56 protein-coding genes are annotated in these 53,079 nt (G+C 68.4%); 17 read left to right on the top strand and 39 right to left on the bottom strand.

The window, feature by feature from the left end; all coding sequences use genetic code 11:
• Nucleotides 1–11 precede the first annotated feature (11 nt).
• The 4 genes from ACFV4K_RS10060 to ACFV4K_RS10075 all read right to left on the bottom strand — a co-directional run bounded on the left by ACFV4K_RS10060 (nt 12) and on the right by ACFV4K_RS10075 (nt 3,613).
• Nucleotides 12–1,364: a TIGR03118 family protein gene (locus ACFV4K_RS10060; RefSeq protein WP_379273644.1), complete on the bottom strand. Its 1,353-nt coding sequence runs from the start codon at nt 1,362–1,364 to the stop codon at nt 12–14.
• 92 nt (nt 1,365–1,456) lie between these two features.
• Entirely contained in the window at nt 1,457–1,951 is a 495-nt protein-coding gene (locus tag ACFV4K_RS10065) for a nuclear transport factor 2 family protein (protein WP_379273646.1), read from the bottom strand.
• A 13-nt stretch (nt 1,952–1,964) separates the two neighbouring features.
• Nucleotides 1,965–2,798, bottom strand: a complete 834-nt coding sequence (locus ACFV4K_RS10070; protein ID WP_379273736.1) for a TIGR03619 family F420-dependent LLM class oxidoreductase — start codon at nt 2,796–2,798, stop codon at nt 1,965–1,967.
• Between the two features lie 2 nt (nt 2,799–2,800).
• On the bottom strand, nt 2,801–3,613 hold the full coding sequence (locus ACFV4K_RS10075; RefSeq protein WP_379273648.1) for an SDR family NAD(P)-dependent oxidoreductase: 813 nt from the start codon (nt 3,611–3,613) through the stop codon (nt 2,801–2,803).
• 105 nt (nt 3,614–3,718) lie between these two features.
• On the opposite strand from ACFV4K_RS10075, the gene ACFV4K_RS10080 reads away from it, so the two are divergent.
• A complete protein-coding gene (locus tag ACFV4K_RS10080; RefSeq protein WP_379273649.1) occupies nt 3,719–4,363 on the top strand; it encodes a TetR family transcriptional regulator in 645 nt (214 codons plus the stop codon).
• A 444-nt stretch (nt 4,364–4,807) separates the two neighbouring features.
• On the opposite strand, the gene ACFV4K_RS10085 is transcribed toward ACFV4K_RS10080, so the two are convergent.
• Nucleotides 4,808–5,215 (bottom strand): hypothetical protein, encoded by a 408-nt coding sequence (locus ACFV4K_RS10085; protein WP_379273651.1) that lies wholly within the window; start codon nt 5,213–5,215, stop codon nt 4,808–4,810.
• Between the two features lie 267 nt (nt 5,216–5,482).
• Between ACFV4K_RS10085 and ACFV4K_RS10090 the strand changes: the two genes are divergently transcribed.
• Nucleotides 5,483–6,004: a hypothetical protein gene (locus ACFV4K_RS10090; protein ID WP_379273653.1), complete on the top strand. Its 522-nt coding sequence runs from the start codon at nt 5,483–5,485 to the stop codon at nt 6,002–6,004.
• 161 nt (nt 6,005–6,165) lie between these two features.
• Here the strand turns inward: ACFV4K_RS10090 and ACFV4K_RS10095 are convergent, their stop codons facing one another.
• Nucleotides 6,166–7,392 (bottom strand): helix-turn-helix domain-containing protein, encoded by a 1,227-nt coding sequence (locus ACFV4K_RS10095; RefSeq protein WP_379273655.1) that lies wholly within the window; start codon nt 7,390–7,392, stop codon nt 6,166–6,168.
• A gap of 360 nt (nt 7,393–7,752) precedes the next feature.
• Here ACFV4K_RS10095 and ACFV4K_RS10100 point away from each other — a divergent pair, with 360 nt between their 5' ends.
• Both ACFV4K_RS10100 and ACFV4K_RS10105 read left to right on the top strand, forming a co-directional pair.
• On the top strand, nt 7,753–8,010 hold the full coding sequence (locus ACFV4K_RS10100; RefSeq protein WP_379273657.1) for a helix-turn-helix domain-containing protein: 258 nt from the start codon (nt 7,753–7,755) through the stop codon (nt 8,008–8,010).
• Nucleotides 8,007–8,363 (top strand): hypothetical protein, encoded by a 357-nt coding sequence (locus ACFV4K_RS10105; RefSeq protein ID WP_379273659.1) that lies wholly within the window; start codon nt 8,007–8,009, stop codon nt 8,361–8,363. The genes ACFV4K_RS10100 and ACFV4K_RS10105 overlap by 4 nt, the downstream gene beginning before the upstream one ends.
• A 187-nt stretch (nt 8,364–8,550) precedes the next feature.
• Here the strand turns inward: ACFV4K_RS10105 and ACFV4K_RS10110 are convergent, their stop codons facing one another.
• The 6 genes from ACFV4K_RS10110 to ACFV4K_RS10135 all read right to left on the bottom strand — a co-directional run bounded on the left by ACFV4K_RS10110 (nt 8,551) and on the right by ACFV4K_RS10135 (nt 13,705).
• Entirely contained in the window at nt 8,551–9,465 is a 915-nt protein-coding gene (locus ACFV4K_RS10110) for an amidohydrolase family protein (protein WP_379273660.1), read from the bottom strand.
• 175 nt (nt 9,466–9,640) lie between these two features.
• Nucleotides 9,641–10,924 (bottom strand): PucR family transcriptional regulator, encoded by a 1,284-nt coding sequence (locus tag ACFV4K_RS10115; RefSeq protein WP_379273662.1) that lies wholly within the window; start codon nt 10,922–10,924, stop codon nt 9,641–9,643.
• Between the two features lie 72 nt (nt 10,925–10,996).
• Nucleotides 10,997–11,932 (bottom strand): class I adenylate-forming enzyme family protein, encoded by a 936-nt coding sequence (locus ACFV4K_RS10120; RefSeq protein WP_379273664.1) that lies wholly within the window; start codon nt 11,930–11,932, stop codon nt 10,997–10,999.
• Between the two features lie 233 nt (nt 11,933–12,165).
• Nucleotides 12,166–12,387 (bottom strand): hypothetical protein, encoded by a 222-nt coding sequence (locus ACFV4K_RS10125; RefSeq protein ID WP_379273666.1) that lies wholly within the window; start codon nt 12,385–12,387, stop codon nt 12,166–12,168.
• A gap of 80 nt (nt 12,388–12,467) precedes the next feature.
• Complete coding sequence (locus ACFV4K_RS10130) at nt 12,468–12,896, bottom strand: response regulator transcription factor (protein ID WP_379273668.1); 429 nt, start codon at nt 12,894–12,896, stop codon at nt 12,468–12,470.
• A gap of 401 nt (nt 12,897–13,297) precedes the next feature.
• Complete coding sequence (locus ACFV4K_RS10135; protein ID WP_379273669.1) at nt 13,298–13,705, bottom strand: VOC family protein; 408 nt, start codon at nt 13,703–13,705, stop codon at nt 13,298–13,300.
• 372 nt (nt 13,706–14,077) lie between these two features.
• Between ACFV4K_RS10135 and ACFV4K_RS10140 the strand changes: the two genes are divergently transcribed.
• Nucleotides 14,078–14,539 (top strand): hypothetical protein, encoded by a 462-nt coding sequence (locus ACFV4K_RS10140; RefSeq protein ID WP_379273671.1) that lies wholly within the window; start codon nt 14,078–14,080, stop codon nt 14,537–14,539.
• 70 nt (nt 14,540–14,609) lie between these two features.
• Here ACFV4K_RS10140 and ACFV4K_RS10145 read toward each other — a convergent pair whose 3' ends face one another.
• The 5 genes from ACFV4K_RS10145 to cysD are packed head-to-tail and all read right to left on the bottom strand — an operon-like array spanning nt 14,610 to nt 20,519.
• Nucleotides 14,610–15,743, bottom strand: a complete 1,134-nt coding sequence (locus ACFV4K_RS10145; protein ID WP_379273673.1) for a sulfotransferase family protein — start codon at nt 15,741–15,743, stop codon at nt 14,610–14,612.
• An 18-nt stretch (nt 15,744–15,761) separates the two neighbouring features.
• Complete coding sequence (locus ACFV4K_RS10150; RefSeq protein ID WP_379273674.1) at nt 15,762–16,559, bottom strand: SDR family oxidoreductase; 798 nt, start codon at nt 16,557–16,559, stop codon at nt 15,762–15,764.
• Entirely contained in the window at nt 16,556–17,752 is a 1,197-nt protein-coding gene (locus ACFV4K_RS10155) for a hypothetical protein (RefSeq protein WP_379273676.1), read from the bottom strand. Before ACFV4K_RS10155 ends, ACFV4K_RS10150 begins: the two co-directional genes overlap by 4 nt.
• On the bottom strand, nt 17,752–19,614 hold the full coding sequence (gene cysC / locus ACFV4K_RS10160) for an adenylyl-sulfate kinase (RefSeq protein WP_379273677.1): 1,863 nt from the start codon (nt 19,612–19,614) through the stop codon (nt 17,752–17,754). The genes ACFV4K_RS10155 and cysC overlap by 1 nt, the downstream gene beginning before the upstream one ends.
• Nucleotides 19,614–20,519 (bottom strand): sulfate adenylyltransferase subunit CysD, encoded by a 906-nt coding sequence (gene cysD, locus ACFV4K_RS10165; RefSeq protein ID WP_379273679.1) that lies wholly within the window; start codon nt 20,517–20,519, stop codon nt 19,614–19,616. The genes cysC and cysD overlap by 1 nt, the downstream gene beginning before the upstream one ends.
• A gap of 315 nt (nt 20,520–20,834) precedes the next feature.
• Between cysD and ACFV4K_RS10170 the strand changes: the two genes are divergently transcribed.
• A complete protein-coding gene (locus ACFV4K_RS10170) occupies nt 20,835–21,755 on the top strand; it encodes a helix-turn-helix domain-containing protein (protein WP_379273681.1) in 921 nt (306 codons plus the stop codon).
• A gap of 170 nt (nt 21,756–21,925) precedes the next feature.
• Here the strand turns inward: ACFV4K_RS10170 and ACFV4K_RS10175 are convergent, their stop codons facing one another.
• The 4 genes from ACFV4K_RS10175 to ACFV4K_RS10190 form a co-directional block, all read right to left on the bottom strand.
• Nucleotides 21,926–23,098 carry an FAD-dependent monooxygenase gene (locus ACFV4K_RS10175; RefSeq protein ID WP_379273683.1) on the bottom strand — a complete coding sequence of 391 codons (1,173 nt, stop codon included), beginning with the start codon at nt 23,096–23,098 and terminating at the stop codon, nt 21,926–21,928.
• Between the two features lie 112 nt (nt 23,099–23,210).
• Nucleotides 23,211–24,038: a helix-turn-helix transcriptional regulator gene (locus tag ACFV4K_RS10180; RefSeq protein WP_379273685.1), complete on the bottom strand. Its 828-nt coding sequence runs from the start codon at nt 24,036–24,038 to the stop codon at nt 23,211–23,213.
• A 197-nt stretch (nt 24,039–24,235) separates the two neighbouring features.
• Nucleotides 24,236–24,523, bottom strand: a complete 288-nt coding sequence (locus tag ACFV4K_RS10185) for a hypothetical protein (protein ID WP_379273687.1) — start codon at nt 24,521–24,523, stop codon at nt 24,236–24,238.
• A gap of 167 nt (nt 24,524–24,690) precedes the next feature.
• Complete coding sequence (locus ACFV4K_RS10190; protein ID WP_379273689.1) at nt 24,691–25,233, bottom strand: NUDIX domain-containing protein; 543 nt, start codon at nt 25,231–25,233, stop codon at nt 24,691–24,693.
• Nucleotides 25,234–25,298: 65 nt separating this feature from the next.
• Here ACFV4K_RS10190 and ACFV4K_RS10195 point away from each other — a divergent pair, with 65 nt between their 5' ends.
• Nucleotides 25,299–26,138 (top strand): M50 family metallopeptidase, encoded by an 840-nt coding sequence (locus ACFV4K_RS10195; protein ID WP_379273691.1) that lies wholly within the window; start codon nt 25,299–25,301, stop codon nt 26,136–26,138.
• Here ACFV4K_RS10195 and ACFV4K_RS10200 read toward each other — a convergent pair.
• Together ACFV4K_RS10200 and ACFV4K_RS10205 are read right to left on the bottom strand one after the other, a co-directional pair.
• On the bottom strand, nt 26,115–26,669 hold the full coding sequence (locus ACFV4K_RS10200; protein ID WP_379273693.1) for an NADAR family protein: 555 nt from the start codon (nt 26,667–26,669) through the stop codon (nt 26,115–26,117). The genes ACFV4K_RS10195 and ACFV4K_RS10200 overlap by 24 nt on opposite strands.
• Nucleotides 26,670–26,741: 72 nt before the next feature.
• Nucleotides 26,742–27,938: a hypothetical protein gene (locus ACFV4K_RS10205; RefSeq protein WP_379273695.1), complete on the bottom strand. Its 1,197-nt coding sequence runs from the start codon at nt 27,936–27,938 to the stop codon at nt 26,742–26,744.
• Between the two features lie 55 nt (nt 27,939–27,993).
• Here ACFV4K_RS10205 and ACFV4K_RS10210 point away from each other — a divergent pair, with 55 nt between their 5' ends.
• Nucleotides 27,994–29,253 carry an FAD-dependent oxidoreductase gene (locus ACFV4K_RS10210; RefSeq protein WP_379273697.1) on the top strand — a complete coding sequence of 420 codons (1,260 nt, stop codon included), beginning with the start codon at nt 27,994–27,996 and terminating at the stop codon, nt 29,251–29,253.
• Between the two features lie 122 nt (nt 29,254–29,375).
• Nucleotides 29,376–30,191 carry an SDR family NAD(P)-dependent oxidoreductase gene (locus tag ACFV4K_RS10215; RefSeq protein WP_379273699.1) on the top strand — a complete coding sequence of 272 codons (816 nt, stop codon included), beginning with the start codon at nt 29,376–29,378 and terminating at the stop codon, nt 30,189–30,191.
• Nucleotides 30,192–30,267: 76 nt separating this feature from the next.
• Here ACFV4K_RS10215 and ACFV4K_RS10220 read toward each other — a convergent pair whose 3' ends face one another.
• Together ACFV4K_RS10220 and ACFV4K_RS10225 are read right to left on the bottom strand one after the other, a co-directional pair.
• Entirely contained in the window at nt 30,268–30,684 is a 417-nt protein-coding gene (locus ACFV4K_RS10220) for a cytochrome c oxidase subunit 4 (protein ID WP_379273701.1), read from the bottom strand.
• 12 nt (nt 30,685–30,696) lie between these two features.
• Entirely contained in the window at nt 30,697–31,695 is a 999-nt protein-coding gene (locus ACFV4K_RS10225) for a cytochrome c oxidase subunit II (protein WP_379273738.1), read from the bottom strand.
• A 591-nt stretch (nt 31,696–32,286) separates the two neighbouring features.
• Between ACFV4K_RS10225 and asnB the strand changes: the two genes are divergently transcribed.
• Both asnB and ACFV4K_RS10235 read left to right on the top strand, forming a co-directional pair.
• Nucleotides 32,287–34,254 carry an asparagine synthase (glutamine-hydrolyzing) gene (gene asnB / locus ACFV4K_RS10230; protein ID WP_379273703.1) on the top strand — a complete coding sequence of 656 codons (1,968 nt, stop codon included), beginning with the start codon at nt 32,287–32,289 and terminating at the stop codon, nt 34,252–34,254.
• Nucleotides 34,255–34,329: 75 nt separating this feature from the next.
• Entirely contained in the window at nt 34,330–35,739 is a 1,410-nt protein-coding gene (locus tag ACFV4K_RS10235; protein WP_379273705.1) for a DUF1254 domain-containing protein, read from the top strand.
• Between the two features lie 17 nt (nt 35,740–35,756).
• Here ACFV4K_RS10235 and ACFV4K_RS10240 read toward each other — a convergent pair whose 3' ends face one another.
• From ACFV4K_RS10240 to ACFV4K_RS10265, 6 genes are all read right to left on the bottom strand, one after another.
• Complete coding sequence (locus ACFV4K_RS10240; protein WP_379273707.1) at nt 35,757–36,647, bottom strand: hypothetical protein; 891 nt, start codon at nt 36,645–36,647, stop codon at nt 35,757–35,759.
• A 96-nt stretch (nt 36,648–36,743) separates the two neighbouring features.
• A complete protein-coding gene (locus ACFV4K_RS10245; RefSeq protein ID WP_379273708.1) occupies nt 36,744–37,547 on the bottom strand; it encodes a DUF4239 domain-containing protein in 804 nt (267 codons plus the stop codon).
• 146 nt (nt 37,548–37,693) lie between these two features.
• A complete protein-coding gene (locus ACFV4K_RS10250) occupies nt 37,694–38,440 on the bottom strand; it encodes an adenosylcobinamide-GDP ribazoletransferase (protein WP_379273710.1) in 747 nt (248 codons plus the stop codon).
• Between the two features lie 3 nt (nt 38,441–38,443).
• Nucleotides 38,444–40,396, bottom strand: coding sequence for a nicotinate-nucleotide--dimethylbenzimidazole phosphoribosyltransferase (gene cobT, locus ACFV4K_RS10255; protein WP_379273712.1), 1,953 nt, complete (start codon nt 40,394–40,396; stop codon nt 38,444–38,446).
• Nucleotides 40,397–40,461: 65 nt separating this feature from the next.
• Nucleotides 40,462–40,734 carry a hypothetical protein gene (locus ACFV4K_RS10260; RefSeq protein ID WP_379273714.1) on the bottom strand — a complete coding sequence of 91 codons (273 nt, stop codon included), beginning with the start codon at nt 40,732–40,734 and terminating at the stop codon, nt 40,462–40,464.
• A 29-nt stretch (nt 40,735–40,763) separates the two neighbouring features.
• Nucleotides 40,764–41,732, bottom strand: coding sequence for a helix-turn-helix domain-containing protein (locus ACFV4K_RS10265; RefSeq protein ID WP_379273715.1), 969 nt, complete (start codon nt 41,730–41,732; stop codon nt 40,764–40,766).
• An 86-nt stretch (nt 41,733–41,818) separates the two neighbouring features.
• Here ACFV4K_RS10265 and ACFV4K_RS10270 point away from each other — a divergent pair, with 86 nt between their 5' ends.
• Nucleotides 41,819–41,941, top strand: coding sequence for a hypothetical protein (locus tag ACFV4K_RS10270; protein WP_379107649.1), 123 nt, complete (start codon nt 41,819–41,821; stop codon nt 41,939–41,941).
• Nucleotides 41,938–42,168, top strand: coding sequence for a hypothetical protein (locus ACFV4K_RS10275; RefSeq protein ID WP_379273717.1), 231 nt, complete (start codon nt 41,938–41,940; stop codon nt 42,166–42,168). The genes ACFV4K_RS10270 and ACFV4K_RS10275 overlap by 4 nt, the downstream gene beginning before the upstream one ends.
• A 3-nt stretch (nt 42,169–42,171) precedes the next feature.
• Here ACFV4K_RS10275 and ACFV4K_RS10280 read toward each other — a convergent pair whose 3' ends face one another.
• Nucleotides 42,172–42,819: a DUF3043 domain-containing protein gene (locus tag ACFV4K_RS10280; protein ID WP_379273719.1), complete on the bottom strand. Its 648-nt coding sequence runs from the start codon at nt 42,817–42,819 to the stop codon at nt 42,172–42,174.
• Nucleotides 42,820–43,140: 321 nt separating this feature from the next.
• Here ACFV4K_RS10280 and ACFV4K_RS10285 point away from each other — a divergent pair, with 321 nt between their 5' ends.
• The 3 genes from ACFV4K_RS10285 to ACFV4K_RS10295 all read left to right on the top strand — a co-directional run bounded on the left by ACFV4K_RS10285 (nt 43,141) and on the right by ACFV4K_RS10295 (nt 45,451).
• Nucleotides 43,141–43,491 (top strand): iron-sulfur cluster assembly accessory protein, encoded by a 351-nt coding sequence (locus tag ACFV4K_RS10285; protein ID WP_040815950.1) that lies wholly within the window; start codon nt 43,141–43,143, stop codon nt 43,489–43,491.
• Nucleotides 43,492–43,618: 127 nt separating this feature from the next.
• The gene (locus ACFV4K_RS10290) at nt 43,619–44,590 is read left to right on the top strand and encodes a carbohydrate kinase family protein (protein ID WP_379273720.1); all 972 of its coding nucleotides are present in this window, start codon (nt 43,619–43,621) and stop codon (nt 44,588–44,590) included.
• 144 nt (nt 44,591–44,734) lie between these two features.
• A complete protein-coding gene (locus ACFV4K_RS10295) occupies nt 44,735–45,451 on the top strand; it encodes an MBL fold metallo-hydrolase (RefSeq protein ID WP_379107653.1) in 717 nt (238 codons plus the stop codon).
• A gap of 85 nt (nt 45,452–45,536) precedes the next feature.
• On the opposite strand, the gene ACFV4K_RS10300 is transcribed toward ACFV4K_RS10295, so the two are convergent.
• Entirely contained in the window at nt 45,537–46,637 is a 1,101-nt protein-coding gene (locus ACFV4K_RS10300) for a branched-chain amino acid aminotransferase (protein WP_379273722.1), read from the bottom strand.
• A 154-nt stretch (nt 46,638–46,791) separates the two neighbouring features.
• Here ACFV4K_RS10300 and ACFV4K_RS10305 point away from each other — a divergent pair, with 154 nt between their 5' ends.
• On the top strand, nt 46,792–47,580 hold the full coding sequence (locus tag ACFV4K_RS10305; protein WP_379273724.1) for a hypothetical protein: 789 nt from the start codon (nt 46,792–46,794) through the stop codon (nt 47,578–47,580).
• Between the two features lie 77 nt (nt 47,581–47,657).
• Here the strand turns inward: ACFV4K_RS10305 and gcvT are convergent, their stop codons facing one another.
• The 6 genes from gcvT to ACFV4K_RS10335 all read right to left on the bottom strand — a co-directional run bounded on the left by gcvT (nt 47,658) and on the right by ACFV4K_RS10335 (nt 53,074).
• The gene (gcvT, locus tag ACFV4K_RS10310) at nt 47,658–48,758 is read right to left on the bottom strand and encodes a glycine cleavage system aminomethyltransferase GcvT (RefSeq protein WP_379273726.1); all 1,101 of its coding nucleotides are present in this window, start codon (nt 48,756–48,758) and stop codon (nt 47,658–47,660) included.
• 82 nt (nt 48,759–48,840) lie between these two features.
• The gene (locus tag ACFV4K_RS10315; RefSeq protein WP_379273728.1) at nt 48,841–50,142 is read right to left on the bottom strand and encodes an exonuclease domain-containing protein; all 1,302 of its coding nucleotides are present in this window, start codon (nt 50,140–50,142) and stop codon (nt 48,841–48,843) included.
• A gap of 2 nt (nt 50,143–50,144) precedes the next feature.
• Nucleotides 50,145–50,678: a hypothetical protein gene (locus ACFV4K_RS10320; protein WP_379273730.1), complete on the bottom strand. Its 534-nt coding sequence runs from the start codon at nt 50,676–50,678 to the stop codon at nt 50,145–50,147.
• A 148-nt stretch (nt 50,679–50,826) separates the two neighbouring features.
• Nucleotides 50,827–51,342, bottom strand: coding sequence for a hypothetical protein (locus ACFV4K_RS10325; protein WP_379273732.1), 516 nt, complete (start codon nt 51,340–51,342; stop codon nt 50,827–50,829).
• A gap of 307 nt (nt 51,343–51,649) precedes the next feature.
• Entirely contained in the window at nt 51,650–52,273 is a 624-nt protein-coding gene (locus ACFV4K_RS10330) for an antibiotic biosynthesis monooxygenase family protein (RefSeq protein ID WP_379273734.1), read from the bottom strand.
• Between the two features lie 174 nt (nt 52,274–52,447).
• Nucleotides 52,448–53,074 (bottom strand): CapA family protein, encoded by a 627-nt coding sequence (locus ACFV4K_RS10335; protein ID WP_379273740.1) that lies wholly within the window; start codon nt 53,072–53,074, stop codon nt 52,448–52,450.
• Between the last annotated feature and the right edge of the window lie 5 nt (nt 53,075–53,079).

The raw sequence follows: 53,079 nt of genomic DNA on the forward strand, positions 1-53,079 counted from the left end.
GGTTTCGTGGCTTACTTCAGCCGCAGGCTGCCGAAGAGGCCTTCCTTCTCGGAGTTCGGCCCGGCGGTGAAGTACAGCGCGTCGGCGTCGCCGAGGCTCTCACCATTGCCGAACATCAGACCCCACAGGCCGTCGATCTCGGCGGGCTTGCCGTCGGCGTCACGCAGGTAGTCGACGAACTTGCCGGACTGGTCGTCGAGGGCGAGGATGTGGCCGGCGCCGGCGAAGTTGCCGATCAGCAGCTTGCCGGAGAGCGGTCCGAAGCCCTGCGGGGCGACGACGACGGCCCACGGCGCGTTGAGACGGCCGTCGGCGTCGATGGTGCGAACCAGCTTGCCGCTCTTGTCGAATTCGGCGACCTGGCCCTTCTTGGCCTTGTTGCCTTCCTTCTTCTCCTGGTCCTTGTCGAGGGAGTCCTCTTCGCCGACCTTGAGCTTGGTCGGGTCGCCGCCCTCCGAGCCGGTGATGGCGTAGGTGACGAACACGCGGTCGCCGATGGTGGCGACATTGAACGGGGCCGGGTCGCCGACCTTGATCTTCTTGCCCTTGGTGGCGTCGGCCGGGTCGACGGCGTCACCGGTGGCGAAGGGGTTGGCGAAACCGGTGGTGGGCACCAGCTTCCAGTCCTTGTCGAAGGTGCGGACCTGCGGGTCCTTGCCGAAGTCGGCGGCCAGCAGTTTGGTGCCGGACGGGTCGAGGGCGATGCCCTTGAAGTTCATGCCCTGGGCGGTGCCGTCGTATTCGAGGACGGCGGGGCCGTCGTGGCGGACGATGGCGCCGCCCGCGCCCTGCTCGGTCCAGCCGGAGATCTTGCCGGAGTCGGTGGCGAAGATGAATCGCGCGGAGCCGGTGAGCTTCTCGTCCTTGCCGTCGTAGCTGACGGGCTGGTCCTTCACCAGGAAGATGTCGGAGGTGATGGGGGCCGGGTTGAAGACGACGCCGGTGGTCTTGCCCTCGCCCTCGTCGCCGTCCTCGTCCGGGATGGAGTCGGCGCCGGGGATGGTGACCAGCTTGAGCTGATCCTGGAACATCTTCTGGTACTTGGCGTCCGGGGACTTGGTGACGTCGCCGACGTACTGGAAGGAGTAGCCGCCCGCGCCGACCCAGAAGTGGCCGCCCGCGCCCTTGGGCCGGTCCGCGATGCCCCAGGCGTTGATGAAGTTGGGGTCGGTGAACTGGGCCTTGTCGGAGGCCTTGTTCGAGGCGATGTTGACCTGGGCGTAATGGTTGCCGTCGAGGGCCTTGACGTCGTCGGAGTCCGACTTCGTGCTGCCGCACGCCGCCGCCACGACCAGCGCGGCACCCAGCGCGGACACCCGCAGCAGGGTCTTGCGGCCCGGGGTACCGCTCGCTCGTCCGTTCATGTCAGTCCTTCCAACGAAACGCCCAGGTTCGGCATTAGGTGATGCTAACCATAGCTGGACGAAGCGCATCTGTCGTTAGGGGACCCTCATTTCTATTCGGAAGTGATATTCGCGCCGGTCCAGGGCGCGCGGAGCAGTCCGCGAGCCGTGTCGGAACCGTCCAGAACGCGGGTGACGCGGCTGGTGACCCGCCACCCTTCCGGGGTACGGGCGAGCCGGAAATGGTTGGCCCCGGCGCGCCAGACGAAGAACTCGCCGTCGCGGTGGCGGATCAGCAGGGATTCGCACACGGCTTCGGCGGTGTCGCCGTTCAGGGTGACCGCCGCCGGGCCCAGGAAATGGGCTGATCCGGCCGCGATCAGTGATTGATGCGCGGTCGAGTCGACCATGGCGCGCACGTCTTCGCGACTGCGCATGTGCCAGCCCTCGACGTCGTATTCGCCGTCCTCGGTCCACAATTCGGCGACCTCGTCGGCGACCCCGGCGTCCACGAGCGGGCCGTAGGAGGCGATCAGTCGCGTGATGGCGAGCTCGTCCTCGAGGCGCAGCAGCCGGGCTTCGAGGGCGGCGAGACGCTCGTCGGTCATGGGAGTCCTTCTGCTAGAGGAGATGGCGGTCGACGAGTTCGCGGAGAGCGGCGAGTTGCTCGCAGTAGTGCCCGGCGTCGGTGGCGCGCACGGTGCAGGTCAGGTGGGTGGCGCCCGCGTCACGCAAGGCCGTGAGCCTGCGCAGTGAATCCGCTTCGTCGCCTTGCGGATCCAGCGGGGCGCCGGGCGAGAGCACGATGTCGAAGCCCTCGGGAACGGTGACCGTGGCGAGCATGTCGGCGATCTGCTCGGCCCTCAGCCCGAACGGCACCCACCCGGTGCCGAGAGTGACCGCCCGGCGCAGGGACCGGCGGGTGCGTCCGCCGACCCAGATCGGCACGGCGTGGTCGATCGCATGGGGTTCGATGACGAAGTCCTCGGCTTCCCGGCGGCCCCAGGCCCGTTTCAGTCGCGCCAGTGCCGCGTCGGCGAGTGCGCCGCGATCCTCCCAGGCCGCGCCGAGCAGCGCGAATTCCTCGGCGAGAGAACCGACTCCGACGCCGAGCACGACACGGCCGTTGCTCAGCCGGTCGAGGGTCCCGTAGCTCTTGGCCAGCGCCAGCGGATGGTGGTAGCCGAGCACGAGCACCGAGGTGGCGAGCCGGATCCGGCTGGTGTGCGCGGCCAGGTAGGACAGTGTCGCGAGGGGATCCCAGTAGGTCGCGCCGCGCACGGCGGCCGCCGCGGCGGGCACCCCGACGTGGTCGGCGCAGGTGAGGTGGTCGAACCCGAGTTCGTCGGCGGCCCTGGCGATCCGGGTGAGCTCCTCCGCCCCGGCCGTGGCCTCCCACGGTGACGCGATCCCCGGAAACTGCACGACGATGGGTGTGGACAGTCCGAGCCGCACGGTCATCGCGCCACCCGCTCGGGCAGTCCCATGAGCCGACGCATTCCGCGATCGGCGCGCAGCACGGCGGTCGCCCGATCCGGGTCGTTGCGCTGCGTGGCGCCGGCCTCGTTGCCGGACATGATGTGGACCGGCCCGTGTCCGAGGTTCGACAGTCCTTCGCGCGCCACGTCATCGGGTTCGGACACCGTCATGCCGGGCACGTCGAAGTTGAGGCCGACCCGTTCCATGGCGGGTGTCCGCGTCACCCCGAGCACCAGTTCCAGCACGTCGACCCCGTATTCGCCGAGTTCGAGCCACAGGCTTTCGGCGAAGATCCGCCCGAACGCCTTCACCCCGCCGTACACGGTGTGATGCTGCGACCCCAGATATCCCGCGAGCGACCCGACCATCAGGATCCCGCCCTGCCCACGGGTTTTCATCCGCGCCCCGAAGTGGTGGATCAGCCCGAGCGGCGCGGTGATGTTCAGATCGATGACCTGCTGGAACGCGGTCAGATCCCCGTCGACGAACGGCACACTGTGGGTATTGGCCCCGGCATTGAGCACCAGCAGCCCGACCTCGACGTCCTCGATGGCGGCCACGATCCGGCCTACCGCCGCCGGGTCGGTCAGATCGGTTGCGAGCGTCCGCACCTCGACCCCGAGCTCCCGGCATTCCGCGGCCGTGGCCTCCAGCGGTTCGGCCCGCCGAGCCACCAGCAGCAGCCCGATCCCCGCCGCCGCGAGTTCCCTCGCGAATGACCGCCCGACCCCCTCCGATCCCCCGGTGATGACCGCCCACGGCCCATAACGCTGCGGGTCGACACCGCTCATTGCGACTCCCTCACCTGTGAGATCGAACTCGGTCCCTTCCAGTTCTACAAACTTCCACCCAGAAAAACTAGAGTGAATTCTAGTTATCGGACAGAAGGTGGTTCCATGCCGCGCATCCAGGACTCCCGCGCCCCCGGCCGCGTCTCGACGGCCCGGCAGCTGGAACGCCAGCGCGCCATCCTCCGCTCGGCCGCCCGCCTCGGCGCCGAGCACGGCCTCGAACGAGTCCAGATGTCCGAGGTGGCCCAATCCGCCGGCGTCGCTCTCGGCACCCTCTACCGCTATTACCCCTCCAAACACCACCTGTTCGCCGGCGTCCTCGACGGCGCCGTCCGTGAACTCCCCCACCCCACCCCTGTCACCGGCGACCCCGTCGCGGGCGCCACCGAATTCCTCGCGACCGCCGTCGACGAGCTCCTCCGCCACCCCCACCTGGCCCGAGCCATGATCGTGTCCATGAACGCGGTCCGAGCCGAAGGCCACGCCCTCCGCCCCACCGCGGACCCGGCCCCGACCGCCGCCACAGCCGCCGCCCTCGAAACCGACCACGTCATGCCCGACCGCATCCTCTCCGCCGCCGGCATCACCACCCCGACCGACGAGGACCGCCGCCTCGCCCGCCTCCTCGAACAATGCACCTACGGCATCCTCACCTGGACCATCGCCGGCCGCCTCACCACCCCCCAAGCCGTCTCCGACGTCCACCGAGCCTGCACCCTCCTCCTCGCCCCCTGGCGCGAACAGCCCTGACCCCCAACCGATTTGCCCCGGAGCACCCCAGCGGCCGGGCACCTGACGCACCCGGCCTTCGCCAATTCCTCACTTGCGCAGAACGTTATGTCCGCGTGCTCGGGCGACACCACGACCCAGGCACAACCCGCGACCAGGATGCCCAAGCGGACAACCAAAACCCAGTGCCCGCCCTGCGCCATCCGCCAGTGCGGCTGCCTGACCACCCCCGCCACTGCCTCCGAGCTCGCTACGACCGTCACCAGCCGCAGATGCAGTGCCTCACCAAGTTCTACCCCCTGGCACCGACGATTCCTCCTCGCACTCGAAACACAGTGCGAATCGTCCACAGTGGCGTGTCAGCGGACCACCCGCGAACGACCACGCCTTCTGGCGAATCCTGCTGCAACCCAGCCGCCGCCTACCCGGTCTGCCAGAACTGATCTGCGGGACCCGACTGCGACATCAGTCAAGAACCTCGAACACCGGACCTTCGAGATCGAAGATCGGCAGCCTTCGCTCATCACCCGGACGCGAGACCGATAACAGCCACTCACCGTAAGGAAAGTCGCTGAAGATCTCCAGGATTCGCCCTTCGCGGGTTACCACGTACAAGTCCTGCGCGAATTGAACGCCTTGGACACCGACGTCCACCACCTCATCGCCTACCAGCTCTTCCAGGCCAGGGCATGACGATCCCTCTCTCGCCAGATTCGGTGAAACGACGATCTCGGCGCCTTGGGTCACTCGCCAGTTCGTATTGATGCGCAATCGCCAATGATCCCCCTGAACGCAAATACCATCAGCATCCACTTCAATGGCGGTAATGCCGAGCGGAAGAAACCGTCGGATCTCCTCCAGCACCGACTCCATCACGGCTCCAAACCAAGGTGCGTATGCGGGCCAACATATTCCGGAGCCCGAAGGGCACGCACAGCGTCGATGGCAACAGACACTGAGCAAGTATCACAGGTGCGGAACCCCTCAGCGCACAGTCGATTCGGCAGCTGCGGACGCCAGGTTGGTGCGCAGCGACGCGGACTGGACGGTTCGTATACCCTCCGAAAGGTCCACTTCGGAAGGGGCGATCCGGCGTGGCTCGCGCTCTTCCTCGCGTCGATGGTTGTGTGGGGTAGAGAGATGGCGAGTAATGACGTCGAGCTGGCGGCTCGGTGGTGGCAGTGGGCGATGTCGGTGCCGAACGCCAAGAACCCGGTAGTGGACGAGACCGGCGAGTTCGCCGCGATCGATCAGCCGACGGATATCTGGTTCCTGGCAGGCACTTTCGGTGGGCGAGTCGAGCGGCGGTGCACGATCCCGCACGGTCGGCCGATCTTCTTCCCGGCTTTCAACATGTTCCAGAAGGTCCCGGACGGCTTGTTCGCGCGTGGCGAGGTGCCGGTGGCGCCCGCGGCGTCCGGCCACGCCGCCTTGAACGGAGTCCCACTGCCGGTACGAGTAGTGACCAACGACAAGGCATTCCGCATCACAGCGGCAGCCGGCGGCCCCTTCGGCTACGCCGGCCGGTTCAAGGCCAAGGCGTGGGGCCTGTGGGTTCGCCTCGACGATCTCGCGCCCGGCGACTACGTCCTCACCTTCGGTGGCGAATACGAGCCCGGCGGCTTCTGGGTCGAGGTCACCTATCAATTGGAGATCCGCTAGTTCCGCCGGTCCGCAAGCCCAGGGCACCGAACCTGTCGGAGACCCTGGGTGCGGCCGAGCGAGTCACTCGCTCCAGATCGCGTCGACGATGTTCATGCGCGCGGCCCGCAACGCGGGCGGCACGGCTACGACGGACCGGCCGACCTACGCGCGCATCCGCATCATCCCTGAACCCCGACTCGCTGGCTCAGTTCGCGCACGTCGTTGCGCATGCCGGGCGGTGGCTTCTTCAGCAGGTCCCGAACCATGTCGCGGGCAAATCCGTTGTAGCGGATCGTCTCCGGCGCGGTCTGTTCCGACTTGACCAGCATCGTGAGCGCTGCGGTGTCCTCGTCGCGCTGCATGTACGCACGGGCGACCTCGATGAGGTGGCGTCCACGGCGGGGCACGGACACGATGTGGTCGGCGTCGATGGAGCGGGCCGCCCGCATCGCCTCACCGGGCTGGCGCAATTCGACTCCGAGAGTTGTTGCGTGCGAGGCCATTACCGGCTGGGAGAAGCTGGTTTGCACGTGTCGGTAGGTCGGGCCGAGTTGCCGGGCGATGCCGTCGGCGCGTTCCAGACCGCGCCAGGCGTCGCCGGAGCGGCCCCGCCGACCGTGGACGTAGGCGATCTCGAATTCCAGGGCTCCGGCGATGCCGTGCCAGTCGTCGGGGGTGTCTTCGCGGTCGAAGTAAGGGGTGATCTGGTCGATGGCGTTGCGGGCCAGCGCGATTGCTTGCTCCCACCGGCCGGAATCGCGCAACGCTTGCGCCATCGCCCATGCGCTGCAGGCGATGACGTAGGGGTCATCGGCTTCATACCCCTCGTTGACAGCGCGGTCGGCGACCATCCATACCAGCTCGGGTGCGGGCTGATAGGCGACGTAGAAGTCCGCCAGCTGGTACACGCCGGCCAATGTCCTGCGGGCTGCGCGGCGGTTTTCGGCAGTGCGGGCCGCGGTCTGCGCGTCGCGGATCAGGCCCGGCAGCAGTGCACCCACCTGCGAACGATGATCGGGGCTGGAATGGCGGATACGCCACGCCTTCCGCAGTCGCTCAGCGAGATGCTCGGGGCGGACCGGCCGATCGCTGGAAATGATGCGGTAGTCGGTCAGCGCGGCCTGTACGTCGGTGAGGGCGGCGTGACGTTCGCCCGCGAACACCGTCACCGGCACGGCGTGCTCGTCTCCGGTCAGCACAGCCAGGTCGTCCAGCTCGAGGACACGAGCAATGCGCAGCAGCAATTCGAGACTGGGCGCGCGCTGAATCCTGCCGTTCTCCAAGGCTTTCAACCACTCGGCGGACCGGCCGATCTGGGCGGCCAGCACCGGCCGCGCCATGCCCACCCGTTCCCGGTGCAGCCGGACCCGCTGACCGATATCGGACGGATGTTCTGAACCACTCACGGGGACCACCTCCTCGTGCTGTGACGATAACTGCCAGCGTAACGGCATTGGGGGTACGTTCGTACCCCTTCGCGACGTCGGCGAGACCTACGTTCCAGAGTGCCCCGACGCCGACATGATCACCAGACCCCGGCGTCGGGTGCACTCCACCACCGTTCCAGGGACATGGAGAACACCCGACATGGAAATCATCGTTGTCGCCACCATCATCGCGCTAGTGCTGATCTCCCTCTCCGCCCACGCCCTACCGGACGCGGCGCCCAGCCAGCGGCCGAAGCGGCTCTCCGTCGCCGACATTCAAGCGCGACTGGCGGCTGAACCGCCACGCACCTACATACCGATCAGTAGGGGGTAAAGGGGATGGCTTTCACCGAACCTGAGGCGAAAGCCCTTGGCGCTCTGTCGAGTCTGGATCTGTCGCACATGTTGACCGTGCGGGAACTCTGCCGAGCAACCGGCGTGCCTGAAACGTCTGTTCACCGGGCACTACTGCGGTTGTCACGCGCCGGGCTGGCGATGGGGACCCCACAAGGCCCAGCCCGCTGGCGCTGCACCGACCGTGGCCGCCTCGCGATCACCCGGCCCGTATACCGCGACTACGCAAGGACACGACCATGACCAACTACGTGATCGGATACCTGCGTCGCGATCTGTCAGGTGAGGCGTGGCCCCAGGACGAAGCCCGCATCCACGCGTTCGCCGCCGAGCACGGGCGATCGGTGATCCTCGTGTACTACGGCGACCCGAACCGACCGGGCGGCGCCGTGATCAATCGCCTGATGAACCTCGCCTACTCCGAATACGCGAACGAGGTAATCGCCCCGAGCACAGACCATTTCGAGCCCGGCGACATTCCCGCCCTGGTCAAGATCGCCGATGTGATCTGCACCGACACCGCGACCAGGTACACGATTCCCACCGCCGACACCCACGTCGATGACTCGAGCGCCATCGTGATCGGAGACGGATGAGCTGACGAAGTGCTCCGATACGCGCAGTCGAATCCCCTTGGACACCAAGCGGTGTAGACCTCGGCGGCCGAGCGCGGCCACCATCGTGGCCGGATCCGGTTCGGGCAGTATGATTTCGGCGCTGAGCTGCCGACCAGTAGATCGTCGAGGCAATGCCAGGGCCTTCGGGCTCTCCGCGCCCGGGTCCTCAATGGCGGATCAGGCCCGTGCGTTTCACCGTGGCGAGCAGCGGGGTTACGTCGATGGCGGTGACCGCCTCCAACGGGCCGACGGTGTCGGTGAGGAAGGCGTACAGGGCGTCCAGGTCCGCGGCGGCGACAGCGACGACGAGATTGGCCGGGCCAGTGGTGGCGGCGCAGAACCGGACGTGCGGGTGGGCGGTCAGGGTCTGCGCGGTCTGCTGCAATGCGCCGGGCCGGACGGCGATCCACAGCAAGGCCTCGGTATGCGCGCCGAGCAGCGCGAGATCGATCTCGGTGGCCAGGCGCAGCACCTGGCCGGCCACCAGGGCCTCGACGCGGCGTCGCGCAGTGAGCGCCGTGGTGCCGGCGCGGCGGGCCAGGTCCGTCCAGGTGGCCCGGCCGTCCTCCGCGAGCGCGCCGATCAATGCGGTGTCGACGTCGAGGAGCCGCGGCGGGACCGGGGTGTTCTCGGTGATGCCCGCCAGCCGGAGTGCGTAGGTGTTGACGACGTCGTTGTGGCCGCCGCGCTTGACCAGGACCGGGTGCCTGTCGGTGGCCTGGTCGAGTTCGGCCGCGGTGGGCATGCGGCGCTCGGCGAGGTTGAGTTCCTGCCAGTTGGTGGTGGTGCGGATCCACTCGCCCTCGGGGGTGACGGACGCGCGCTGCCGGATGAGGTCGAGGAACTCCGGGATGTTGCGGGCCCGGTGGACGGGGACGTCCTGCGCGCCGAGTGCCGCGAAGATCAGGTGGGTGTGGGTGTCGCCGAAGGCGGGCAGCACAGTGGCGTCGGGCAGGTCGTGAACCAGGGTCTCCGCGCTCACCAGGTGGTCGAGGCCGTTCGGGTCGGTGGACACGGCGGAGATGCGGCCCGCACGCACCGCCAAGGCCCGCTGCGGGCCCTTGCGAGACCTGATGCCCACGCGCACCTTCGTCGGCGGCGGCCTGGTCACGGCCGCCGACATGAGCTGAGCACGCCGCGGGGACAGCCTCTGGGTGGCCGCTTATGAAACGGCCCGTGCGGGCCTGTGACAAGTAGTCACTCTCAGCGCGGCTGATCTCCGGGAACGACGTCTGCGCGCGGGTTTGTCGCCGCGGTCAGTCCGTATTCGGCCGCAGTACCGCGGTGCCGTACCAGTGGCAGATCAGCAGCGCCAGCTCGACGTCCAACCGGTCGTCGGTGATCGGCCGCCCGCGTCGCGAAACTGCCCGCCCGACCCGGTATTTCACCGAATTGGCATGGAGGTCGAGCTCTGCGGCAGCCGCCTTGTAGCTGCATCCGGTGCGCAGGAAAACCCGCAGCGTCTCGCGCAGCCGGGCATCGTTGTCGTTGTCGGCAGCCAATTCGCCGAGCAGCTCGCTCACCCATTCGCCGACCTCGGCGCCGGCGCCGAGCAGCGCCGCGGTCGTCAGCCCCGGATCGCTTGCGGCGATGATCCTCGGTTCGACGTCGGTGCGCGCGAGCGCGACCGAGCGCGCGCGCAGCGCCTGCCGATGGGACCGGCGGAACCCTGATATCCCCTGGCCCATGATGCCGATCGCCAATCGCGGTGCGTCCAGCCGCTTACTCGCGAAATCACGGACCCTGGCCACCGCATCGGGCTGCTGGGACCGATATGGCAGCCAGGCCCATGCGCTCGTCCGGTCGGCGGCCCCGAACAGCGGCGCGGCCTCGGTGCCGACCGCCTCGGCCAGCTCACGGGCGAAGCGTTGCAGCCGGGTCAGCTCGTCGCTACCCGCGCCGGTGTCGGGATACCAGAGGATCAGCGCCAGGTGATGCCAACTCAGCGGGTAGCGGATGGATTCGGTCGCGGCGTCGATGTCGATCGGCTTGCTCCCGGAGAGCACCTCGCGCACGAGCAGCGCGCGGGCGCTGTTGCGGCTCTGCAGCCACTGCTCGCGCTCGGTCTCGTACACCGCGACGACCTGCATGGTGATCCAGTCGATGTACTCGAACGTCGCGGTGGTGATCGCCTCCGCGACAGTGACGCCGTCGGCGGGCGCGATAGCGCCGGCCCGCAATTCCGCGAAGACCAACTCGGTCATCCGCCGATGCCCGACCCGATAGGCACGCACCAGGGCCTTGACCGGAACTCCGTGCTGGGCAAGGCGTCTGGCGTATTCGATGGCCGCGGTGGGAGCGTTGATCCGTGCAACCGGTATGTCGTGCTGCAGCGCGTGCAGGATGGTGTCGACATTGCCTTCGACGCTGGCACCGAGCAGTTCGATGGTGCGGGGGTCACCCCGCAATTCGGGGATCTCGTCCTCGAGACCGCGCCGCAGGATCGCGGCGATATCCGTCACCCGCTCGTTCATGCGGGCGGCGATCTCCGCGACATAGCGGCTCACTTCGACATCACCGCCGCGACGAGAAGTCGTCACTCCCCAACGGTAGTACTGCGCCATTGCCGCGCGAATCGCGGGCTTGTTCTGCGGGGCAGCGGTCCGAATCGGCTAGCCGGCCTGGCGGGAGTATTCCGGCGGTGTCCATTGTGCGGGTGACGGTAAGCGGCGTGCCCGCACCGGAACTTCGGAGACATAACCGTCGATGATCGGAATTCCGTAGCGGCGTTGGAATTCGGTCAGCAGTTCGGCGTCTGCCGGGGCCGCGCCGCAGATGGCGAACCGCACAGATGAGGTGTTCGGCCGGATGTGGGCGGGCAGGTCCGACAGCAGTGCATACGTGGCCGGGGCAGCGCAGATGCATGTGGCACGGCTGCGCTCGATCCGGTCGAAGAATGTCTTCGGGCTCGAGGCCACGGTGGCGCGCCCACCGGCGAGCAGCGGCGAAACAGTGCCGACAACGATGCTGTTGACGTGGAACAACGGCAGATGCAGCAGGCTGTGATCGGCTGCGGTGAGTTCGAATGCCTCGATCGCCACCGCGCATATGGCGTTGAGGTTGGCGTGGTCGACCGTCACGCTGTGGGATTTGCCCGTGCCGTGGGCGCGGAACAGCAGCGCCAGTGCGTCGTCGCGGGGCCGTGCGGGTTCGGCGATATCCGGGTCAGCGGCGGTGAGGTCGTCGGCGGGAATGACGACGTGGACCGCCGCGTCGGAGGAGGGCCGCTGCGCGGTGATCAGGGCCTTGGCGCCGGTATCGGTCAGCTGATAGTCGGCTTCTTCGGAGGTCAGCGACGGGTCGATAGGGCTGACCGTGGCACCCACACGCCAGGCAGCGAACAGGGATACGACATAAGCGACAGTGTTGGGCAACATGATCGCGACCATGTCGCCGCCCGAGACTCCCGCGGCGCGCAGGGTAGCGGCGGCACGCCGCACAGCGTCGAGGAATCCTGCATTGTTCAGGTCAGTGCTGTCGTCGGCGACAGCGGCCGCGTCCGGTGCAGCAGCCGCACGGCGGTCCGGCAGAGTCGAGATAGGGTTCATCAGCGGTCCTCGGAACGGGTACAGGGAATGACGACAACGGTAGAAATCACGCCGCCGCCAGGCACCGTCGTGCATCAACGAAATTCGCCGCGGGCATTGTCACCGCAGGACAATTCCGACCTCACATACGCCGCCGCGGTAACCGGGATGTAACCATCGCCTCCGCCGCTTCCTCGCTTCCCCATAGACCGAACCAGGTGAGGGAGTTGGTGGCGTGACCATCGACAGGGGCATTACCCGGCCACTCGTTCCCGGGTGCGGTCCACGCGGGTGTTCATGTCGAGCCCGAACCGGCTGTTGAGGTTGATGTTCGACCAGAACAACGGGCTCACGGCGCGGCGTTCGTTGTCCTCGCCGCTCCGCCGATGCTGATCGCAATCGCGTTGACTACCAGCCACATCGGCCATCTCGTCGAGGGTCTGGATATCGAACCAGGCGGGCGCAGCCTGGCGCACCGAGTCTCCATTGTGATGGCGCCCACCGGACCCTGCGCAGTGACGTGTCGGCCTGCGACACAGCGGAATTGAGAGAAGTTTCAGGCCGCCTGCGGTGTCGTGAGATGAACACGGACGTGGTCGAGCAGTTCACCGTTTCTGAGAGGTTTAGGCAGGTAGTCACACGCACCGGCTGCGTAGGCGTCACCGATGGCATCGGGACCGCCATCGAGGGAGGCCACGATGATCGGAATCGGGGAACGATTCCGCAGCTGTCGGCACAGGTTCGCGCCCGGCAGGACCGGCAGGTTCAGCTCGAGCAGCACCAAGCCCGGATTCCATCGGCGAGCCAGGGCCAAAGCGCGCTGCGCGTTGGGGGCAGAAATCACCTCATGGCCGGCATTGGCCAGCACGAGTACCTCGATCTCCGCCATCGCCGGGTCGCTCTCGACGACGAGGACCTTGCCGGGTTGAGCCACTGGGGTCGGCGGCAGCGTGAATTCTGTTGCAGAGCGCGGGAGTTGGCCCATGATGGATGCTTCGGGGTCCCCGACCGTCGAATCCGTAGCGTAATGGAGCTGAGTGGAGGCCGCCCTGCGCTCGCAATATCGGTACCGCGATCGAAGAACTACGACACTATGTCAAACAGCGATCTCTCAGCAACGCATCTGTGAACTGTTTCATGGCGTTCACATGACCACATCGGAAGCCGGGTCGGGTGTAGATGTTCGGAGTCCTGCTTCAGCGCTGACGTGCGGACTCGGTACTCATCGAAGGGCAGTCCATCATGGCGACGTTCGTACTCGTTCCCGGAGCCTGGCAGGGTGTGTGGACCTGCAACCGGTGACCACCGAGCTATCTGGAAGATCAACGGGCCCAGGCCATTTGATGACTGGCTGCGCCCCCACCGAATGTCATGTGGGCTCTGGTGTCAAGCCGCAGCCGGTTCGGGCGGCCCGAGCAGATCCCACCGGTTTCCCGCGATGTCGAGGAAGACCGCAACCTGCCCGTATGGCTCTGTGCGCGGCTCGGTTACGAACTTCACGCCGGCATTGACCAATCGGCTGTACTCCCCAGAGAAATCCTCGATCCGGAGAAAGAAACCGACCCGCCCCGCGACCTGCTCTCCAACTGCGCCGCGTTGCCTGTCTCCGTCCGCCTGTGCGAGAAGGATGCCGGTGGTCGCGCCCGGGGGACGAACAACAACCCACCGTTTGGGCCGTCCGTCGTTGGTCAGAGATGGCGAGTCCTCTACCAGATCGAAACCGAGCGTCTCGACGAAGAACTCGATGGCCGGGTCGTACTTCTCGACAATGATCGTGATCAACTCCAGATGCATCCCAGCGAGCCTAGGACGCGTCAGCAAGGTCCGTAACTGCCGCCACCCGCGGGCCGAAGTTCCGTTGTCGGGCTGGATCTTTCGGTGGGTCGGGCCGCCGGAGCGCGGATGATCTTGCCCGTTTCCCGCCAGTGTGGCAGGTGCGGGACGTCCTCGGTCGGGAGGCCGCCGACGTCATCGAGGCCGCGCATCGTCGGTGATCGCAAGTCGCGGTTCGAGGATTACGACCGCACCCTGCGCCGCAAGAGCTGAGTGCGGGGTGGCAACCCCCGGTAATTCGGGGCAGATCCTGATACCGAAATCGCCACGTTTCACTCGTTTCGAACGGTAGCGTTCGGCGACCCGGACCTCGGGACTCGCATCAGGAGAACAATGAGCACGCGTATCCACCTCGGCCGCAGAATCGGCTGGGGCACAACAGGACTGGCCGCCATCATGGCCGTTGTCGCAGTCGGCGCGCCCACCGCGTCCGCCGATGTCCACACGCTCGCTATCTACCCCACCGGTCAAACCTATTACGTCGGAGGCTCCTACGAGCTGGTCTCCACGACCGCGCCGACGACAGCGTGGGTGACCTTGTCCGACAACGGTCAGTGCATCGGCGGCATGCGGTCGAGGCCGGTCAACAATGTCGATTCCATCAATTTGGTCGCAAAACTGAACTGGGTTCCATCGACGGCGGGCCATCACGTCCTCACCGCCGCCGACAGCCGGACCACCAAGACGTTCGAGGTCGACGTGCTGGCCGCACCCGCGGGAACCGTCCCCGCCGCGCCCGCCCAACCCAGCGGTTGCAGTCCGCTGGAACGCTTCCTCAACTCCGGCAGCGGCTAGGCCACCGTCGGCCTCCGAGACACCGCAGGCTGGACACGACAGCGCGTCCGGCCTGCGGTTCTGCCGAATCTCAGAGCTCGAATTCGGCTCGGACCTGGTCTTCGGTGAGGCCGTAGTCGGCGAGCGAGTACTTGTGGACCGGTTTGCGGTCGCCGGACTTGCTCTCCTCGTCGAGGGCGGTCATGGAGGACCGCGCCGAGTCGGTGTAGTCCAGCCCGAACTTCGAGTAGATCTTCTCGACGGTGGCGAACGGGTCCGCGCGCAGTTCGTCGAATTCGATGTCCAGGAACTGATCCGGGTTGTAGCGGGCGCGTGCGGCATTGAATTCACGCAGGCCGCGCGACCACAGTTCCAGCTGGGACGAACCGATCTTCTCGCCCACGAAGGTGGTGGACCAGCCCGCGGTCGCCTGCTCGGACAGACTGCACGAGGAGCCGACGATGGTGACCGGATCGCGGTGCGTCTGGATGATCAGCGCGTCGGGGTACACCTTCATCAGCGCGTCCAGGGCGAACAAGTGGCTGGGGTTCTTGAGAACCCAGCGCCGTTCGTCGCCGAGCCCGATGAGCTGCAGGTTCTGCTTGTGCCGGGTGTAGGCGTCGGTCCAGTCCTGCTTGCGCAGCCATTCCGAATACGTCGGCAGGTAGGCCAGCGATTCGTAGGAGATGGATTTCACCGTCTGGCGCAGCAGCTGCCAGCACTCCTCCACCTCGGCCGCGGTCATGTAGTGCACGCCCATGAATTCCGGATTCTCGATCCGGTGCTGGGCGAAGCCCTTGTCGACGGCCTGGTAGACGGGGTTCTCGGCCCAGGTGTCACGGGGCGGCCGCGGCTGCGGGAAGTCGGCGAGCCACATTTCCAGGGCCTGGTGCTGCGGGTCCGCGGCGAGCAGGCGGTGCAGGGCGGTGGTGCCGGTGCGGGGCAGGCCGGTGACGAAAATCGGCCGGGTGACCTTGGTTTCGGTGTACCCGGGGTTCGCCTTCCAGCTGGCTTCGCTCAGCGCGCGGGCGACGAGCGCGCCGCGCAGGAAGTAGCGGCTCATCTTGGAGCCGATCTCGGTGAGCCCGGCATCGCGCTGGTAGGAATCCAGCAGCACGCCCAGCGCCTCGTGGTGGTCGTCGGACCCGAAGTCGGTGAGCCCGCAGACCTTGGTGGCCGAGGCGTGCAGGTCCTCGACGGTGCCGACGTTGGTACGTCCGGTCATGGTGATGAAACTCCTTGCTCAGACGTGGTATTCGCCGCAGTTGACGTCGATGGTCTGCCCGGTGACGGCGTTCGCGAACGGCGACATCAGGTAGACGATGGTCTGCGCGATCTCGTCGGGCAGCGGCAGCCGCTTCAGGTCGGACTTGGACGCGGTCTGCTGGTAGACCTGCTCCTCGGTGATGCCGTACTTCTTGGCGATCTCCGCGAAATACCACTTCAGCTGGTCGGTCCAGATGTAGCCGGGCAGCACGCTGTTGACACGAATGCCCTTCTCCCCCAGCTCGGTCGCCAGGGTCTGCGACATGGCCAGCAGCGCCGCCTTGGCGATCTTGTAGCTGCCGTAGCGGGGCTCGCTGTGCCGCAGCACCATGGAGTTGACCATGACGATCGATCCCTTGGTCTCGGCCAGCCCGGGCGTGAACGCCTGCGTCATGCGCAGATTGCCGAGCACGGTCAGGTCCACGCTCTCGCGGATCTGCTCGAAGTCGGTGCGCGCCAGCGGCTTCATCGACGGCACCTTGAACGCGTTGTTCACCAGCGCGTCGACCCGGCCGAACGTCTCGAGGGTCTGCTTGGCGAGGTTCTCGACGGTCGCCTCATCGGTGATATCGGTGGGCACGCACAGGGTTTCCGCGCCGCCCTCGGCCGCGATCTCGTCCGCGACCTCCTTCAGCTTGGATTCGGTGCGCGCCGCCAGCACGACCTTGGCTCCGGCTGCCGCCGCCTCCAACGCGATGGAACGGCCCAGACCGGGCCCGATTCCGCTGACCACGACGACCTTGCCGTCCAGCAGACCGGTCTTCAGACGGCTCATCCCAGCATCCTTTCCGCGAAGGCGCGCTGGCGTGCGGCGATCCGCTCACGCCATCCGGCCTCGTCGATTCGATTCAGTTCATGGTGCGGCAGGCGTTCCGCCACTTTGTCGAACGGCACCAGTTCGATGGTCGGCCCGTCCTCGGGCGTCATCGGCCGCGAGACCCGCTGCCAGCGGAACTGGAGGATGCCGAGCTTGCGCCCGGTGGTCTCGATCCAGTTGGCGACGCCCGGATTCCGCGCCGACACGACCATCCGGATCATCCCGTCCGGATCCACCTGCGCCTGCCGGTGATTCAGCGAGGTCTGGTGGTTGACGTAGTCGAGGGAGATGTACCAGCGGCTGCCCAGCTGGAATCCCTGGTACGGCGCATCGGATTTCGGCACGGTGATGATGAGCGCTTGGTCGTCCTCGAGCTCGAAGTGCCCGACCGAGGAGTACTGGGTGCTCAGCCCGCCCGGCGTGAGCCGCGGTTCGGTCAGCGTATTGACCGGCAGGTTCAGGTAGAACCACTTCGGGAAGTTGAACCAGGTGTGTACCCGGGTCAGCAGCATGCGCCCGGCCGCCCGGTACCGCTTGCGCAGCTGTTCCACGCCGGCTTCGACCGGCGCGGTGCCGATGGTGTCCACCCGCTCGATGCGAATGGTGCCCTTGCGCTCGGAGTTCCAGTCGCCGTACACCTCGCGCACGGCCAGCATGGACGCGCCCTCGGCGAGCACGAAGTAGTTCGGCTCCGGGTTCTCCTTGGGCGGCCCGAAACGCAACTGGTAGCTGCCGTCCGCATTGATCTCCAGCCGCCGGTCGTCGAACGCGTCGTCGCCGTTGGGCACATCGGAGGCGGTGTAATCGCCCTTGAGCACCTGGAAACTCAGGTCGACCGTGCTGCCGCGCACACCGGTGAGCAGGTATTCCGCACCCGGCTCGATATTGGCGCTGTAGTACAGCGTGTCCGGATTATCCAGGCCCATCTTGGTGTAGGGCCCGGTCGCGGTGACCAGGTACGGGTGCGAGGTGCCGTGCGCCCGGGACAATTGCAGCACCGCGGCGATACCGGCCTGCAGATAGTCGTATCCTTCGGCCAGGTCGTGCGGGTCGCGGATGAAATCCGCACCGGCGATGAGCTTCTCGGCCTCCGCGACGGCCGCCAGGAACGGTTCCGTGAGTGGCTGTTCGGCCTTGTCGTTGTCTGTCATCAGCTGTCAGCGATCCCTAGTGTCTCTCGAATTCGATGGGCGATCTCGGCCGGCGTCCCGTCCGAGGGGGTGATGGTGAGGTCGGCGAATTCCGGCCGCTCGTACGGCGAGCTGACACCGGTGAATTCGGGCAGTTCCCCGGCGCGGGCCTTCCGGTACAGGCCCTTCGGGTCCCGTAGCTCACACTCTTCCAGGGGTGTGTCGACGAAGATCTCCCGGAACGGAAGATGCTTGGCGTCGTGCAGTTTCCGCGCTTCACGGCGTTCGGCGCGGAAGGGGCTGATCAGGGAGACGATGGCGACCACGCCCGCGTCGGCGAACAGCGCCGCTACCTCGGACACGCGGCGGATGTTCTCGCGGCGGTCCTCGTCGGTGAAGCCGAGATTCTTGTTCAGCCCGTGCCGCAGATTGTCGCCGTCGAGCAGGTAGGCGGGCTGCCCGGAGGCGATGAGCTGCCGCTCCAGTTCGACTGCGATGGTGGATTTCCCGGAGCCCGACAGCCCGGTCAGCCACACGGTCGCGCCGGTGCTGAGCCGCTGCCCGCGCTCCACGGCGGAGCTGTGCCACACCACGTTCGAGGCCTTGTGCCCGATCTTCGGCGCGCCCGTGGAGCGTCCGGTGATCATGCCCGCGGCCACCGTCTGGTTAGTGGTCTCGTCGATGAGGATGAAGCTGCCGGTGGCCCGGTTCTCGCGGTAGGGATCGAACAGCAGCGCCTGCCGGCTCTTCAGGGTGAGCCGCCCGATGTCGTTGAGCCCCAGCGTTTCCGCGTCGGTCTGCCGGTGCAGGGTGTTCACGTCGAGCCGGTAGTCCAGGTCGGTCACCTCGACCTTGGAGGTCTGGGTGGCGGTCCGGATCGAGTACGAGGCGCCCGCGCGCAGTTCGGTGTCGTCGGAGAACCAGCACACCATGGCGTCGAGTTCCCGATCGGTGTGCGGCTGGTTACCGGGCCGGGCGAGCATATCGCCACGGCCGATGTCGATCTCGTCGTCGAGGGTGAGCGAGACCGCCATGCCGGTGAACGCCTCGTCCACCTTGCCGCCGCCCGGCCCCCAGATCTGGTTGACGTGGCTGGTGCGTCCCGAGGGCAGCACCACGACCTCGTCGCCGGGCTTGAAGATGCCGCCCGCGACGGTGCCCGCGTAACTGCGCTGACTCTCCCCGTGCGGCCGGATCACGTACTGCACCGGCAGCCGGTTGTCGATCAGGTTGCGGTCGGAGGCGACGTGCACTTCCTCCAGGTGCCGCAGCAGCGGCGGCCCCGGATACCAGCCCGCGGTGTGCTCGGAGGCGTCCACCACATTGTCGCCGTGCAGCGCCGACACCGGCACGAAGCTGAGGTCGCCGACATCGAGCTTGGTGGCGAAATCCGCGAATTCCGAACGGATCTCCTCGAACCGCTGCTCGGACCAGTCGACCAGGTCCATCTTGTTCACGCACAACACCAGGTGCCCGACGCCCAGCAGCGAGGACAGGAAGGCGTGGCGGCGGGTCTGCTCGGAGACGCCCTTGCGCGCGTCGACCAGGATCAGCGCCAGGTCCGCGGTGGACGCGCCGGTCACCATGTTCCGGGTGTACTGCACGTGCCCGGGTGTGTCGGCGATGATGAACTTGCGTCGCGGCGTCGTGAAGTAGCGGTAGGCGACATCGATGGTGATGCCCTGCTCGCGCTCGGCGCGCAGGCCGTCGGTGACCAGCGACAGGTCGGGCCCGTCGCCGCCGCGCGAGAGGCTGGCGCGCTCGATGGCGTCGAGCTGATCGCTGAACAGGCTCTTGGAGTCGAACAGCAGCCGCCCGATGAGGGTCGACTTGCCGTCGTCCACACTGCCGGCGGTGGCGATCCGTAACAGGTTGCGGCGCATCAGAAGTAGCCCTCTCGCTTGCGATCTTCCATGCCGGACTCGGAGATCCGGTCGTCGGCGCGGGTGGCGCCGCGCTCGGTCAGGCGGGTGGTCGCGGTCTCGGCGATCACCTCGACCGGGTTGGACGCGCCGGATTCCACGCAGCCCGTGCAGTCGGCGTCGCCGAGGGTGCGGAACCGGACGGTCGCCTCGAATCGCCGCTCGTCCGCGCCGAACTCCAGGAATCGGTTCTCCGCCAGCAGCATTCCATCGCGCTCCACCACGGTGCGGCGGTGCGCGTAGTACAGCGACGGCAGTTCCACCTCGGCCTGGTCGATGTACTCCCAGATGTCGAGCTCGGTCCAGTTGGACAGCGGGAACACGCGAATGTGCTCACCCTTCTGATGCCGCCCGTTGTAGAGGTTCCACACCTCCGGCCGCTGCGCGCGTGGATCCCACGCGCCGTATTCGTCGCGGAAGCTGAACACCCGCTCCTTGGCGCGCGCCTTCTCCTCGTCGCGCCGCGCCCCGCCGAAGACCGCGTCGAAGCGGTGCTCGCGGATGCTGCGCAGCAGGGTGGCGGTCTGCAGCCGGTTGCGGGTCTCGCCCGGGCGCTCGGTGACCCGGCCCGCGTCGATATCGTCCTGCACCTTGCCGACCAGCAGCTGAGCGCCCAGCCGCGCCGCCGTGCGATCCCGGAAGTCGATGACCTCGTCGAAGTTGCGCCCGGTGTCGATGTGCAGCAGGGCGAACGGCAGCGGCGCGGGCCAGAACGCCCGCCGCGCCAGTTCCAGCATGACCGCCGAGTCCTTGCCACCGGAGAACAACAGCACCGGCCGCTCGAAGGTGGCCGCCACCTCCCGAATGATGTGCACCGATTCCGCCTCCAAGGCGTTCAGGTGCGACAGCTCATATCCCGTGCGCATCTCTCGTCCCATTCGCCGCGTCTGTCGAACCGGTCGGGTTCTTGCCAACCCTTGCGGTGTCGAATATTCGACGCTATTGTTCGATAATGTGACACCGACGATAAGTCGGTACCGGGCGACGGTCAATACCCACGCCCGAATTGGCGCGCACCGTCATCACCGGACTCGGCCCTCACCACCGCCGGGCCCGGCCCGGTCAGGATCACTCCGCCGCGAGTGACCGATACACCGACCGATACGATTTCCGCGCGCCCCTCCCGTACCGCGGGACCGACACATGCAGGAATCGAGTTGCCTGAATCCACCACCGCACCAGTGGCTTCCACCCCCGCGACGGTGACCGAACCCTGCGCGTCGCCCCCGACCCACCGCGTCGTGCAGGCGATCGAACTGCTGTCCCGCCATTCCGGCGAGCGCCTGTCGCTGGCGGCGATCGTCCGCGCCACCGGCATGTCCCGCGCCACCGCGCACGCCGTGCTCACCCAGCTGTGCGCCGACGCCTGGACCGTCCGCGACCCCGAGGGCAACTACAGCCTCGGTCTGGGCCTGCTCGCCGTGGCCCGCCGCGCCGACACCGCCTTCCCGGTCCGCAGCCTCGCCCTCGGCGCGATGCACACCCTCGCCGCCGACGCCGGCGTGCCGGTCTTTCTCGCCGAACGCGAATTCCAGAGCGGCTCCCGCGCCGCCGCCAAGGCGGACGCCGCCCCGGACACGATCGTCATCACCGAAGTCCTGGGTACCCCCTCCGCCCCCTGGATCCGCCCGGCCCGCCGCATGCCGTTCGCCCCGCCGGTCTGCCGCGAATTCGTCGCCTGGGCGCCCGAATCCGAGCGCGCCGCCTGGCTCGCCGCCGCCGACCCGGCCCACCGCGACCGCCTCGCCGCCGTCCTCGACGCCATCGCCACCCGCGGCTACTCCGTCGAACGCCTGGCCGACGACTCCGCCCCGATGCTGGAAGCCCTGGGCGCCCTACGTCATTCGCCCGTCACCGATCCCCTGCGCCACCGGCTCAGCGCCATGATCGCCGACCTCATCACCATCGACTACCTACCCGACGAACTGGGCGACCAGAACGCCGTCGTGTCCGTAGCAGCCCCCATCTTCTCCCCCGACGGCCCCGTCATCGCCTCCATCGTCGCCTGCCCCGATACCAATCTCTCCGCCGCGGGTCTCGGCGACCTGGCCGCCGCCACCATCGCCGCCGCCGACACCGTCACGGCCTCTCTACGTAGCTGACACCCGCGGGCCACCGCGGCCGGAGCCGGGTCATAGCGCAGTGCGCGGCGTCGCCGCGCCGCAGACTACGTCGCCGCGCTGTGACGACTCGCGCGGGCCGCAGATCTCCTCGCACAATCGCAAGACGGCCCGCACCGGGTCGATGCGGGCCGTCGAATCAGACTGCGACGTCAGCGATTCGCCAGTTCGGCGAGCTGGAAGGCCAGCTTGTAGCGGAACGCGGGGATGCGGGCGAGGGTGCTGATCACCAGGTTTCGGATCATGCGGGCGGGGCGGGCGCGGAGGGTGGCCATGCGGGTGACCCGGTCGGTGAAGGCGACGACGCCCAGAGCCACCGGGCGGCGGGTCATCTCGTAGTCGTCGAGGAGCGAGGCGGGGGCGCCCGCGACCACGGCCGCCAGCAGGCGGCCGAGGACGACCGCGTCCTGGATGCCGGTGTTCATGCCCTGACCACCCGCGGGGCTGTGGACGTGCGCGGCGTCGCCCGCCAGCAGGATGCGGCCCGCGCGGTAGTGGTCGGCGACGCGGTGGTGGACACGGAAGCGTGAGCTCCAGACGATCTCCTCGACCTTCGCGTGGGCGCCTGGGCGACGGGCGTCCACCAGGCCCTGCACGTAGGCGAGGTCCTGATGCTCGGGCGCTTCGGCGACGGTGGCGACGATGCGGAAGCGGTCGGGCCGCGCGTCCGGCAGCGGGGCGATGACCGTGACACCCTCGGGCGAGAGTTGCAGGCAGACTTCGTCACGCGGCTCGGGCCAGGTCATGCGGACGTCGGCGAGGACGAAGGATTCGGGATAGGTGGCGCCGGTGAAGCCGATGCCGGCCGCTTCCCGCACCTTGCTGTGCATGCCGTCCGCGCCGATGACCCAGTCCGCGCGAACGGAATTCGCGACGCCGTCGGCATCGGTGAAGTCGACGGTGACGCCGTCCGCGTCCTGGCTGAGCCCGGTGACCTCGGCGTGCCGGACCACCTGCGCGCCCGCCTTCTCCAGCCGCGCCAGCAGGATCGCCTCGGTGGATTCCTGACCGAGCATGACGGTGTAGGGGTGTTCGGTGGGCAGCCCCGCGAAGGAGACGCGGGCCAGCGTCCGGTCGCCGTCGCGCATGACGAAGTTCGGCACCACGAGCCCCTGCTCCAGCAGCCGCTCGGTGACCCCGAACTCCTCGAGCACCTCCAGCGTGCGAGCGTGCACCACCACGGCACGCGAGGTATTGGCACCCTCGGCGAGCCGATCGAGCAGCACCACGTCCACGCCCGCGTCGGCGAGCGCGATTCCGGCGGTCATGCCGGCGGGACCGGCACCCACGATGACGACCTGGGCGGTGGCGGGCACTGCGTTCATGACAACTCCCGAATCTCTGCCAACGCTTGTTGGCCAACGTCTGTTGAATTAGACGGTACGACCCGGTCAGCACGATGTCAACAGTTGTTGGCCAACGATTGTTGGCAACTTTTCAGCGGTCGGTCGCCGCGGCCAGGGACTGGAAGACTCCCGCTGTGCGGCTGTGCGGGGTCGCGCAGTAGACGATCACCCGCTGATCGGTGTCGGAGATGTGCAGCACCTGGCACTGGAAATCCAGCGGGCCCAACTCCGGATGGCGGATGCGGTTGCGGTGGGTGCGGCGTACCTCCACGTCATGCGCGCCCCACATGTCGGCGAAACGCGGTGAGGTGCCCAGCAATTCGGTGACCAGCACGGCGAGCGCCGGATGCCCCGGGTAGCGGGCGTAGGCCGCGCGCAGGTCGGCGATGAGGGCGCGGGCGAAGTCGCGGGTGTCGGCCTCGGCCCACTGCGGGTGGTCGACGGCCTCCCGGAACATCCAGCGGATCACATTGCGCTCCTGGCCGGGCACGGCGTCGAGATCGCCGACGAACGGCGTCGCGGCCCGGTTCCAGGCGAGCACCTCGTAGGTGGCGTCCACCACGTAGGCCGGGGCGGCGAGCGCGTCGAGAATGGTCCGGACCGACTGCGGCACCGTCTTGTTCGGCCCCGCCACCACCGGCGGCGCCTCCCCCGCGATCCGGAACAGGTATTCGCGTTCGTCGACGGTCAGCATGAGCGCGCGGCCGATCGCCGCCAGCACCTGCCGCGAGGGTTTCGCCCCGCGCGCCTGCTCCATCCGGATGTAGTAGTCCACCGAGATCCCGGCCAGCTGCGCCACCTCCTGACGCCGCAGGCCGGGCGCGCGGCGGTTCAGGCCCAGGGGCAGTCCGACATCGGTGGGTGTCAGCCGGTTGCGCCTGGCCTTGAGAAAGGCCGCGAGCTCGCTACGGTCAGCCATGGCTCCAGTGTGGGCCGGTATTCCCGTCCCGGGTGGTACAAACCGGTTCTCCCGCGGAATCCGCTGCCGCGCGCAGCTTTTCACATGAGCGAAACAGCATTCATCACCGAAGCCAACAAGGGCATCGGCTACGAGAGGCACTTTCTGGGGCCACGTGTGGGGTAGCTGAGGAGTACGCGCGGCTCGCCTGGTGAGCGCTACCAGCTGCCCGTCGACGGCTGGTCGCCACGGTGCCACATATCGTTGCGATCACGCATACAGCGCGGCTGCCACCATTCGTGGAGTTGCTTGCAGTGGTGGATGAACCAGGCGTCGCCCAGATCGCCGCCGCCGTCGCGGTCCGAGCCCTGATCGTCGTGGCGGGCGGCGACCGGGCTCGCCACCGGAGTGGTCGCCGGCGCGGCCTGGGCCGCGGCCAGGCCCGTCACCAGTGGCGCCGTCACCAGCACGGCCGCCAGCGCGGCCGCGGGAGTTCTTCCGAACATAGGATCACTTCTTCGTATCACGGAGTGCACCAATACGATCCATGACCAAACCCCCAGCCCTTCCAGGCGTGGACCGCGACGACCATTGAACGCCGCCCGCGTCACGCCGCAAGGGCCACCGGGATCCACTTTCAGCGGATCTTCCGCTTTCGGACGTAATAAACCGTCTATACGACTGGACGCCCGCTCGTCTTCTCGTGCAGCAGCAGAAGCGAATACGCGGCAACGGTCTGCGCGTCCACGATCGCCCCCGTGCGGACCAGGTCCTCGAACTCGTCGCGGGTGAACCACCCCGACTCCATGTCCGCCTCCGACGGCTCCCGCTCGTGCGGCCCCTCGGTCAGCTCGGTCGCCAGCACCACCGTCCCGTAATGCGTACTGGTCGCCGGAGCCGGAGCCACCTTCCCCAGCACCGTCAACGACCCCGCCCGCAACCCGGTCTCCTCCCGCAGCTCCTGCCGGGCCACCTCGACCAGATCGCTCTCCCCCGCCACCGCCCCACCCGGGAACTCCCAGCACCGCCGCTGCAACGGATACCGGAACTGCTCCACAAGATGGAACCGCTCCCCGTCCCACGGAATCACGATCGCGAAGTCCGACTTCCGGATGAAGGCGTAGATCGACTCCTCCCCATCGGCCTGCCGGACCACATCCTCCCGCAGCGTGATCCACCGATTCGAATACACCTCACGACCGCTCACCGTCTCCATGCCCTGATCCTCCCTCATCCGGACCGAGATCAGCGGAGTCCGGAGATCACGGCTACTATCCCGCCGTGCGTGTGGGAGGCAAGCAGGTGACCGAGGGTGCGGCGGTAGCCGCGATGGCCGCCGTATCGGCTGGATTCACGGCGATTTACTGGCGCGACCATCCGCTGATGGCGCTGTTCCCCTGGTACTACTACGGCGCGCTGATGCTGGCAGTCCTGATACACGAACTCGGACACTTGGCGGTAGGACGACTTTTCGGCGCGTATCCCCTGATCGTGTGCATCGGAACGCGGCGCGGCGCCGGTGGTCTGCGCTTCGAATTCGGTTCGGTGACGGTGCGGCTGGGTCTCTATCCGGGCGGACGGGTGCACTGGTCGGTGCGACCGAGCCCGCGCGGCCGGCGACTGACCGTTGCCGCGGGTCCGCTCGCGAACCTGATCTCCGCGGGCATCTTCGCCGCGGTCTGGGCGCAAGCGGCTCTGCCGCTGCCGGTGGGGTTTTCGTTGACGGTGCTTTCGGCGATGCTCGGGCTGAGCAACTTGCTGCCGTTCCGAACTCGCGACGGCAGCTACAGCGACGGCGCGCAGCTCTTCGGAACCGTCCCGGCCGACGCCGTGCCGACGCTGTCCGACCAGACCCGCATCGACTTCGGCAGCTCCCCGCCGCCCGACCCTCGGCCCGCCGCCACCACCGACGAGACCCTCCAGCGGGCCGCCGGAACGGTCCGGGCACTGTGCGAGATCGCGCTCACCAAACCCGATCTCTCGGCCGCCGAGCTGGAGCTCACCGGCACCCGCATCGCCTGGCTGGCCGGGAACGCCCCGCGCACACCGCAGGTCGAGGCCGTGCTCGCACTCTACGAGCGGCGCGTGGGCGCCGCGTCAGAGCTGGCGGGCGGGAGCTAGCGCGTCGCGGGCGTCCATGAGGGCGAAGCCGAGTAGGTTCTCGCCGCGCCACAGGGCCGGGTCGCCGGCGTCGGGGTTCTCGGCGCCGAGGCCGATGCCCCAGATGGTGTCGCGGGGTGCGGCTTCCACCAGGATCTTCTCGGTGGTGGCGAGCAGGAAGTCCCGGAGCGCGTCGTGCTGGCCGAATTTGGCGATGCTGCCGCGCAATACGATGTCGAAGCGGTGGGCTTCCCAGGTGTCCTGATCGAAGCCGGAGATGGCGCGGCCCAGGCGTTTCGCGTCCGCGGGGGTGTCGCTGGCGAGGATGCGGGTGCGCATGTCCTCGTCGCCGAACAGGCGGGCCTTCTCGGCCATCATGAAATGTTCGGCGCTGGAGTAGGTCTGGCCGTCCACGGTGAGGTCGATGGGCCACCACTGGCTGAGCACCCATGTGCCGACCTCGTGCCCGGGGGTGCGGGTGTGCCCCCAGAAGAAGAGGAACTCCGGTCTCGCTCCGGCCGCCATATCCGCTGCAAGCTGCGCCCTGTCCACGCCGCGACCCTAGCCGACCCAGATGACACAGTCGTGAAGAAATCCCGCCACACCGGCGACGCGCCGCCCGAATCAGCGGGCCAGCGCGCGTAGTCGGGCCATGACCTCGGCGGGCGGATGGTCCCGGACCCGGAAGCGCGGCGGGTCGTACTCGTCGGCGAGTTCCAGTGGCACCAGCCCGGACACGTCGTCCCAGGCCACCCGGAAGACATCGCCGTCGCCGGTGACGAAGCAGATGAAGTCCGCGGCGGGCAGCAGATTCGTGGTGCCGTCGGTCCAGGAGGTCATGGTGTACTCGCTGCCGTCCGGCGCGCTCACCAGCAGCAGCTCCATGATCGCGCCCTCGCGGTCGTCCTCGTCGCGCAGATTCTCGGTCTGCGACCGGTACGCGCCGACCACGAGTTGCGCGTGCGCGTGCCGGATCTCCGCGTACGCCGGATGATCCTCGGGCACCCGCAGCGGCGTCAGGTCACCGTTGCCGTCCACGGTGTACGGCACCGCCGACAATGGGCGCAGCGCGGCCTCGTGCCGTTCGGAGGCCAGCGCGAGCAGTTGCGGCATGGCCGCGGGCGTCGCGCCGAGCACGACCAGCATGCCGAGGTGTCCCGGCAGGAAAAGCAGTGGCGTGGTGCCGGTTCGGGCCCCCACCCCCGCCAGCCAGCCCGCCACCAGCGGCAGCGAGCCGACGTAGTTCTCGCCGTCGTCGTCGGTGAAATCCAGCACCCGCACGCCCTCCCCCTGGTCGAAGGCGGTCATGGTGCTCATGGCCAGTTCGGTGAGATTGGCGTGCGCGACCGCGTACACCTGCTCCTCGTCCACTCCCCAGCGCGAAAGATCCTGCCGTGTCACGAATTGCACGGTGCTGGGCAGATCGATCACCACCAGCTCGCACAGATACGGCAGCGCCGGCCGGGTGAGCACCATGTCCCGGCCGTCCGCCGCGGCGACCCGCACCGTCCCGTACCCGGCCCGCCGCACCACCGGCCGCAGCTTGGGCGACACCTCCTCCCAGCTTTCCCGCGCGGCGGGCGGCAACAGCATGCTGTCGATGACGGCGAACAGCTCCGCGCCGACCTTCCCCCCGAACCGGCGATAGAGCGTCTCCAGTTTCAGGGTCGCCGCGTACCCGTTCCGCAGCCGGCACGCGATCTCGAACGCCTCCGGGTCGAACCGCGCGAATTCCACCACCTCGTACCCCCGCACCTGCTCCAAGATCTTCTTGCCGAACCGATCTCGCGGCGACCCGAAAACCCCACCCAGGAAACTCATAGGCCGGACTCTACGCGCGAGCGCAATTCGCGCGGTTGTGGTTAGCTGTAGCGCCATGAGCACGCCCGTCTCCACCCACCCCGACGAGTTTCTGCCCCGCGACACCGCGGATGTGGTTCGGACCGTTCGGGATTCACGTCGTTCGACGAAACCGCTGATCATCCGGGGTGGGGAACGTCCGGACGAGGAGTTCGGACTGCCGGTGCAGGGCACCACCCTGAGCATGCGGAAGATGAACCGCGTGCAGGTGGTCGACGCCGATGCCAGGACTGTGCGCGTGCAGGCGGGGGCACGGCTGTCCGACATCGATCGCACCCTGGGCGCGCACGGGCTCGGGCTGCCCATCGTGGGCGACCATCGCGACATCACGGCGGGCGGATTCGCGGCGGTGGGCGGGCTGTCGGCGGCGTCGCATCGCTTCGGCATGTTCTCCGACAATGTCGCCGAGCTCGAATACGTCGATCAGGACGGGCGGTTCGGCACCTGCGGGCGCACCCACCACGCGGAACGCTTCCGCAAGATCCTGGGCGGCGGCGGGCGCACCGGCATCATCACCGCGCTCACCCTCGAGGTGACCGGCGTGGACAAGGACCGCACCTGGCTCACCACCGACGCGCACCGCTTCCTGGACTTCGACACCTGGGTGGAGCACTCCTTCCGCGAGATCCAGTCCCCGGGCGACTCCATGCTGCAGGTGGGCCGCTGGATCGACACCGCGCCGCTGAAGGTCGCGCGACCGGTCGGCACCGGCTCCGTGCAGCTGGGCACGGTCCGTTTCGGCCAGTGGTCGAGCCTGCACCCCACCACCCCCAATCTGTCGCTGCGCGCCCGGCGTGAGGTCGGTGCGCGCGCCCGGAAGTCGCTGGGCGCCATCGCCGCCTCGGCGGGCGGCCGCGCCGGCATGCCGGTCCGCAATGCCGCGGCGGGCGCGCTCATGTTCGCTCCGAAGGTGCTGACCCTGCGCGACGCGGAGTATCTGGCCGACACCGTGATCAGCTCCTCGGAGCGCGGACCGGCCTACCGCATCTCGCTTTTCGCGCCCATGTCCAACTACGCGCGGGTCTTCCACGGCCTGCACGACCTGTTCTCCGGGCACCGTGAGCGCACCGGCTGCTTCACCGTGATCTCGGCCATGACCTACGGTGTGCGCTCCCGCTACCTGCGTGAACTCGACGACGAGGACCACGGCTTCATCACCTTCACCTGCCGGTTGCGTCCGGCGGCGCTGCCCTCGGAACTGTTGCGGGACATCGTGTCCGGAATCGACGAGATCTGTGTGTCCGAACGCGCCCGGCGTTATGACCCGACCGAATAGAATGTGTTCCGCCGCACTGCCAGCTATCGGTTAGCAGCCGGGAGGCGCGGCGGTATCGATACTGTCGGCGGGGTATCGGTGCATGGTTCATGCTCAATCCTCAGATGAAGGTTGCCTGTCCCATGATCGAATTCCGCGCTGCCCGCCGCCCCCGTACCTCCGGTGACCCCGAGGGCGAACGCCCGCTCGAGGGCAAACGCGTGGTCATCACCGACGCGACCTCCGAGATCGGCCGAGAAGCGGCCCGACTACTCGGTTTTCACGGCGCGGAGGTCATCCTGGTCGCCCGCACGGGCTCCCATCTGGTCGAGGAATGCGCCACCATCATCGAATCCGGGGGCCGCGCCCACTGGTACCGCTGCGACATCGCCGCCCTCGGCGACGTCGACCAGCTGGTCGAATGGCTGCTCACCGAATTCGACACCGTCGACGTGCTGGTCAACAACACCGGCCGCCCCAGCCGCCGCCCGGTCCTGCAATCACTGGACCGCTTCCGCGACTACCAGCGCATGATGGCCGCCTACTACTTCGGCCCGCTGCGCCTGACCCTGGGCCTGCTCCCCGCCATGCTCGCGAGCGGCTCCGGCCACGTGGTCAACGTCGGCCCCTGGAGCCCGGAGACCGGCCCCTCCCCGAACTTCGCCTCCTACGCCGCCGCCCAGGCAGCCTGGACCACCTTCGGCCAATGCGCCGACGCGGAACTCTCCCCGCGCGGCATCCACGTCTCCACCGTCCAGTACCCGATCTGCACCGACCCGACCGCATCTCGCACTCGAGCGGAGTACGCGACGCTGGACCCGGTCGAGGCCGCACGCTGGATCGAAACCGCCATCCGCACCCACCCGCCCCAGCTGCCGCCGCGGTTCCCGCGCGCCCTGCTGGGCCTGGCGTCGATGTCGCCGCGCACCGCCCGCCTCAAGCACGCGCTCGGCATCTGAACACCTCCGAACACCCCCCCGAACAGCAAAGCGCCCCATCCGGATTCGGATGGGGCGCTTCGGGTCTTGCTTCAGCTCAGTGCTTTTCCGGGCCGAGGTGGTACTCGAAGACCAGACCGGCGACGGCCGCGAGCACGCAGACCACGCCGATGCCGATCAGCCAGAACTGGAAGAACGCCAGGCCCAGCGCGGTGACGGAACCCGCGGCGGCCAGCAGGATGGGCCAGAACGAGCCGGGCGAGAAGAAGCCCAGGTCGCCGGCGCCGTCCACGATCTCGGCCTCCTCGTAGTCCTCGGGACGCAGGTCCAGACGACGGGCGACGAAGCGGAGGTAGGTGCCCACGATCAGCGCCAGGCCCGCCGACAGCACGATGGCGGTGGTACCCGCCCACTCGACGCCGGTGCGGGATTGGCCCGTGAAGTAGCCGTAGATCACGGCCACGATCACGAAGAAGACCGTGATCAGTTCGAAGATGCGAGCTTCGACCTTCATGTCAGTTCATCCTCACTTGGCGTCGGCGAGCTCGTTGCCGCGCGCCTTGCGGTCGGTATTGAACGGCTTGGTGGAGGTCGCCACCGGCGACTGACCGATCGCGGAGAGCGCCTCGCCGTTGGTCTTGTGGTCCTTGATCCGCGCGTCCATGTACTTCTTGAAGTCGTCCGGCGAGACGACCCGGATCTCGAAGTTCATCATCGAGTGGAAGGTGCCGCACATCTCGGCGCAACGGCCGACGAACGCGCCTTCCTTCTCGATCTTGGTGATCTGGAAGACGTTGTCCGAGTTGTTCTGCTTCGGGTTCGGCATCACGTCGCGCTTGAACAGGAACTCCGGCACCCAGAACGAGTGGATGACGTCAGCGGCGGCGAGCTGGAACTCGATGTTCTTGCCCGAGGGCAGCACCAGGACCGGGATCTCGTTGGAGGTACCGACGGTCTCGACCTTGTCGTAGTGCAGGTAGGAGATGTCGTTCGCGGGCAGGCCGTTGTTCGGGCCCGGCTGCGGGTGGCCATCCTTGGTCGCTTCCTTGTAGCGATCCATGATGTCCTCATTCATGTCCTGGCGCTCGGTGTCGACACCGTCGTAGACCTGCGAGCCGTCCTTGAGGTCGACCTTCTGGTAGCCGAACTTCCAGTTCCACTGGAACGCCGTCACGTCGACCACGACGTCCGGGTTCTCGACCTTCTCGTGCACGTAGTTCTGCACGACGACGGTGAAGTAGAACAGCACGGCGATGATCACGAACGGGATCGCCGTGTAGCTCAGCTCCAGCGGCACGTTGTAACCGGTCTGCCGCGGGAACTCCGGGGAGTTCGCCTTCTTGCGGTGGAACGCGATGGTCCAGAAGGTCAGACCCCAGACCAGCACACCCATCGCCAGCGCGGCGAGCACGGACCAGGTCCACAGCTCGCGCATCCTGGTGGCCTGCGGCGTGATGCCCGAGGGCCAGCCGAATCGAAGCCAAACGTTGTCGATCGAGCAGCCGGAGACGAGCATCGCGGTCATCCCCAAGGACACCGCCAGCCCGGCCCGCCGAAGGATGCGGCCCCGCCGACCCTGGGCGGGTCGTGCCCCTATCGCCTCGCTCGCCTTGTGCGCCACGCTCAACGCCTTCCTGGTCGTCATTCCGACACCGCGCCGCCCGGGCTCCCTTCCGCCGGACGACACATAATCAGCACAGTTCGGGAGCTCGGGGAAGGTCTGTGTCCGTGCACCCCTGCGGGGTGACGCGAACGCGCAACCGACCCTGAGAGTTTCCCAAGTACTACGCAGCGTAGACCAACAATGGGCCCCCGTTGCGACGGGGTCCTGTCCGACACGCTGCACCCCAATCGCCTTCGCTCCGCTACGGCTGTTCGCAGCCCTGTTACCTCGGTCTTCCCTCCTCCGCTCCTCCGCTTCGCTCCCGCTACCGCTCCAAGCGCGGGGAGGCGGAGCGCAGTCCAGACCGAGGCGGGCTGCGAACTTCGATGTGTTGGATGGGGTCTGAGCGTGATCGGGCCGAGTCAGGCATACTCGGGCAGTAGGTTTCGCGTGCAGCGTGCCCGTGCGGGTACGCCCCAATCCTTATGACTCCGGAAAGAGGTTCTCGGCGCAGTGTGTGGTCTGCTCGGATTTCTGACAGCTGGCACGGCTACTACTCCGGACGGGCGGACGGTCGAGACCACCGCTGCACAGGTGTACGAGGCGCTGCACTGCCAGCGCCACCGCGGCCCGGACGAGCGGGGCACCTGGAACGACGAGCGCATGATCTTCGGCTTCAACCGCCTGTCGATCATCGATATCGAGCACTCGCACCAGCCGCTGCGCTGGGGTCCCCCGGAGAACCCCGAGCGCTACGCCATGACCTTCAACGGCGAGATCTACAACTACTTGGAGCTGCGCGCCGAGCTGAAGGAAGCCCACGAGGCCGAGTTCGGCGACCAGCCGATGTTCCGCACCGAGGGTGACGGCGAGGCCATCGTGGCCGCCTTCCACTACTGGGGCGCCAAGGCCGCGAGCCGGCTGCGCGGCATGTTCGCCTTCGCGATCTGGGACACCGAGCTGAACAAGCTGTTCCTGGCCCGCGACCCATTCGGCATCAAGCCGCTGTTCATCGCCACCGGCGCGGGCGGCACGGCCTTCTCCAGCGAGAAGAAGAGCCTGCTGGGCCTGCTCGCCGAGCTGGAGCTGACCGACGCCCTGGACCCGCGCGCGCTCGAGCACTACACGGTGCTGCAGTACGTGCCCGAGGCCGAGACCCTGCACAAGGACATCCGCCGCCTGGAGTCGGGCTGCTACGCCTGGATCGAGCCCGGCAGCGCCCCGCAGGTGACCCGCTACTTCAACCCGCAGTTCCGGGTGCAGAAGTTCGCGGCGGGCTCGGAGGCCAAGCGCTACAAGGAGATCGCCGAGGCGCTCGAGGACTCCGTCGCCAAGCACATGCGCGCGGACGTCACCGTCGGCGCGTTCCTGTCCGGCGGCATCGACTCCACCGCCATCGCCGCGCTGGCCATCCGCCACAACCCGAACCTGCTGACCTTCACCTCGGCGTTCGAGCGGCAGGGCTACTCGGAGGCCGACGTGGCCGCCGAGACCGCCGAGGCCATCGGCGCCAAGCACTACATCCGCATGGTCTCCCCCGAGGAGTACGCGGCCTCGATTCCCGAAATCGTCTGGTACCTCGACGAACCCGTCGCGGACCCGGCACTGGTGCCGCTGTACTTCGTGGCCAAGGAGGCCCGCAAGCACGTCAAGGTGGTGCTCTCCGGCGAGGGCTCCGACGAGCTGTTCGGCGGCTACACGATCTACCGGGAACCGCTGTCGCTCAAGCCCTTCGACTACCTGCCCAAGCCGCTGCGCAAGCTGGCGGGCAAGGTGTCGGACCGGATCCCGGAGGGCACCCGCGGCAAGAGCCTGCTGCACCGCGGCTCGCTCACCCTGGAGGAGCGCTACTACGGCAACGCGCGCAGCTTCAACGACGCCCAGCTGCGGTCGGTGCTGCGCGAGTTCCGGCCCGAGTGGACGCACCAGGACGTCACCGCCCCGATCTACGCCATGCAGGGCTACCACTGGGACCCGGTGGCTCGCATGCAGCACCTGGACCTGTTCACCTGGCTGCGCGGCGACATCCTGGTCAAGGCCGACAAGATGACCATGGCCAACTCGCTGGAACTGCGCGTCCCGTTCCTGGACCCCGAGGTGTTCAAGGTCGCCGAGAAGATCCCGGTGGACCAGAAGATCACCAAGGAGACCACCAAGTACGCGCTGCGCCGGGCGCTCACCGACATCGTGCCGCCGCACGTGCTCAACCGGGCCAAGCTGGGCTTCCCGGTGCCGCTGCGGCACTGGCTGCGCGGCCCGGAGCTCTACGACTGGGCGCGCGCCCAGATCACCGAGTCGGGCACCGACCACCTGCTGAACAAGCAGGCCATCCTGGCCATGCTGGAGGCGCACCGCACCGGTCCGGTCGACCACAGCCGCCGCCTGTGGACGCTCATCGTGTTCATGATCTGGCACGGCATCTTCGTCGAGAACCGGATCAAGCCCGAGATCCAGGAGCCGATCTACCCGGTCAACCTCTGACCCGCACGCGACACACCGGAGCGCCACGCTCGTGAGGGCGCTCCGGGCCCGCGTCGCCGCAGTACGGTGCTGGCCATGAGCCACCCCTTCGCACCTCTCTCGCGTCGCCGGATGCTCGCACTGGGCGCCCGGACGCTCGGCATGGGCGCCGCGGCCGCCCTCGGACTAACCGCCTGCGGCACTTCGGACAATGGATCCGGCGCCACCGGCGCCACCTCGGCCTCCAATGACCCCAAGGACATCGCCGCCGACGCCTACGTGTTCGGCTACCCGCTGGTCCTCATGGACGTCACCCGCGAAACCGGGGGCCCGACAAACCAATTCGTGCACCAGAATCCGCCCACCCCCGAGGTGCGGCAGGTGGTGCGGCTCAACCTCGACACCCTGTACTCGCAGGCCTGGCTGGATCTGCGGCCGGAACCGATGGTGTTGCAGGTGCCGGCGATCGAAGACCGGTACTGGCTCATGCAGTTCCTCGACGCCTGGACCAATACGGTGCACGATCCCACCAGCACCAATCCGCGCGTCGAGAACGCGCCGCAGCAGGCGCCCTACACCTATCTGGTCACCGGACCCGGCTGGAAGGGAACCGTGCCCGAGGGCATGACCCACCTGGCCATGCCGACCGGCACCACCTGGCTGCTCGGCCGTATCGAATACAAGGGCGAGGGCGACATCGAGCGTGTGCGGGCGCTCCAGCACCAGCTGAAGCTGGCCCCACTCAGCGCCTGGAACTCCGATGAGGTGCAGGGCGGTCCTGGTGCCTTGGCCGCGGGCGGCGGCGCGCCCGCCCAGATGGTGGGGGCCATGGACGGGCCCACGTTCTTCGCGCGTATGTGCGCGGTCATGGCGGTCAATCCGGCCCACGAGGACGACGACGACGCCCTGAAGCGGTTCGCCACCATCGGCATCACGCCGGGCGGGGCGGCCACCGTGCCCGCGGACGTGCTCAACGCGGGCCTCGCCGACGGCCGCCGCGCGCTCACCGAGTACCGGGATCCCAAGTCGCAGTACCAGAACGGATGGCTCTTCAATCTGGAGGTCGGCGCGTACGGCACCGACTATCCGTTGCGCGCGCAGATCGCCGCGCTCGGCCTGGGCGCGAATCTGCCCCGGGACGCGGTGTATCCGACGATCGACGCGAATGCGGACGGCGACAGCCGATTCCGGATCACTTTCGCCCAGGACCAGCTGCCGCCGGTGGGGGCGTTCTGGTCACTCACCGCCTATGACGGCGAGTCCTACCTGGTGCAGAACCCCGCGCGCATCTACTCGGTCGGGCATCTGGTCCCGCTCTCCCCGGCCGAGGACGGCACCATCACGATCGCGGTGCAGAACGCCGATCCCGGGTCGGAGGTGCCGACCGGGCACTGGCTGCCGATCCCGGAGTCCGGGCGGTTCTCCCTCACGCTGCGGCTGTACGCGCCGAAGGACAGCGTGCTGAACGGGAAGTGGGAGGTCCCGAAGCTGGAGAAGCTGTCCTGACCCGGGCGCGCCCGTCGTCAGTCGGCGGGCGCGTGGTGGCCGCGGGCGAGGCGGGCGCGCGCACCCGCGATGATCGTGATGATCATGACCGTCATGACCTGGAGCGCGGTCAGGCCGGCCGCCGGTGGCGGCGGTTCCGGCGCGATGACTTCGACCGGCGGCCGGGGCGGCGGGATCGGCGCCGGGGCGGGCAGGACCGCCTCGGGTAGTGGGGCCACGACGGGCGCGGCGGCGGGGACCACCGCGGGCGCGGCCGGCGGGATCAGCAGGGGGATACCGGGTTCCGGCGCCATCGGGACGGGCAGCAACAGCATGCAGGTCAGCAGGGCGCTGCCGGTGGCGGCGCTGCCGACCACCACGCTGCCCGCCCCGGCCGAACCCGGACCGACCAGTCCGCTGGAGCCGGGGAGAAAGCCGGGGCCGATCAGGCCCGAACCCATGCCGCTGCCGGTGAGGATGCCCAGACCCAGTGCGGCACTGCCGACCACGGCGCTGCCCGCGCAGGCGGTGAGAACGCTGCCGGAGTCGAGGCCGAGGAGGCCACCGAGGGTGTTGGGGACGGCGATCGGGGTCGCGGGCGGTTCGGGTGGCACGAGATCCGGTGCCCCCGCGGTCGTTTCGCGTGGGATGTCCGGGCTGCTGCTGCCGAGGTCCAAGGCGGTCATCGGATTCTGGCCCGCGGGGTTGCCGGTGACGACCCGGCCGCCCGGCTGACCCTGATTGCCGGAATAGCTACTGCCGGTGCCCAACCCGAGCGCACTGCCGGTGGGCGCGTCGATCGGCGCGGCGGCATCACCGGGATTCGGCGCTCCCCCGCCCGCGCTGCCGCTGATGATCTCCCCGATCGACGGCAGCCCCGGGTCGGCGGCGGCGATATCGGGATGGAGGGCGAGCAGCGCCGCGGCCATCGGGACCGCTGTCGCCGCCGCGAATCCTCGTGCTGTTCTGCGGTTTCCGTTCACGGGTGCCTCCGAGAAGCCGAGCGGGTTACGCGGTCGCGACGGTCAGCGGGGACTGCCGCCGCTGGACGACGTTTCCGCGGCGATGTGCTGGAAGCGCGCGAGGGCGAGTTCGTAGGCGTCCTTGGCGACGTGGTTGCCGCCGGAGAAGGGCCGATCGAGCTGATAGACGGCCACGATGACCGCGCCGATCACCAGACCGAACAGACCGGTCATCAGGATGCTGCGCTTGGTGACCACGACACCGGAGAACACGGTGCCGAACAGCAGCATGCCGGTCGCGAACCACAGGGCCATGTAAAGGAATCCGGGCAGCCGGTACCCCGCGTCCAGGCCGCGGTCGTAGCGGGTGTCGGTGATCGCCTCGACCGCGGTGGCCGCCTTGTCCTGGGCGGCCTTGGCGTCCGGATCGGCGGCGGGCGCGGCGTCGACGGCCTCGCGCAGATCGTCCAGGGTGGACTGTGCGGCCGGGCTCAGGCGGCGCTGCTCGTCCATCACCTTCCACTCGTCGCCGATCACCTGCTTGGTGTAGGCGGTCACCAGGGCCTGAATCTGCTTGCGGTCCCGTTCGGGCATGCCGTTGGCGCTCTCGTAGACATTCACCAGCGCCTTGCCCTCAGCCACCGTGTGCGCGTGCGAGGTGTCGTACTGCTGCCACAGGATCACCACCACGAAGGCCACGATCGCGGCGAAGAACATATTGACCATGTCCAAGGTCATGGAGCCCGCGCCGGAATCGTCGCCGTGCCGCCAGGACCTCGGGCGCACCCGGTCCCCCAGCACGAAGATTCCCACCGCGATACCCGCGAAGAGTGCCAATATCCCCAGCTGCAACAGAATTCCGAGCATTTCGCGACTCCGTCTCCGGCCGGGTGGATGCGATCAGAAGGTATTCGCGGCCACGGGTCGGTCGGATCGTGAACAGCGGACGAACTGTTATACGAGTGTCCGAATCCCAACCCCGCCAAGGCCGGGACGCGTTTTCCGGTCCGCTCTCAGCGCCCCAGCGACAACACCGCTGCGGCCACGGTGACACTCAATTCCAGTGCGGCACCGAGTACATCGCCGTTCAACCCCCCGAATCGCCGCACACAATGCCGCACCAGCACCATGGCCCCCACCAACCCCACAACCACCGCCACCGGCCCCTGCCACACATTTCCCGTCACGAACACCGCTGCCCCACAGGCGATCACACTCCACCCGAGCCCCGCCACGGGCGCCTGCGTCCCCGCCACCAACGCCCCGAACCCGGCACCCGGCGCCGCCTCGATCCCCCGCCGACACGCCAGCACCACCGCGACCCGCCCGACGGCGACAGCCACGACAACCGCCGCCCACCGCCCCTGCTCGGCCAGCGCCCCCAGCGAAACCGCCTGAATGGCAACAGCGAACACCAATGCCGCCACCCCGAACGGCCCCGCCCCACCGCTCTTCATGATCTCGCGAGCCCGCTCCGGCGGCCCGTAGCTCCCGAGCCCATCGATGGTGTCGGCCAGCCCATCGACGTGCATCCCCCGCGTGATCAACGCGAGCCCGGCCACCACGACAAACCCGGCCAACAGCCCCGAGGCCCCGAGTTCGCGGAGTCCCCAAAGCAATCCGGCCGCCCCGCCGCCGAGCAGCACCCCGACCACCGGAGCCCACCCGATCGCCCGAGCAGCAACCGACCGGTCGACTTCATCCGGCCCTCGAACCGGCAGCACCGTCAGCCAGGACACCGCCAGCCGAAGCCCGTTCACCGATCAGGCCTCAGCGGCTTCCGTGTCGGCGTCGGCGGTGCTGACTCCGGCTTCGGCGAAGGTGGCCATCTCGCCGAGGGTGGCGACGGCGGCGCGCAGCAGCGGGAGGGCGGCGACCGCGCCGGAGCCTTCGCCCAGGCGCATGTTCATGTCGACGAGCGGCTCGAGGTCGAGACGCTCGAGGGCGATGGCGTGGGACGGCTCGCTGGAGCGGTGACCCGCGATCCACCAGGCGCGGGCGCCGGGGGCGAGCTGGTCGGCGACCAGGGCGGCGGCGGTGACCACCACGCCGTCGAGGATGACCGGGGTGCGGCGGGCCGCGGCGCGGGCCAGAAAGCCCGCCATGGCGGTCAGATCCGCGCCGGAGGCGGTGCGCAGCAGGGCGACCGGGTCCTTGAGGACGGGGCGGGCGCGCCACATGGCGTCGCGGATGGCGGCGGTCTTGCGGATCCAGCCCGCGTCGTCGACGCCGGTGCCGCGGCCGACCGCCACCACCGGCTCGGTGTCGGTGATGGCCGCGATCAGCACGGTGGCGGGCGTGGTGTTGCCGATCCCCATGTCGCCGGCGATGAGAAGGTCGGCGCCGGAATCGATTTCCTCGTCGGCGATGCTCGCGCCGGCGGCCAGCGCCGCCTGCACCTCAGCCTCGGTCAGCGCGTCCTCGCGGTCGATGGAGCCGCTGGAGCGCCGCACCTTGTGCCGCGAGATCTCCGGCGCGGTGTCGCCGTCGACGGCGATGTCGGCCACGCGCACGCTGGCATCGGCCAAGCGCGCCAGCACATTCACGGCCGCGCCGCCGTGCAGGAAGTTGGCGACCATCTGCCCGGTCACCTCGCTCGGATACGCGGACACACCGTGCTGCGCCACACCGTGATCCCCGGCGAACACCACCACACGGGCCCGCTCGAACTGCTTGGGCGGGCACACGCCCTGGCACGCGGCGACCCAGTTGGCCAGCTTCTCCAGCCGGCCCAATGCCCCTGCGGGCTTGGTCAATTGCGCCTGCCGCTCCTCGGCGGCGGCCCACACCAGCGGATCCGGTCCGGTCACCGGGCCGAACGAGATGCGGGCGGGCTTGGTCAGCACCGGCGCACTCTGCGCGCCGTCGGCCACCGGCCCCGCATCCGTCTCGCCGTCGGTGGACGCGACGCCCGCCCCGGCGGTGGCAGTCGCGGCATCGGCGGTCGCCGAGCCGAGTTCGGCACCGGCGGTTCCACTTTCGACGTCGGTACCCGAGCCGTCCGGTCGGCCCGACCCACCGTCAGCGGCGGCCTGCGCCACGGCGGCCGCCGAAACCGACGCCACCGCACCCTGATCCGCTCCGCCATCGGCGGCATCGATCGAAGTCGCCACCGTGAGCGATGAATCCACACCGGCCGCATCCGACAGCACGGCGGAGACAACCGCGCGGTCGGGCTTGACCCGCACCGGCTGCCCCGCGACCACGAGGAAGACCTCGTCGCACACCTCGGCGAGGCGCTGGTTCAGCGTTCCGATCTCGTCACGGAACAGCCGCCCGGAGGCGGTGGCGGGAATGACGCCGAGCCCCACCTCGGGGCTGACGATGATCAACCGCTGCGCGTAGCCGGAGACGGCGGCGACGAGCGCGTCGATGTCCGGGCCGACGGTCCCGCGCGGTGATTCCCAGGCGGCGCGGGCGTCGATGCGCCCGGTCAGCCAGGTGCCGAGGTCGTCGACGAGGGTGGCGGCGGCGGGCTCGCCCAGCGCGGCGATCGGATCGCCCTCCACGATGGTCCAGCTCGCGGGCCGCCGGGCCCGGTGCGCCGCAATGCGTTCGGCGAAGTCGGCGTCGGCGGGGTCGACCGCGGCGGTGGCCACGTACCGCACCGCCTCCGACGCGACGAGCTGTTCCGCGAAGGCCGACTTGCCGGACCGGGCGCCACCGAGCACCAGGGTCCGCAGCGGCCGATCGGTTGTCTGAGCAGTGTGCGACACGTCAGCACGGTATCAACTGTGCCTGTGCTCCGGCCGAGTAGGCACGGCCATCCCGTGCGCGGGAGTCAGTGGTTCTTCTCGTTGTGCACGCACTGCACCTTCAGATCCTTGGCCGTGTACGACCAATCGGTCCCCTGCGGGCAGTCCGAGCCGTGCGCCACGCTGGCGATGATCTTGCCGTCGTGCTGCTCGGAGCAGGCCACCAGCTTGTCGTGGTTACTCGTCGCACCACCGACGATGCACTCCCCCACCGCGGTGCGCGGATCCGTGCATCCCGCTGTCGCCGAAACCACCGCCACCGCCAGCGGCACCGCCGCGATCATCACTGCCCACCGCATGAGTGCGCATCGTAACGGCCCGAGCCCGCTCAGGGGACTCTGGCTCCGAACCGCCGCCGATACTCCACGGGCGCGATCCCCACCAACCGCTGGAAGTGGTGCCGCAACAGCGCCCCCGACCCGAATCCGCAACGGTGGGACAGCGATTCGAGGTCCAGGTCGGTGTCCTCCAGGAGCTGTTTGGCCAGCAGCACCCGCTGCCCGGTCAGCCATTTCACCGGGGTGGTTCCGGTCTCGGCGGCGAAGCGCCGTGCGAAGGTGCGCGTCGACATGGAACTGCGCGCCGCCAGCGATTCCACCGAATGCGGCAGGTCCAGATGCTCGCCCATCCAGTGCAGCGTCTCGCTGAGCCCCTCGGATTCGCAGGCCACGACCGGCCGCTCGATGAACTGCCGTTGTCCGCCGTCGCGCTGCGGCGGCACCACCATGCGCCGGGCGATGGCATTGGCGACGCTGCTGCCCAGTTCGCGGCGGACCAGGTGCAGGCAGGCGTCGATGCCCGCCGCGGTGCCCGCGCTGGTGATGAGATTGCCCTCGTCGACGAACAGCACGTCCGGGTCGACGGTGGCGAGTGGGAACTGTTCGGCCAGCAGGTCGACGTAACCCCAGTGGGTGGTGCATTTGCGCCCGTCGAGCAGTCCGGCCGCGCCCGCCAGGAACGCGCCCGAGCACACGGTCAGCACGGTGGCCCCGGCCGCGGCGGCGTCGCGCACGGCGTCGATGACCCGGGCGTCGATCTTCGCCTTGCCGTCGCGGATCGGAAAGGCCGGAATGGCAACCAGATCCGCGTCGCGCAGTTCCTCGAGCCCGTAATCAGGCGTGACGTGGATGCCCGGTGAGCTGGACTTCAGCGGTTTCCCGGGTTCGAGCCCGCAGACCCGGAAGTCGAAGAGGGGCAGGCCCTGCGCGGTCCGGTCGAGCCCGAAAACCTCACAGACCACGCCGAATTCGAACATGGCGAGGTTGTCATTGAGTACGACGGCGACCTTGGAGAGCATGTCGCGATCCCATCTGGCCGGATATTTGCGAACTATGTCAGAACAGCCACTGTTGGCCGAAAGTTCCCTACTGAAAACTTACTGCCATGGATGCACTGTCCGCAATCGTCGCAGCCGGAACCGCGATCACCGCGCTCGGCACCCTGACCTTCGGCCTCATGGCCGCAGACACCACCGCACACCTCGATGAGGAAGAGGCCCGCGCATGACCGCCATCACCTCCGGACACGGCCACTACCGCTCCGCGACCGCCACCTCCCGCGTCGGCCTCGCCGTCCGCCGGATCACCGCCCTGTTCGCCGCGGCCGGCCGCGCGGTCCCGCTGCACCGCGACAACACCTGGGAATTCGCGGGCTCGACGAACGTGGTCGATCGGGACCACGCCCGCGTCGCCCTGGAATTGCGTGCGCTCTCGGCCTATCGAGAGCACAACTGATCGCTAGATCGCGTCGCCCGGGTTCACCTGCGGCTTGGGCGCGCGCATGCGCCGCACCTGCGAGGCGCGCACGAAGGCGTACCAGCCCAGCGAGAACGCGGAATCGGTACTGTCCGGGAAGCGCTCCCGGACCCGGTTGTTCACGATCCGACCGAGCACCACGCCCTCGATGATCATGAACAGCATCATCACCAGCATGGCGAGCGTCACGATCGCCTGCAGCGCGGGCGAGAGGATCATGCTCAGGATCAGCACCAGCGCCAGCGGCATGAACAGGCCGAGCAGGTTGCGACGGGCGTCGACGATGTCGCGCACGTACTTCTTGACCGGGCCCTTGTCGCGCGGGAGCAGGTACTGCTCGTCACCGGCGAGCATGCGGGCGCGGCGGTTGTTGACGTCGGCGCGCCGCTCGGCCGAGGACGCCTTGCGCTCTTCCTTGGTGCCGCGCAGCGCCTTGCGGCGGGCCCGGGCCTCCTTGGCGGTCTTGGGCGCGGGCGCGACCGGACCGCGGCGGCGACCCTGTGCCTCGCGGCGCGTCGGGGTCGGACGCCCTTTACCCAGGGTGACGGTCGTGTCCGCCACCGCGGCACCGGCGTCGGTGCTGGTGCTGTCGGAGGTGGGGGTGGACTCGCCACGGCGCAGGAACTTCACGCCGCCAGGCTAACAATCCCGCCTCCCCGAAACTTCAGCGCCCAGCTGAGAGCCGTCTGCCGACCTGCATGCGGGCCGGCGGTCGAGAGCCAACCCGATTCTGGACGCTCCCGGCGAGTAACCCTCGCCACCCGAAATCAGTTGTCACCTCGGCACACCCCCGGAGCTATTTGTCAGCGACGACGCAGCCTGACCGTTCCGCTGGATAAGCGCCGCGTAGGATAGGGAATAGTCGCCCGCCGACGGGTGTTGACAGGCTTCGAGCCATACCCTCACGGGCTGGCCCACACGCCACCACAAATGGGTCCCTTAGGAGAGTTCATGACTGTTGAGAACGAGACCACCACCCATGGTGCGACTCTGACCGAGGCCGCCGCCCTCAAGGCGAAGGCGCTGCTGGACCAGGAAGGCCGCGACGACCTCGCCCTTCGCATCGCGGTTCAGCCCGGTGGCTGCGCGGGCCTGCGCTACCAGCTCTTCTTCGACGACCGCACCCTCGACGGCGACCTGGTCGTGGAGTTCAACGGCGTGAAGCTCGCGGTCGACCGCATGAGCGCTCCCTACATCCAGGGCGCCTCGATCGACTTCGTCGACACCATCGAGAAGCAGGGCTTCACCATCGACAACCCGAACGCCACCGGCTCCTGTGCCTGCGGCGACAGCTTCAACTGAGCTAGCTCCCGAGTTAGCACCGCGCAGCGCGGAACATCTCCCGGGATGTTCCGCGCTGTCGCGTGTCCGGTTATTTTCGTAGGTGCGGACCACTGTCGGCCGCCTCCCCCACTCGAAGGATCCACCCGTGACCATCGCCGTGTCCGCGTCCATCGCGACCGATCACCTCATGCGCTTTCCGGGCAAGTTCTCCGATGTGCTGCTGGCCGATCAGCTGCAGCATGTTTCGCTCAGCTTCCTCGTCGATGATCTGGTGATCCGCAAGGGCGGCGTCGCGGGCAACATCAGCTACGCCATGGGCGTGCTGGGCCGCACCCCGCTACTGGTCGGCGCGGTCGGCCAGGACTGGGGCGACTACCGGAAGTGGCTGGAGGACAACGGCGTCGACTGCTCCGCGGTCCGGGTGTCCGCGACCGCGCACACCGCGCGCTTCGTCTGCACCACCGACGAGACCATGGCGCAGATCGCGTCCTTCTACCCCGGCGCGATGGCCGAGGCCCGCGAGATCGACATCACCGAGCTGGCCGCCGGCCGCGAACTGGAACTGGTGCTGATCGGCGCCGACGATCCGGAAGCCATGCTGGCCCACACCGATCAGTGCCGCGCCGCCGGAATCCCCTTCGCCGCCGACCCCTCCCAGCAGCTGGCCTTCCTCGACGGCGAGACCATCCAGCGCCTGATCGACGGCGCCGACTACCTGTTCACCAACGAGTACGAGTGGGGCATCCTGCTCCAGAAGACCGGCCTGTCCGAGGCCGAAGTCGCTGAGCGCGTGGGCATCCGCGTCACCACGCTGGGCTCGAAGGGCGCCAAGATCGTCGACCGCGACGGCTCCGAGCTGTTCGTGGACGTGGTCCCCGATATGGCCAAGGAGGACCCGACCGGTGTCGGCGACGGCTTCCGAGCGGGCTTCCTGACCGGCCGCTCCGCCGGCCTGTCCCTGGAGCGCTCGGCCCAGCTGGGTTCGCTGGTCGCGGTGCACGTGCTGGAAACCGTTGGGCCGCAGGACTGGACCCTGGACCACGATGTGGCGATGAAGCGCCTGCGCGAGGCCTACGGCGCCGAGGCCGCGAACGAGATCGAGCCGATCCTGCGCTGACGGCTACCGCGCCGCCGACGGCCGCACGCTGATTCGATCAGCGTGCGGCTTTCTCGTACGACCGGCCGCCGCGCGCCGAATCGCCGCCCTCCCGTTGCCGGTCCGGGTTCGGACGAATGCATCGCCCGCAATACGCTGTGAGGCATGTCCTCCGACGACCGTCTGTACTTCCGCCAGTTGCTCTCCGGCCGCGACTGGGCCGTGGGCGACCCGATCGCCACCCAGATGCGCAACTTCGCCTACCTGATCGGTGATCGGGATACCGGCGAATGCGTGGTCGTCGACCCCGCCTACGAGGCGGCCCAGCTGGTGGAGATCGCCGAGGCGGACGATATGCGGCTCACCGGAGTCCTGGCCACCCACCACCACCCCGACCACGTCGGCGGCTCGATGATGGGCTTCACCCTGCGCGGTGTGAAGGAATTGCTGGAGAAGACCGACGTGGCGGTCCACGTCAATGCCGAGGAACTGCCGTGGGTGGCCAATGTCACCGGCATCGCCCCCTCCGAGCTCACCGGCCACTCCCACGGCGACAAGGTCGCGGTCGGCGGCTTCGAGATCGAACTCCTGCACACCCCGGGCCACACTCCCGGCAGCCAGTGCTTCCTCTTCGAGGACCGCCTGATCGCCGGCGACACCCTCTTCGTCGACGGCTGCGGCCGCACCGACTTCCCCGGCGGCGACTCCGACGCCATGTTCCGCAGCCTCCGCTACCTCGCGGACCTGAAATCCAACCCGACGGTCTTCCCGGGCCACTGGTACTCGGAGGAGCCCAGCGCCTCCCTGTCCCACATCCGCGACCACAACTACGTGATGCGCCCCCAGACCCTGGAGCAGTGGCACATGTTCATGCCCAGCTGAGCACGCCTTTCGCACCTATTGCACCACGCCCGCCCCGAAACTCTTTCGGGGCGGGCGTGTTTCGTCCGTTCGGGCAGTGCCCGAGCTATGCCATGGTGCGCAGCCAGCCGTGGCTGTCGGCGAAGGTGCCGCGCTGGATGCCGGTGAGCGTGTCGCGCAGGGCCATGGTGACCTCGCCGGGTTCGCCGGTGCCGATGGTGAATTCGCCCTCGGCGGAGCGGACCGAACCGACCGGGATGACGACAGCTGCGGTGCCGCAGCCGAAAACCTCGGTGATCTCACCGGATTCGACGCCCTTGCGCCATTCCTCCACGGAGATCTTGCGCTCCTCCACCTTGTAGCCGGAGTCGGCGGCCAGGGTGATCAGCGAGTCGCGGGTGATGCCGGGCAGCAGCGAGCCGGACAGTTCCGGCGTCACCAGCCGCGCGTCGGAGCCGCTGCCGAAGACGAAGAACAGGTTGTTGGTTCCCATCTCCTCGACGTAGCGGTGCTCACACGCGTCCAGCCACACCACCTGGTCGCAGCCCTTCTCCGAGGCCTGCCGCTGGGCGAGCAGGGAGGCGGCGTAGTTGCCCGCCACCTTGGCCTCGCCGGTGCCGCCGGGAGCGGCGCGCACGAACTCGGTGGACAGCCACACCTTGACCGGCTTCAGCCCGCGCGGGAAGTACGCGCCGGCCGGGCCGCCCAGCAGCAGGTACTTGTAGGCGGAGGCGGGCTTCACGCCCAGGCCGACCTCGGTGGAGAACATGAACGGCCGCAGGTACAGCGCGTCCTCGCCACCCGCGGCGGGCACCCAGTCGCCGTCAACCTCGAGCAGCTGGCGGATCGACTCGACGAACAGCTCCTCGGGCAGCTCCGCCATCGCCATACGGGCCGCCGACCGGCGGAAACGCGCGGCATTGGCGTCGACGCGGAAGGTCGCGATGGAGCCGTCGGCCTGCCGGTACGCCTTGAGACCCTCGAAGATGGCCTGGCCGTAGTGGAACACCATGGTGGCCGGGTCCATGGCCATCGGCCCGTAGGGCTCGACGCGGCCGTTGGTCCACTGTCCGTCCACATAATCCAGCGACACCATGTGATCGGTGAAGTACCGCCCGAACCCGGGCTCCGCGAGAATCTCCTGCCGCCGCTGCGCCGGAACGGGCGCGGGATGCGGGACACGGGTGAACTGCGCGGCAAGTGTCATGACCGGGAGTCTAATTCGCCGCCCTCGACACGCCGGTTCGGGCTACCCTTGCGGACCGTTCAGCCTCCCGCCGTCGCCGTGGCCGCTGGATAGTGTGGACGACGTGTATCCGGAGCCTCCACCAGCGCAGCCGCCCCGTTCGAACCGTCCCCTGGTGATCGCATTGATCGCCGTGAGCGCGCTGGGCCTGGTCGCCATCCTCGTCGCCGCGGCCCTCGCCCCCGCCCACACCATCCCCGGAACGGCCTTGCCCGCGGACGACTACGGCCCCCAGGACACCGCCACCCACACCACCGCGCCGACGACCACCACCACAACCGGCGCCCCGAAACAGCAGATCGCCGCCCTGACCCCCGGCTGGCAGACCGCCTACTCCATCAACCGCAACGCCGCCTACGACGCACCCCAGGACTGGACCATCCCGACCCCGACGACGATCGTCGGCTACGAGGGCGGCGGCGGCCGCGTGGTCATGAGCGGCGCGGCCGAATGGCAACCCAAGTCCTGCGACGGCCATCACACCAAGGCCCTCGCCGGCGTGACCGGCTCCAAACTGGCCGACCCCGCGGCCGCCGCCAAGGACGTCGCCGGCAGCTGGGCCAAGGTCGTAGCCTCCAACAACGACCGCCCCAACTCCACCTACACCTTCTCCCCCGCCGAAACCCTCACCGTCCAAGGCAAACCCGCCGCCCACATCACCGCCGCCTTCGCCAACCCCGGCCCGAACGACTGCTCCCACCCCGCTGTCTCAGTCGTCCACACCATCGCCGTCCCCGGCAACAAGGGCCAATCCGTGGTCATGGTCATCTACGCCGACCAGAACGTCGACGGCGCGGTCACCGACGACACCGTCCGCCAGATGTACACCACACTCCGCCCGGCCGGCCTGGCCCTCGCGGACTGCAAGCAGGACAACGAGGTCGTCGGCACCTGGTGCGGGTGAGTTCACCCGGACGCCGACGATGAACGCCGCAGCCGGTCATGTCGACTGCGGCGTTCATCGTTGCGAGCGAAGCTCCGTCAGGCAGTGCGGGTTTCGACGAACGGCGGGCGGATGACCTCGCAGCGGAGGCGGCGGCCACGCACGTCGACCTCGACCTGGTCGCCGGGCTCGAGGCCCGCCGCGGTGTCGAGCAGCGCCAGCGCGATGCCGACCTTGAGAGTGGGAGAGAAGGTGCCGGAGGTGGTTTCGCCGACCTGCTCGTCACCGCGCATCACGGCCTGACCCTGGCGCAGCACGCCCTTGTCGATCGCCTTGAGCCCCAGCAGGATTCGGCGCGGGCCAGCGGCCTTCTCGGTACCGAGGGCTTCCTTGCCCCAGAATTCCGGCTTCTTCCAGCCGACCGCCCAGCCGGTGCGCGCCTGCAGCGGCGAAATGTCCACGGACAGTTCGTGTCCGTGCAGCGGGTAACCCATCTCGGTGCGCAGCGTGTCACGCGCGCCCAGTCCGGCGGGCTGACCGCCAGCCGCCTGCACCTCGCTGGTCAGCGCCCGGAATACGGCTTCGGCGTCCTCCCACTTCGGCAGCAGCTCGTAACCGTGTTCGCCGGTGTACCCCGTACGGCACACCCGAATCGGGCGACCGTCCCACTCGGCGTCCTCGTACGCCATGTACTCCATGTCGGTGGACAGCCCCAGCTTGGCCAGCACCTCCGCCGACCGCGGCCCCTGCACCGCGAACACGGCGTACCCGCGGTGCTCGTCGGTGACGGTGATCCCCTCCGGCGCGACCTTCTGCAACTCGGCCACCACGGCCGCGGTGTTCGCGGCGTTGGGGACGAGGAAGATCTCGTCATCGCTCACGTAGTAGGCGATGAGGTCGTCGATGACGCCACCCTCGGGCGTGCAGCACAGCGTGTACTGCGCCTTGCCGGGCCGAATCCGGTTCAGGTCATTGGTCAGCGCCGAGTTCACGAAGGCCGCCGCCCCCGCGCCCTTGACCGTCGCCTTGCCCAGATGACTGACATCGAACAGTCCAACCGTGGTCCGCACGGCGGTGTGCTCGCCGACCGTCCCCGCGTACGAAACCGGCATCTCCCACCCCCCGAACGGAGCGAAGGTGGCGCCCAGCTCGACATGGACGGCGTGGATGGGTCCCTGCAGCAGTTTCTCGTCGGTCACCGGTGCAGCTTATCGGTCCACCGCCAGCCGAGGCCCATCGGAACCGGCGGCGCGCGCCACAGGATCACCACCGGTCAGCAGTTCAGCGGTGAGGACTCCCGCACCCGGTTCCCGCGGTGGCGACATCCCGACCGGTTCCCCCGGTGACGACATCCCGAGAGGTTCCCCCGGTGACGACGTTCTGAGCGGATTCGGCGCTGACACCGACGCGAGTGGTGTCCGCGTTGACGACATCCCGAGCAGTTTCGGCAGTGCTGGTCTCCCGCTCTGCCCCGCGCCGCGCTTCGAGGCAGGCGACGAAGCCCGCCTCATCCATGACCTCGATCCGCTGCCCCCGCATCCGCAGCTCGGCGACCCGGCGCGCCTTGGTCGTGGTGAACGCTGCTGCGTCTGCGCCCCGAAATCCGTCCCCGATGACCAGCCGCGTCGTGCGCCTGGTGACGTTGCGCGCCGGCGTCGCCCCGCACGCGGCGATGGCGTCCCACGCCTGCTGGCGCGTCATGGCCGCGAGATCGCCGGTGAAGACGATGATTTCGCCGTACAGCGGGTGCGACGGGTCGGTCCCGATGACGGTCGGCAGCACCAATTCCTCACGGCCGTACCAGGATCGGCGCGGATCGCGCGGATCGCCGGCGGCCTTACCCGGCTGGTCCGCCGACATACCCGGCGCGGACCGGCTCCCGGGCCCGCCCGTTGATGCTGATCGGTCCGACGACCTTGCCGACCATCCTGACGACCCCGCCGACCATTCCGATGGCCGCGCCGTCCGGGTCCTCCGGGCCGAGTCGCGCGTGGTCCGTCCCGCGGCCTCCATCGCCGCGACCCGCAGTGGGCGGTCGACCACCATGCGCTCGAGCGCCGCCAGCGAGTCGGCCCCGGTCCGCGCGGCCAGGGCGATCACGATGTCGGCCGCGGCGGCGGCATCGGCGGCCGCGTCGTGATGGTTCGTGAATTCGATCCCCAGCGCGGCGGCCACCTGCGGGAGCCGGTAGCTGTCGAGGGCGAGGTGGCGGCGGGCCAGCGCGAGGCTACAGCTGTACGACCAGCCGGGCACTGGAATCCCACTGCGCCCGCACGCTTCCCGGATGGCACCGCTGTCGAACCCGGCATTGTGCGCGATGACCGGCAACTCCCCCACCAGGTTCACCACCTCCGGCCACCGCTGCGCGAACTCCGGCTGATCGGCGACCATGGCCGCCGAGATCCCGTGCACGCGAATGTTGTGCCAGTTGAAGAAGTCCAGCCCCACGGGCGGCCGACATAACCACGACTCGACCTCTCCCCGCTTGCCGTCTCGCACCACGGTCACCCCGACGGCGCAGATACTTCCCCGGGCGGAGTTGGCGGTCTCGACATCGATGGCGGCGAACGACAGTCCCGCCATACTCACCGCACCGCGAGCGGCAACGGCCGCGCGTCCGGCCCGCCCAACTCCACCAGGAACGGCCGCGCCAGCCGCGCCGACTCGAACGCCGCCCACGCGTCGGCCAGATCCGCGAGCTCCCGAGCCAGCATGAGCACGGGCCGAATCGGATCCCCGGTCCGATGCCGCGGCAGCGACGCCTCCCCCGGCGGCACGATCGCCGGCCACTGCGGCCGGGTGAGCTTCCCGCCCGTCGCCTCCTGGTGCTCGGAGAACTGCGCGTCCGCGGCCTCGACAGCGGCCCGCACGGTATCAACCGTGGCCCGCACATCGACTTTCCCTGCGCCCCCGGCAATCCGGGGGCCATCGCCGGTCTCCGCGATCGGATACCCGGCCGTCAAACTCTCGACCTCCACCGTCCGCGACCTGTCCAGCACCCAAGCGCCCGATAGCCGCGATTCCCCCACCGCCACTCCAACATTCACATGCCAGATGACCAGCCGCTCCCCGGCCGATCCGAGCACCGCGAGGGAATGAAGGTCGAACGAGGCAGCCATAACGCTCCACGGTCGTGGCGAACAGGTACCGGGCTACGTTAGAGCATTCCACCGACATTGTTCGGCGAACCCCACACGAAACGTCAACGCACCCAAACAGTTCCGACCGACCGGGTTTCCACGCCGCGACCCACCGCAGCCGGTGCGATCACGACGCCGCGCGCAGCACCTTGCCTGCCATGAGCGCCCCGGCCAGGGCGACCTTCTCGTCGTCGTCCAGACCACCCGGCAACTCACGGACATAGAAAGCTCCTGTGCGCGTGATGAATTCGAGCGCTTCCCGCGCCACATCGTTGACGGCGAACAACGGTTCGCCGTCCGAGTTCGGCAGTTCGACCGTCTCGCCGGCGGCGCGCACGATCAGCGGTCCCGACCAACGGCTGAACAGACGCCGGTTCAGGCCGACCGAGTTCTCGTCGAACCAGACGTCGGGAAGCGGTTCCGCGAAGAGCTCCTGATACCGGTCGCAGAACTCCGGGAAGGAGGTCTGCTCGATCGGCGGCGCGAACTCGACCTTCGGGGCATTACTCGGGCTGTGCGGGATGTAGCGCCCGAAGAAGCGCTGACAGTAGGCCGAGATGCAGAGAGCGGAGCTCTCCGGCAGCGCGGCGGCACGCGCCGGCGAGGTCCGCGACCTCCTGGCCTTCGTCGCCCAGCGGCTCACGCAACTCGATCCCGCGGAGGTGGTGGCGGCGATCGAGGAAAAGGTGACCGGCAATCGGGCGCGGAACACCTGACTCGCTTCTGTTCCGGATCGACCCGCGCATCCTCGGCCTCCCGTTCCTGATCGCCTACCTGATCGCCGTCACGATCCTCACCAGCCCTACCGATCTCCGGTCGGCCAGCGCTGAGGAGCGAATCTCGGGAGGCCCACGCCAACTCCCCCGACCGCTGCCGCCAGGATGCAGCGTGGGACCTCGAAGCGGATACGGACCCGTTGGGGTTCCGCCGCTACGTCGGACCGGTCTGGGTCAGACCAGTTCCGGGACGCGCAAATGGGCCAATGCCAACTCGAATTCGCGGACGTCGACGGCCTCGACGCGCGCCTGCCGGGCGGCGTCCACACGCAACGCGGCCGACGCGATCCGGTTGCGCTCCATCGCCTCGGCGTTGTCATAGACACTGCACGAGACGGCACGACCCGACGACCTGTTCACCATCAGGCTCGCGCTGCAGAATCCATCGAGCTGCTGCTCCATACCGGGCAGGGTGTGGTCCCGATAGACCTCGATGGCGCTGTCGAGCCTGCTGGGATCGGTCTTCACCCAGGTGACGCGCGCACATGCGCCCTCCGGTGCCAGATGCGCGCGGTGCATGGCCGCGATCTCCCATTCCTCGACAATCGGACTACCGCCGAATTTCTCGGCAGCGCGATTACGAATCGGGATCACCTGCTCGGCGCTCGCCCGCAGCGCTTCCTCGGAGTCCCACGAGCTCGTCACGATGCAGCGGCCGGTTTTCCGATCGACCAGCAACGAAAGCCCAATACAACCGGGAATTTCCTCCAGCTCCGGCATGACCTGGTCCCGCACATACGCGATCCCGGATTCCAGAGCGGAGAGTTGCGCCTGAAGCGTGGTAGACCGTGCGTACACGATCCACCTCCTTTCTGCACAGAGGCAGCGCCCGGTAGCGCCACCGGCGTCTTTCACAGTGCTCTATCCCGATCGCCACGGCAATAGCGGGTGGCTATTCCGCGGGAGTTGAACAGCTGAACGATTGCCGAGTCGCCGGCGAGAAATCGCACGTCTACGGGCGAACTCAGCGGATCAGCCCCAGCGGATCTCGAGCAGGTCATCGGCTCGGCGGTCGATATGGGTGTGGAACCGGCGGCTGATGCGAGTGAGCGTTTTACCCAGCCAATCGGCATCAGCCCGGGATGCATGCTCGAGCCGCATGCGGCGAATCCGCATGGGCAACATCCGGATTCCGGCCGGCTGCCCGCCGGGCTCGACCGAAATCAGGCACAGCAGCCGCAGTTCGGGACGGTAGGACCCATATCCGGAGATGCCCTCGTAGTCGTCGATGACATCACCGCAGCCATAGAAAATCGGTCGGCCATGGTAGATCTCGACAGGACGAGGATGATGGGATGAATGCCCGTGCACGATATCGACGCCGGCGTCGATGAGCCGGTGCGCGAACTGGATTTCGCTTCGCCCGATCCCATAGCCCCAGTTCGTGCCCCAATGCACGGACACGATCAGAATATCGCCGGGATGCTTGTGCGCGACCACCTGCGCCGCGACATCGTCGGCGACACGGCCCGCCGGATCACCGAACAGCCACACTCCCGGCCGATCGTGCTGCGCGGCCCACGCCCGCGGGACGCCGCTGCTGGTGCTGGCGACGGAGACGACGACCACCCGCCGCCCGGTGGCCGGCTCCACCGCCACCGGGC

The sequence above is a fragment of the Nocardia sp. NPDC059764 genome (genome assembly GCF_042732555.1).
Lineage (GTDB): Bacteria > Actinomycetota > Actinomycetes > Mycobacteriales > Mycobacteriaceae > Nocardia.

What these genes read in the sequence shown, in the direction of transcription:
- ACFV4K_RS10060 (WP_379273644.1), bottom strand. Translation starts at nt 1,364, where the DNA reads ATGAACGGACGAGCGAGCGGTACCCCGGGCCGCAAGACCCTGCTGCGG.
- ACFV4K_RS10065 (WP_379273646.1), bottom strand. Translation starts at nt 1,951, where the DNA reads ATGACCGACGAGCGTCTCGCCGCCCTCGAAGCCCGGCTGCTGCGCCTC.
- ACFV4K_RS10075 (WP_379273648.1), bottom strand. Translation starts at nt 3,613, where the DNA reads ATGAGCGGTGTCGACCCGCAGCGTTATGGGCCGTGGGCGGTCATCACC.
- ACFV4K_RS10080 (WP_379273649.1), top strand. Translation starts at nt 3,719, where the DNA reads ATGCCGCGCATCCAGGACTCCCGCGCCCCCGGCCGCGTCTCGACGGCC.
- ACFV4K_RS10085 (WP_379273651.1), bottom strand. Translation starts at nt 5,215, where the DNA reads ATGGAGTCGGTGCTGGAGGAGATCCGACGGTTTCTTCCGCTCGGCATT.
- ACFV4K_RS10090 (WP_379273653.1), top strand. Translation starts at nt 5,483, where the DNA reads ATGGCGAGTAATGACGTCGAGCTGGCGGCTCGGTGGTGGCAGTGGGCG.
- ACFV4K_RS10100 (WP_379273657.1), top strand. Translation starts at nt 7,753, where the DNA reads ATGGCTTTCACCGAACCTGAGGCGAAAGCCCTTGGCGCTCTGTCGAGT.
- ACFV4K_RS10105 (WP_379273659.1), top strand. Translation starts at nt 8,007, where the DNA reads ATGACCAACTACGTGATCGGATACCTGCGTCGCGATCTGTCAGGTGAG.
- ACFV4K_RS10120 (WP_379273664.1), bottom strand. Translation starts at nt 11,932, where the DNA reads ATGAACCCTATCTCGACTCTGCCGGACCGCCGTGCGGCTGCTGCACCG.
- ACFV4K_RS10130 (WP_379273668.1), bottom strand. Translation starts at nt 12,896, where the DNA reads ATGGGCCAACTCCCGCGCTCTGCAACAGAATTCACGCTGCCGCCGACC.
- ACFV4K_RS10135 (WP_379273669.1), bottom strand. Translation starts at nt 13,705, where the DNA reads ATGCATCTGGAGTTGATCACGATCATTGTCGAGAAGTACGACCCGGCC.
- ACFV4K_RS10140 (WP_379273671.1), top strand. Translation starts at nt 14,078, where the DNA reads ATGAGCACGCGTATCCACCTCGGCCGCAGAATCGGCTGGGGCACAACA.
- ACFV4K_RS10145 (WP_379273673.1), bottom strand. Translation starts at nt 15,743, where the DNA reads ATGACCGGACGTACCAACGTCGGCACCGTCGAGGACCTGCACGCCTCG.
- ACFV4K_RS10150 (WP_379273674.1), bottom strand. Translation starts at nt 16,559, where the DNA reads ATGAGCCGTCTGAAGACCGGTCTGCTGGACGGCAAGGTCGTCGTGGTC.
- ACFV4K_RS10155 (WP_379273676.1), bottom strand. Translation starts at nt 17,752, where the DNA reads ATGACAGACAACGACAAGGCCGAACAGCCACTCACGGAACCGTTCCTG.
- cysC (WP_379273677.1), bottom strand. Translation starts at nt 19,614, where the DNA reads ATGCGCCGCAACCTGTTACGGATCGCCACCGCCGGCAGTGTGGACGAC.
- cysD (WP_379273679.1), bottom strand. Translation starts at nt 20,519, where the DNA reads ATGCGCACGGGATATGAGCTGTCGCACCTGAACGCCTTGGAGGCGGAA.
- ACFV4K_RS10175 (WP_379273683.1), bottom strand. Translation starts at nt 23,098, where the DNA reads ATGAACGCAGTGCCCGCCACCGCCCAGGTCGTCATCGTGGGTGCCGGT.
- ACFV4K_RS10180 (WP_379273685.1), bottom strand. Translation starts at nt 24,038, where the DNA reads ATGGCTGACCGTAGCGAGCTCGCGGCCTTTCTCAAGGCCAGGCGCAAC.
- ACFV4K_RS10185 (WP_379273687.1), bottom strand. Translation starts at nt 24,523, where the DNA reads ATGTTCGGAAGAACTCCCGCGGCCGCGCTGGCGGCCGTGCTGGTGACG.
- ACFV4K_RS10190 (WP_379273689.1), bottom strand. Translation starts at nt 25,233, where the DNA reads ATGGAGACGGTGAGCGGTCGTGAGGTGTATTCGAATCGGTGGATCACG.
- ACFV4K_RS10205 (WP_379273695.1), bottom strand. Translation starts at nt 27,938, where the DNA reads ATGAGTTTCCTGGGTGGGGTTTTCGGGTCGCCGCGAGATCGGTTCGGC.
- ACFV4K_RS10210 (WP_379273697.1), top strand. Translation starts at nt 27,994, where the DNA reads ATGAGCACGCCCGTCTCCACCCACCCCGACGAGTTTCTGCCCCGCGAC.
- ACFV4K_RS10215 (WP_379273699.1), top strand. Translation starts at nt 29,376, where the DNA reads ATGATCGAATTCCGCGCTGCCCGCCGCCCCCGTACCTCCGGTGACCCC.
- ACFV4K_RS10220 (WP_379273701.1), bottom strand. Translation starts at nt 30,684, where the DNA reads ATGAAGGTCGAAGCTCGCATCTTCGAACTGATCACGGTCTTCTTCGTG.
- ACFV4K_RS10225 (WP_379273738.1), bottom strand. Translation starts at nt 31,695, where the DNA reads ATGACCGCGATGCTCGTCTCCGGCTGCTCGATCGACAACGTTTGGCTT.
- ACFV4K_RS10235 (WP_379273705.1), top strand. Translation starts at nt 34,330, where the DNA reads ATGAGCCACCCCTTCGCACCTCTCTCGCGTCGCCGGATGCTCGCACTG.
- ACFV4K_RS10240 (WP_379273707.1), bottom strand. Translation starts at nt 36,647, where the DNA reads ATGGCCGCGGCGCTGCTCGCCCTCCATCCCGATATCGCCGCCGCCGAC.
- ACFV4K_RS10245 (WP_379273708.1), bottom strand. Translation starts at nt 37,547, where the DNA reads ATGCTCGGAATTCTGTTGCAGCTGGGGATATTGGCACTCTTCGCGGGT.
- ACFV4K_RS10260 (WP_379273714.1), bottom strand. Translation starts at nt 40,734, where the DNA reads ATGCGGTGGGCAGTGATGATCGCGGCGGTGCCGCTGGCGGTGGCGGTG.
- ACFV4K_RS10265 (WP_379273715.1), bottom strand. Translation starts at nt 41,732, where the DNA reads ATGCTCTCCAAGGTCGCCGTCGTACTCAATGACAACCTCGCCATGTTC.
- ACFV4K_RS10270 (WP_379107649.1), top strand. Translation starts at nt 41,819, where the DNA reads ATGGATGCACTGTCCGCAATCGTCGCAGCCGGAACCGCGATCACCGCG.
- ACFV4K_RS10275 (WP_379273717.1), top strand. Translation starts at nt 41,938, where the DNA reads ATGACCGCCATCACCTCCGGACACGGCCACTACCGCTCCGCGACCGCC.
- ACFV4K_RS10285 (WP_040815950.1), top strand. Translation starts at nt 43,141, where the DNA reads ATGACTGTTGAGAACGAGACCACCACCCATGGTGCGACTCTGACCGAG.
- ACFV4K_RS10295 (WP_379107653.1), top strand. Translation starts at nt 44,735, where the DNA reads ATGTCCTCCGACGACCGTCTGTACTTCCGCCAGTTGCTCTCCGGCCGC.
- ACFV4K_RS10300 (WP_379273722.1), bottom strand. Translation starts at nt 46,637, where the DNA reads ATGACACTTGCCGCGCAGTTCACCCGTGTCCCGCATCCCGCGCCCGTT.
- ACFV4K_RS10315 (WP_379273728.1), bottom strand. Translation starts at nt 50,142, where the DNA reads ATGGCGGGACTGTCGTTCGCCGCCATCGATGTCGAGACCGCCAACTCC.
- ACFV4K_RS10320 (WP_379273730.1), bottom strand. Translation starts at nt 50,678, where the DNA reads ATGGCTGCCTCGTTCGACCTTCATTCCCTCGCGGTGCTCGGATCGGCC.